Consider the following 57,671-nt stretch of genomic DNA (forward strand, 5'->3'; position numbering starts at 1 on the left):
AGATTATGAGGGGCAATTATACCTCAACGATCAACTGATTACAGGTAAATCCCATAAGGAACTGTCCCGCATACGAAACAAGAACATTGGATTTGTATTCCAGTTCCACTATTTATTGTCGGAATTCAGTGTTTTGGAAAATGTGATGTTGCCCGCCAAAAAGCTTGGGGAAAAGTCCCTTGCGGAAATTGAGCACAATGCGCAACAAAAACTGGAAATGCTGCACATTGGTCATTTGGCCCATCAACGGGCCTCCAGGATATCGGGAGGGGAAAAACAGCGTGTGGCCATCGCCAGGGCTTTGATCAACGACCCCACTATTTTGATGGGAGATGAGCCCACGGGGAATTTGGACAGTCATAACTCGGACAATGTGTTCAATATCTTCAAAAAACTAAAGGAGGAACAAGGATTGTCCCTTTTGGTGGTGACCCATGATGAGGATTTTGCGAAAAGGACCGATCGCATTGTTCAATTGGAGGATGGTAAAATTATGTCGCAGTGATAACTATTTACCTGCATTTGACCGCTTGCGAAATACCTCGGATGATTTAAGCATCTGCATAGGTGGAATACAATATCTTCAACTGTAGCCCTGAGGCCATCTGAGTTTGTATTGGTCCATGCTGAGGAAGGCATGAAAAGAAAACTGAGCTACTGGGCTGTGGATGATACCCTGACCCGTTCCATGGAAGAAGTCAACCTTCCATCTTCGTCCATACCCTCAATAAACAACAAAATATCTTCGTATCCGTAGTCGGGTATTTTTAGTGTACACGTCCCGTTTTTACTGATGGTGGGGTTTGGATACCATCCAATGCTTCCAAAATAACGGAACGACTCACTGGACAGGTTGTTGTACTTGGGCGTATAGTATTGCTTTGCGGGCATAAACCCATTGGATACCCTATGGGTAAAAAACCTTTCATCCGGCGTGAATTTGTCCGAGTGCCCGGCACCAACGTCGCCCTCCTTGCGGGTATAGACCCGAATGACGCCCCCTGCCCCTCCGGCTTCCATGGCCCCGGTACGATCGATATAATAGCTTTTTACCCTAGTAGTGGGGAAATCCAACAAAATATCAAAATCAGGATAGCGGACATCATCAATGTATAGAATCGGGGATGGTTGTACCAAAGAAAAGGACAAGACCCGTTTTGTGGTGATGCGTATCCTATCGTACCCCGCATTGGGAACCTCCCAAACATTGAAACCACTGGAACGTATAATATCCAGCAATCGAGGATAGAGTCCCTCCGTCTCCTCGGTCACAACTTTTAGGTTACCTTCGGACACAAAGGGTGTGGTGATTCTTTTGATAGCCCTGTTTTCGCTTACCACTACTTCCTCAAGGCTAATCGTATTTTGTTCCGGTAAAACAAAGTTTTGCAGTTCAACTTCTCCCAAACCATCCACCAGCACGTCATTTTCTATTCCCCTAAAAGGTTCCAGTTCATATATTCTATCCGTGGATTGTCCTGTATCCAACCTCAAAAAAAGATTGGGCATGGAGAGCTCGCCACGCTTGTTCAGCAAGGTAAGCCTCAGCTCTTCGCCCTGTTCCACAAAATAATTGTCCAAACTAAAGGCTTCTGATTGTTCCGATAATGGGATGACGGTAGGTTCACTTTGATTACCAGCATAAACCAAAAGGTCGGTACTCTTGGGGACCTTGGAGTTAATGGAGCCGAATACATCAATTCCGGCCCGATATTGTATTTGCTTTTGGGGAGGTTTGTTGAAGATGTTGTCCCAATCATACTTGGACCAGCCCTGTGTGAGCAACAACAGATCCAAATCTTCCATGGCACGTTTAGAAAAATCCATAAAATACTGGTCGGCCTCTTCGATATAGCCACGCACATAAGGTTTAAGCAAAAATGAGCTTAGGATATTGGAACTGAAATTGTAGGCTTTGGTGCCTACCGGAAGCACTGAAATACTCGCAAAAGAGGTTGTACGCTTTTCAAACCCGGTGAGGACCACTTCCATGGAATCCTTGTCCACCTTTTGCACATTGGCGTCCAACGATAGGGTTTTTATTTGCTTATCATTAAAAAACAGTCGTTCCGCAATGGGCACTCCACGGTTATCTATCAAGGTAAGAATATTCATGCCCGAATGGAGCTCGCTCTTATCCAAGATATGGGAGGCATAAAGCTGATTTTCTTTGAAAACCACATCCAAACTTTTGAGCAATCCATCCCTATGGATAAGAATACTATAGGGTTTTTGGCCAATTGCTCGTTTTGTCTCGGCATTGGTCCCCACCAAAACCAAAATCCTGTCATCCGCTATATTTCTGGTGGATAGCACTAGCCCCAACGAATCGATAGCTGGGAGTGGCACCCTCCACTCCTTACCATTAGGGTTTGACACGGTGGCCCAATACCGTTCGCTTGCAGAGGGGGTCATTACCACTTTTGCAAAACCAAGTCGATTGGTCCTGAAACGAACTATTTCTTCTCCGATTTGGTTCCTTATGATACCAACCATATTGGCCCCAGCATTCCCATTTTCATCAATCATCTTGATACCCAAAACACTTTGTACATTGGAGACCCAGTGTCCGCTTTCGGGGAAAAATTGAATATCGTAATCCTCTGAAGGGTTATTGTTTTCAAGCACCAATTCGCTATTCAACACCATAAATTGCTGAACAAAGGAATCATCCTCCTTAAGGTCCTTCATCCAACTAGTGGAAGCTTTGATATAATATTGCCCATCCACAAAAGAGGAGTCTATGGCTATTTGTCCCTGAAGCTGCCCCTCCTTACTCAACACCAAGTGTTTTTCCTTCTGATTGCCATCCTTGTCATAAATACCTACATATACATTTACAGCTTCCTTAAAGGGCTCTGCCTTCACACGATTATACATATATCCTTTAAACCAGATATGCTCTCCACGTACATAAGTACTTTTGTTCATGTGTAGAAAAATAGATATGCGGGGATTGCCAAAGTATTCCTGAAAAGCAGGCTTGATTTTACCTGTGACGGATAAGTTTTGTCCAAAAAGTGGCAGGGCGAGGAAGAACAACAATAAACCCAATATCGAATTCTTGGATAACATTGAAAGGATTTTACAGATTGAATGTTTTTAAAGATACCACTTTCGGGAGTGATGTGAGTTAGTGAAAAGTTAATATGAAAACTAAAGAGAAAACCCCGACATAGAAGACCTGAAAAGAAAAGAATCCCTAATTGTTTATCCGCAGCAACGCTTCAGTGCTGTAAAGGGAATCGTGCAGTTAAAATTTGGGCTTAACCAGTTAAGATAGACAAGCTACAAACAAAAAACACTGAAAATCATAAGATTAACAGTGTTTTGATTTTACTTAAATAAGGTAAGTCGGGATGACTGGATTCGAACCAGCGACCACACGCACCCCATGCGTGTACGCTACCAGACTGCGCCACATCCCGAAATCAGCTTAATGCTGATAAAATTTCAAAAAATAAAACCCAAATTTAAATTCCGCCCAACTGCAAAGCAGTCTGGGTACCAGACGGAGTTTATCCTGAGCGTAGCCGATGGGCCACATCCCGAAAAGGGACTGCAAAAATAAAAATTTTGGTGATATTTAGGCCTTGTGACTGAAAATCTTTTTCATCCTATTCCCGGTACAAGGTAAAGTGTCCCACAAATTGCTGGTTCTCACTATCGTTGGCATTTACCACGTACCAATAATCTCCCGTAGGCAATGGTTTACCATCGTAGTTCCCGTCCCATTTCTTCACCTGATCAAGTCGGGCCACTACCCTACCATACCGATCATAAATGATTACGTCGATAAAGGGGAAGTACTCCCTGTTCTCCGGATACCAGAAGTCGTTCAAGTTATCCCCATCGGGTGTGAAGAAATTTGGCATTTCGGGCATGCCTTCAAAATTGAACGGCATAACCAAGGTGGCCTCACATCCATTTCGGTCGCGAACCCGAATACTGATATTGGAGTCCTGGGTTACATTGAAAGTATTCACTTCTCCAAAAGATTCCCCTTGGAAGAAGTATTCGTAATCTCCAAACCCTCCTGTTGCTATAGCTGTAATCTCATCTGGACCCGTCTTGGTCGCTTCCAAGGTCAAGGGTTCGTAGGCCTCTATTTCAAATTCGACAAAGGTAACGCATCCGTTGGCGTGATAAATATAGACCGTATGCATTCCTGCTGGCAAGTCCCCAAAAGTTCTTTGGGTTGTTGCCTGTTGAATATCCTCTACATCCAACGCAAACAGGAGATCCGGTAATTGGGAACCATCTGCAATGTTTACCGTAACCGTACTATTTGGGAAAATCCCTTCACAACCGTACTCTACGACGGGTTCAGCGACTATATCCACACCAACCCCGATTTCTGCAACCACATTGGTTTGGCATCCATTGGCATCACGCACAAATACTACGTAGGTTTCACCTCCTTGGAGATTATCGAAGAATAGGCTGTCGTTCTGAACAAAATCAGCGTCATCGGCAGAATTAACACTCGTATAGTAGGGTGCTGTTCCACCGGTTACTTCCAAGGTCATGCTTCCATCCCCATCTCCCAAACAGGTTTCGGGTGTGGTGTCCACTACGCCCGCTACCAATTCCATCGGTTGGGTAATTTCCACTGTTCTGGTAATGGTACAGCCCAAATCATCCTGAATAATAATATCATATGTTCTTGGGGCCAAATCATTAAATGTTTTTCTGTTCGGATTGTTCGGGTCGTCGCCTTCAAAAAACTCGCTCAGGGTATCGGAAATCGAATATCTGATCTGCCCTGTTCCACCACTGGCTTCAATGATAATCTGTCCGTTCATATCACCGGCACATTGCACGGGAACCGCTTCCAAATAATCCAATACCAATGGGTCTTTGGGCTCTATCACAATAGGGTCCGATATAGCCTCACATCCTCCACTTTGTGCATATACGTAATAGGTACCGGGGTTCAACTCCCTAAAAATCCCTGAGCTTTGGGCCGGACGTACGATTGTTGCTGCTGTTGGCGGAACGGTATTCGAGTTGACAAGCGTATAGACATAGTTACCTATGCCTCCAAAGGCTTCTGAACGTATGATTCCCGTCGCCTCGCCCGCACAGTTAATGGTGGCGTTGGTCAAATCCAAAGCAATCACCAAAGGTGCAGCGGGATCTAGCGAAATCTGGTTGGATTTCTCAAACGGACAGCCATTGGAGTTTTGTACATCGTATTGGAAAGGTCCCGGATCTACGGTAATATCGGCTGCAATCTCTACACTGGTCATTCCTGTGCCAAATGGGATAAAAGGATCGGTAGTACCCGCTCTTCGGTAGAAATAATCCACACCTGGTTCCGGGTTGGTCACCGTAAGTTCCATACGGCCCAAATCCCCACAACCTGGAGGTTGCAGCTCCACAAGTTCTGCTATCACAATCTCTGGGTCTTGCACCTCTATTGGAATGGTAGTGAAGCTACAGTTCCAGCCATCAAAAATGGTGATGGTGTATTCTCCTGCAGATAAATTGGCAAACCTTGGGGTGGTCTGCAATCCACTGTTGGTGCCATCCGTAATTCTGTTCAACTGGTACAGGTAATTGCCAGGGCCTTGTCCGCCTGCTTCATTATAGGCTTCGATCACCGCATCATTATCATTGTTACATGCAAGTGGGCTTACCACTTGAATATCTGCGGAAATTGGTGTAGGCAAAGGCAAATCAATATCCATGGTAGCCTCGCAGCCTCTCAAATCCCGAACGTTTACCGTATAGGTATCGGTGGAAAGATTCTCAAATACGGAGTTGGTATTCGGATAATCTACCAGAATGGTGCCGTCCGAGGCTACCAACTGGTACTCGTAAGTGCCCCATCCTCCATCGCCAGACGCTGTAATCTCCCCAAACCCGGGAACGTTACAGGTCACGGGAGAAGTTTGCACGGCGTCCACGGTAAGAGGACGATCGGGCGAACGTACGGTAGTTACATTGCTCACTGCATCGCAAAACGGCGAATCCAAAGCTTCGATTCGGACCACCAAATTACCCGCAGGAACATTTTCAATACGCTCTGGGGAATTGATAGGTGCATTGGTATCGAAGGTTCCTGTTACACCGGTAGATGTTTCAACGCCAGCGTTATCCCTTGAAAAGACTTCATAATTGTAAACACCAGAGTAGTTGGAAATGTCCAAACTGATGACACCATCGTTACCGTTGAAGCAGGTGACAGGTTCCAACTCGGCAATCACGGCATCAATTGTGTTGTATTCCGGCATATTGATGGTCGTCGTTAAGTAGGTACAACCGCCACTGCCAATATCGGTCACCGCAAAAATGTAATCCCCTGGGGTTGCAATATCCCATGTTACCCTGTCGCTTCCGCCGGAGCTACGAGCAGGCTCTGAACCCAAGGGCAGAATCTCCACTTCGTAATTCCCTGGACCTTCATTGATGATGATGTCAATTGAACCTGGGGTCACTCCACTGCCGGATGCATCACATGTAATTTGATTGACATTGTAGCTAAATGTTATATCGGTAGGGGTATTGATGTTTACCGTTGCTGTTTGCTCACAACCATTTTGATCGCGGGCCGTTAAGATTATCGACTGATTGGTTCCATTGTCAATCACCTCGAAAGTATTGCTCGTCTGGAAGTTGGTTCCATCAAATTGTGGCGTTCCATCGTTCATGCTATAGGTATAGGAACCTGAACCAGTTGGTGTTCCCGTTCCGTCACCATTATCATCAGTATAAATGGTAATGGTGGCCGTACTGAATTGATTACTGGATGGATTACAACTAAACTCTGTGTTTACTGCATTGATCATCAGTTCGGTAGGCTCGTCGATGATGATATTTCCAGAGCGATCCGTACATCCCCTGTCGGAGACAGCTTCTACCTGATATGTACCAGGTTGCAAGTCATCAAATACAGGAGAACCTTGGGGTCCCGCAATCACAGTTGCGGTTGCCCCTTGATACAGCACATAGTTGATGGGTGTATCGGTATCGGTTCCGGGTTGGAGTTCCACCGTAATGGTTCCATCATCTGCTCCAAAACAGGTGACATCGCTACTTGGCGTAGCTGAAATCACCGGCGTATCCACCGTGGAAACAATTACTTCCGCTTCATCCGAACACAAAGGAGAGGTGTTGGAATCCAAATCGGTTACCAAAATATTATAATCTCCGGGCATCACATTGGTAAATACATTGGTGGATTGGGCCGGGCCAATATTGGCCAAGGTGCCTGCATCCCTCAACTGGTATTCAAAGTTACCGCTACCTCCAGTGGTGTTCACTGTAATTTCCCCATCCCCTGCATTACAGGTAGGATATGAAGTAGCATCCGCAGAGATTGCAAAGAAATCAAACACCTCGGCCGTAACTGTATTGGTACAACCGTTTCCGTCCCTAACGGTGATGACATAGCTTCCAGGATTGGGTACTATAAAAGTAGTTCCCGTCTGAAAACCACTTCCGATATCGTACTGGAAGGTTTCTTCTGGTAGACCTGAACCTGTAGACAATGGAGATACAATATCAATTTGATATCCACTGGTCGCAGTACACTGATTAACCACGTCGATTACAGGGTCTGGCACACCAGCTTCTTGGGTGACCGTTAAAGTGGTCAGCGCGGTACATCCGTTGGCATCCTGAACATAAAAGTCGTAATCCGCAGGGTATGGTCCGGGAATCTCAAAGGTGGTTTCCGAAGCAAATGTGGTAGGCGCTGGATCTCCAGTGGGCACATAGGCATAATTGTAGGGCCCAGTGGTTCCAAAACCTCTAACCGTTACCAATGCGCCGACATTACAGGTAGCCTCCACGAAATTGTCAATGGCGATGGATACCGAACTAATATCGATAAAGGCCAAAGTGCTGCCACTACATCCATTGGTGTCGTCGCGGACAATGATTTGATAATTGCCAGGAGCCAATCCGTTGATGGTTCCGTTGTAGGGAATGGTTGCTCCAGTAAACGAACTGCTGGATACATTGGCGCCCGTATCCGTATTTTGAACGGTAATGGTAAAATCACCGGGTGCCGAAATACCGGCCACCTCATAGTCAATGGAGCCACTGCCGGCCACATTACAGGAAGCCGACAAGGATGTTGCTGTTACCGCAACCGGATTACTTGGTCCAATCGGGTCAATTTCTTCGATATAGGTACATCCCAAAGCATCCCGTACCTCAACAAAATAGGTAACACCTGAGACTACCTGACCTGTAAAATCATAGGTGTCGCCCCCTGATGTCGCGGGATTGAATGAGGGTTCTCCCACCAATCTAAATTCGTAAGGCGCCGTTCCACCCGTAGCTCTAACCCGATAGGGAAACGAGGTATCTGAACAAATGGCAGGGTCAGCATCCAAAGGAATCAAGTCCAACTGATTTTGGTCAATGACAACAGGGTCACGGTCTTCACAACCTTGTGCATCGGTGGTGATAAGGGTGTAGTTGCCCAAAGGCAAATTCGGAAAGTTTACGGTGGTACTGGCAGTTCCTGTTGATGCCGCGACCGTACCGCCAAACTCATCCACCAATACATAGTCGAATGGCGCTACACCATTATTGATGGTGGCCAAAATGGAGCCGTTCACCGCTCCGGCGGAACAAACGGCATCTGTTGGGGTAGCGGTTGCGTCCAATGGGGCACTGGAACCTATGGTTACCGAATAGGCCGGACTCACACAGCCTCTACTATCACGGATAACAAAACCACCATGGGTCCCAGCTCCGTAGCCTGAGAATATATTTTGTGTGCTAAATGTCGCACCATTATCATTACTGAACTCGTAAGGTGGTATCCCTTGGGTGGTATCGGGAATCAACTCCACTACCCCACTGGCATTGTCCCCACATTGGGTATCGGTGGCCACAGCGGTACCTGCGATGGTTTCGGGTGGAGAAATGGTCACGGTGTTGGTTTCGGTCGTACAACCTCTCGCATCCGTAATCATAAACTGGAACGTTGTATCCGAAATGATGGAACCATCATTCGGAATACTGTACACAAAAGAGTTTCCAGAAATATTGTTGTTGTCCGAAGTGTATGGTGCTCCGTTAATACTTACTTCGTAAATATCATAATCGCCCGAAGAGGTATAACCATTACTTATGTTCACCTGGATCTGTCCGGGAGGGCCTGCACAATCCAATTCTTGAATGGTGGTCGCATTGGCCATTACCTGTGGCTCGATGGTTGCCGTGACCGTGTCCCTGCAATCATTGGCATCTACTACCTCAATGGTGTATGTACCTGGGGTAAGGCCGTTAAAACTGGCACTGGCACCCAACACCCCTCCATTAATTCGGTATTGATATGGGGCCAAACCTCCAGTGGCATTTACCGCAAGGGTGGCCGCGGTAAAATTGTCATAACAAAAATCGGAGGATGCAGCATCCAAGGTTAAGGTCGGGGCATCCAAACGGGTCAAGGTGAAACTATCGGTCACGGTACATCCGTTGGCATCGGTAACACTCACTTGATAGGTGCCATCTTGTGAAAGGTTGGAAAAAGTACTTCCATTTTTGGGACCACGGGTAGAACCGTCTGGCTGGGTCAACGTATATCGGTTACCGCCCCAACCACCAACAGTATTGATGCGAACGGCTCCCGTATTTCCATTTTGACAGCTCATTGCGGTCACATCAAGACTGGAAATAGCGAATGCGGTGGATGGTTCTTCAATCACCAAGGTAGCAGTATCCGTGCAATTGGTTTCCTCGTCAGTTACGGAGATCACATAACTTCCGGCAGCCAAGCCTGTCAACGGAATGATACTGCTATTTTGTCCAGCGGAAACGGGCCCACCATCGATGCTGTAGCTATAGGTGGTATTGAAACCGTCCACCAAAAAGCGCCCCTCTCCGTCGGAATCTCCAACGCAGGTCACTACGCGAGTCTGCTGCCCCTGAACACCAATGGAACTGATATCCGTAATGGCATAGTTTTCATCGTAGGAACATCCTTCGCTATCGGTGACCCTAAAGGTATAGGTTCCTAGACCCAAACCAGTAAAGGTACTGTTGCTTCCATTGTTTACGGCACTGGCTGCTGGAGCGATAATCTCATAGGTATATGTTCCAGAACCACCGGTAACGGTCAAATCCAAAGACGCCGTGGTCGTGATGCAATCCAAGCTTGAAATACTAAAATCCAAGTTAGTAGGCTTGTTAAGGGTATTGAACACGATATCGGGGAGTGCTTGCACACATCCATTGGCATCCCGAATCATGGGAGTGTAGGTTCCAACACCAAGGCTCGGGAACACAGGGTTGCTGCTAAAGCCGGCTCCTACGCTGTATTCATAAGGTGCGGTTCCTCCAGAGACCCCCGAGATGGTAATCTGACCACCATTTTCATCACCGCATGTTGGCACAGCGTCCGGTGTGGCGGTTGCGGTAATCGTCGACGGAGTGCCTATGGTCGCTGCTTGAGGTGTTGTGGTACACGTAAAAGAGTCCTGCTCATAGCGAAGTACCACATCATAATTGCCTGGGGCCAGGTTGGAAAAGGTATTGCTTATCTGAAAGGTTGCCCCATTATTGACACTATACTGAATTTCGTATCCATATCCATTGGTCACGTTTACCGTAATCCTACCATCGTTGGCGCCGCCACAATTGGCATCCTCCTCGGTAAAACTGAATACGGGAGGCGGGATATTCTCTACATCTACAGCTGCGGTGCGTTGACATCCATTGGCGTCCTCCACCAAAATATTGTAAGTGCCAGCCGAGCTTACAGAAAAAGAGGAAGTACTGGAATAGGTAGAACCGAATGGACCTCCATCCACACTGAATCGATAGGGTGCTGTTCCCCCACTTGTGGTCACGTTGACATTGACGGATGTTGCCCCGCAACCAAAACTATCGGATGCCGTTGCCGAAACCGCCAATGGGCTGATACCGCCGCCAATAACGATAGGGTCCCCATTAACGTCGGTAGTGATGGTTTCGGAACAGGAATTGGTCTCAACACGAATAGAATAAGTACCTGGACTTACATTGTCAAAAGAATACGAATCAGCACCATTGGGTCCGAATGTATCCACCGATACTCCATTTTTTATAAGCCGATAAGTGTAAAAACCAGGAACCCCGGATACCGCAACATCAATACTGCCCAATTCTCCACTACACAAAATATCGTTGGCGGTAACGTCCACATTGATATCCAAATCACCTACGGTGACCAAATTGGATGGGAATACACATGCGGTTTGGGACACATTTTTTAATCGTACAAAAACTCGATAATCGCCAGAGGCGGTGATATCAAAGAAAGGATCATCTTGATAAGGTCCTGCGGAACTGTTCAAACTGTATTCGTACCCTGCAGGAACATTGGTAACCTCTACCCTTCCAGGATTACCACAAATAATATCTTCTTTTATGAGTTGTGGGTTAAGTGGGTTAAGGGTGGATTTAAAGTAGTAGTACTGTCCAGAGTTGACCCGTACCCTATATTCGCCCGCTGCCGCCAAATTAAAAGTGGAACCCGTTCCCACGGTGTTCCAAGTACAGGCGTTGTTGATGGTGGGACAATCGTCCACTACGGTAGGGGCACAACTATTGGGGTCCAATCGCTGCCATTGGTAGGAACTTCCAGATTGACTTAGGGTAAGCGTCCGAACATCGCTGGTTCCGCAAAGGAAGAACTTGGCCAAGGTACTTCCATCGTTTGGACAAACCACTTCCTCGTTCGCACCGTTGATGATAGTGGAGAACATAGGAGCTGTTGCGAGCAGTTCATTGTCTTCGGTAAACGATTCCTCTGCAGCAACTTCGGGAATCTCGTTTTGGGTATCCGACACTGCGTTACTGGAAACAATTTTGGTAAGTATCCGAGTAACGTTTGTTTTTGCTAATACCGTGGAACCGAATATTGATATGAACACCAACAACACGACATATAGCAAATGCCTTGTTTTTTGTGGGAGCATAGGGTTAAGTCTTGTTTGGAAGAATACTTCAGATTTGGGACCTTAATATTCTAGATAGTAATTTTCTGTTCGTATAAATTTCTTTTTATCTTCAACACACCCAACCATAATAAATGGTCGTTTATCTATTAAATCTGTTATTTCAACGTAAAATTATGCAAAATAGTCTCTTATTTCCCATTTTTTTCGTTGTACTGCTTAGTACATCCTGCGCGCAAACTTCGGATAAAGAGATAAAAACTCCCGAAACCCTTGATTTTACTGCTGAACTCGTGATTGACGACATTGAAAACGCTTGGGGCATGGTTTTCTTGCCCAAAGGCGGCATTTTGTACTCGGAAAAGTCCGGAAAGCTAAAATTTTATAACTCTGGGAGGGTAAGCGAGGTTGAAAATCTACCGGAGGTGTACAACCGGGGACAGGGCGGTTTGATGGATATTGAACTACATCCCAATTACGAAAACAATGGTTGGATCTATCTCTCCTACGCCTCTACGGAAGGAAACGGAAAAGGGGGCAACACCGCCATTATGAGGGCCAAATTATCTAACAACAAATTGGTCCAGCAAGAAAAACTTTACAAGGCATCTCCCAACTCCACAAGAGGACAACATTTTGGTTCCCGAATCGAATTTGACAGGGATGGTTACTTGCTTTTTTCCATTGGGGAGCGTGGCAACCGGGATGTCAATCCACAGGACATCACCAGGGATGGTGGTAAAATTTATCGGTTGTATGATGATGGTCGCATTCCCGATGACAATCCATTTGTGGACCAAGCGGAAGCCAAAAAAGCGATTTGGAGCTATGGGCATCGAAATCCACAGGGATTGGCCCTGCATCCCGAAACCGGCCAACTTTGGGAACACGAGCACGGTCCAAGGGGCGGGGATGAAATCAACATCATACAAAAAGGAGTAAACTACGGATGGCCTATAATTACCTACGGCATCAATTATAGTGGCACGCCAATCACAGATGAAACCTCACGCCCGGGAATGGAGCAACCCCTCTACCAGTGGACTCCCTCCATTGCACCATCGGGAATGGCGTTCGTTACCTCGGACAAATATTCCAAATGGAAAGGAAGCTTATTGGTGGGGTCTTTGGCCTTTCAATATTTGGAACGCTTGGAATTGCACAATAACAAGGTGGTATATCGTGAAAAATTGATGGATGGTATGGGAAGGGTTCGCAATGTAAGGCAAGCACCTGATGGTTTTATCTATGTTAGTGTTGAAGGCAAAGGGATTTACCGACTGGTTCCCAAATAATCTATTTTTTTAAGGCATCCACGGCCAATTTTACGGAGCCATATTGTTTGAGCGCTTTTTCGGCCTCTTCGTAGTTGAGACCCAACTCTTCCATGATGTAACGCGTTCCTCGATCTACTAATTTGGTGTTGCTTAACTGCATGTTCACCATTTTGTTCCCTTTCACCCTACCAATGCGAATCATCAATCCTGTGGAAATCATGTTGAGTACCAATTTTTGACTGGTACCGCTTTTCATTCGGGTACTTCCTGTTAAAAACTCCGGTCCCACGTTTACTTCGATGGGAATGGTTGCCGCATTCGCCAATGGTGAACCCGGATTATTGGTCATGCCCACTGTTAAAATCCCATGGGCATTGGCATCGGCAATTCCTCCCAAAACATAGGGAGTGGTGCCTGAAGCTGCAATTCCGACCAGAACATCATTTTCGTTTATCCCATATTCCAAAAGGTCCTTCCAAGCTTGCTCGGTATCATCTTCGGCAAACTCAACTGCCTTTCGTATCGCTTGGTCGCCTCCCGCAATAAGTCCGATTACCCTTTCATGGGGCATTCCAAATGTTGGTGGTATTTCAGAAGCATCCAATATGCCCAGCCTTCCACTGGTTCCTGCGCCTATGTAAAATAACCTCCCCCCTTGCTCAAAACGCTTTGCCGTTTCATCGATTACCTTTGCGATTTGCGGAATTACCTTTTCCACGGCATCTGCTACTTTTTTATCCTCTTGGTTGATGTGGGTCACGATATCCAGCGCATCCATTTGTTCCAATCCATCATAATTGGAAGGTGCTTCGGTAATCCTTTTATGCTTGTCCATTACAATATTTAGAGTATTTGTGTGTTCAGGTTTTTAAAGGCATCAAGTTTGTTATCCCATGGCTCCAGTTCCGTAATCATGGTATTGATCACATTCAAACTGCACGTCTTGAATCGATGCTGCGAATTCAATTTTTCGGAGATGCACAATAGCACTGCTTTCTTGGAGGCATTGATGACCGCCTTCTTGGTCTGTACCACATCCCAGTCAAACTCGGTGAGCCCAAATTCGGTATCCACATAGCCCGTACCGATAAAACTATAATCCACCTTTATTTCGGAAAGGGCATGAATGGCACTGGGTCCCATGGCAATCTGCGAATCGCGCGACAAGGTACCACCAATAAAGATGGTCTCCACATTCGGTTTGCGAAGCAATTCCATGGCTACAGGAAGACTAAGCGTAAAGCAGGTCAGTTTCAGATTTACAGGCAATAATTTGGCCATTTCCAAACAGGTGGTTCCTCCATCAATCAAAATAACGCTATTGTTGCGTAGCAAGGCAATCGCTTTTTTGGCGATGGCAACCTTCTTGTCCAAGGCATATACATTGTTCCTTTGGGGACTATGGTTGGAAAAGCCTAGGGAAACCGCTCCCCCATGCACCTTAACCAATAGGTTTTCCTCATCCAGTTCCTTCACGTCCCTTCTAACAGTATCCACCGAAACGTTGAGTTTATCGGCCAAATCGGCCAGTAAAACTTTATTATGGAGCTCTACCTCGTTCAGTATGGCGTGTTGTCTTTCTTCTTTCAGCATGGGATTGATGTTTTCATCCAAAAATCAAAAGTAAAAACAATTGCAGAAAACAAGCTGTATGTAAACAGAATGTTATTTCTTGCCCAAAACTGCAATTAAATGCAAATATATTGCAAATTATTGCAAGTATTTGCTTTTTTAGTCTATATTTGTCCTGTAAAACTGGTAAAAAGCAAATTAAACATGCAAGAATTAGCCAACAATCCCATCAAACGAGAACCTTTGGATGCCGAAATCGTCAAGTTCGAAAAAATCAACACCCACATTTATCAAGATTCGCAAAGTGCATCCTGGTATGTGGCCAACGAAATTGCCAGCTTGATCGAGCAAAAACAAGAGCAAGGGCAAAAAGCGGTTCTTGGTCTCGCTACGGGATCTACACCAACAAAGGTGTACGACTATTTGGTGCAATTCCACAAAGAGGGCAGACTGAGCTTTAAAAATGTGGTCACCTTCAATTTGGATGAATATTTCCCCATGGAGCCCGACTCCATTCATAGCTATGTTCGTTTTATGAACGAGCATCTGTTCGACCATATCGATATTGAACCTCACAATGTGCATATTCCAGATGGTAGCTTGCCCAAGGAAGAGATTCGAAAATATTGTTTGGATTATGAGGAAAAAATCAAAAATGTGGGCGGCATTGATATTCAAGTTTTAGGTATCGGCCGAACCGGACACATCGGTTTCAACGAGCCTGGTTCTTCCCTCAATTCCAAAACGCGTTTGGTTCGTTTGGACCGTGTGACCCGTTTGGATGCGGCAAGTGATTTCTTTGGTGAGGAAAACGTACCGCGCCGTGCCATCACCATGGGTGTCGGCACTATTATGGATGCCAAAAGAATCATCATCATGGCATGGGGCGAAGGCAAGGCACCCATAGTTCAACAAGCTGTGGAAGGGGAAATAAAGGAATCTGTTCCTGCGACATTCTTGCAGCATCACACTAATTGTGACTTTGTACTGGATGATGCCGCTTCTTCTTACCTGACCAGGGTCAAGACCCCGTGGTTGGTGAGCGAATGTGATTGGGATGAAAAACTCATCAAGACCGCCTCCATCTGGCTGTCCGAAAAATTGAACAAGGCCCTTTTAAAATTGACCAACGAGGACTACAACGAACATGGTATGGGTAACCTTATTGCCGAAGTTGGGTCCGCTGAACAGATCAACCTTTCCGTTTTTAACCAATTACAACGAACCATTACTGGCTGGCCGGGCGGAAAACCGAATGCTGATGACAGTCAAAGGCCGGAGCGAGCGCAACCTCATCCCAAAACATCCTTGATCTTTAGTCCGCACCCCGATGACGATGTGATTTCCATGGGAGGCACCTTGTTGCGATTGGTGGACCAAGGACATCATGTGCACGTGGCCTACCAAACCTCGGGAAACATTGCCGTTTTTGATGATGAGGTCATCCGTTTTCTGGATTTTGCCACCGATGTGCAAAAAGACAACAAAGAACTGCAGAAAAAGTTCAAGGAAGTGCGAAAGTTCTTGGCCAATAAAAAGCCTGGGGAGCTAGATAGTCCTGAGGTACAGCAGTTCAAAGGGCTCATCCGAAAAGGGGAAGCCTTAGCTGCCTGCCGATACTGCGGGGTACCCGAGGAGAATGCCCACTTCCAGAACCTTCCTTTTTATGAAACCGGAGCGGTACGTAAAAAACCACTTTCCGAGGAAGATGTGCAAATCACCTACGACCTCTTACAGAAACTCAAGCCACACCAAATATTTGCGGCAGGCGACCTTTCCGACCCCCATGGCACTCACCGAGTTTGCTTGGACGTTATCTACAAAGCCATACAGCGACTGGTTGACGAAGGCTCCGATTGGATCAGAAACTGCTACGTTTGGCTCTACCGTGGAGCTTGGCAAGAATGGGATATTGCAGATATGGAAATGGCGGTACCCATCGGTCCTAAGGATATGACCCGAAAGATCAACGCCATTTTTAAGCACCAGTCCCAAAAGGATAGTGCCATGTTCCCCGGAAACGACAAAAGGGAATTCTGGCAAAGGGCGGAGCAAAGGAACAAGGAAACTGCAAACCGCTACAATCAACTGGGTATGGCCGAATATGAAGCCATGGAAGGTTTTGTGCGCTATCGTTTTTAAAATAACACTCTTTTAAGTTGTTAGTTGTTTAATTTAATCTAGCAAAAAGGCCTACATTTAATGCACAAGTAGGCCTTTTACTTTTTTCAATGCATCGATTTTTAACTATAATTCCCATACTCTTTCTCTTATCCTGTGCAACGACCAAACCACCCAAACAAGAATTTAGGGGCGTTTGGGTCGCCACCGTGGCCAACATCGATTGGCCCAAACATCCTGAAGATGAAGTCGCCAAAAAAAAGAAGGACTTTATCGATATTTTGGAATTCTATCAAAATTTGAATTTCAATGCTGCCATAGTTCAAGTACGAACTGCCGGGGATGCACTTTACCCTACTGCTTTGGCCCCTTGGTCCAGATACCTCTCAGGTACCGAGGGTGAAGCCCCGAAGGGATTTGACAAACCACTGGAATGGATGATTTCGGAAACCCACAAAAGGGGCATGGAATTTCACGCATGGCTCAATCCCTACCGTGCCACCGTAAGTCTTAATACTTCCACCTTATCGGAAACCCATGATTACTTTCAACACCCCGATTGGATTGTTACCTACGGTAACAAAAACTATTATAATCCGGGACTTCCCGAAGTCAGGGAAAAATTCAACGCCATTATAGAGGAACTCGTCACCAATTACGAAGTGGACGCCATCCATTTTGATGACTATTTCTATCCCTATAAAGTGGAAGGCGAAACTTTCGATGATGCCGAAGCCTACTCCACCTATGCGCCAACGGGTCAATCCTTAGAAGATTGGCGACGTAGCAATGTGGATTCACTGGTAAAAAGCGTCCATAACACCATCAAAAAACACAAACCTTGGGTACAGTTCGGAATAAGCCCGTTTGGGGTGTGGAAAAACCGGGATACGGACCCAAGGGGTTCCGACACCAAAGCTGGACAAACCACCTACGAAGACCTTTATGCCGACCCTATTTTATGGGTTCAACAAGGCTGGTTGGACTATTTGGCCCCACAAGTGTATTGGAGCATGGACTATCCTGTGGCCTCTCACAAGGTTATTGCCAAATGGTGGGCGGAGCATGCTCCCAACACCCATTTGTACATAGGCAATGGTGCTTACAAGATCAAAAATAATCCAGACAGAGCTTGGGACAGAAAACGGGAGATACCCCAACAGCTCAACTTTGCCCGAAATTTGGAAAACATTGACGGAAATATCTTTTTCAGTGCCAAATCCTTGATGGGCAATCACGAAAAGATAACTCGGAAATTGCAGAGGAAGTTATATCCGCTTCCATCCGAAACCCCCGGTCCATTGAATAAGGTGGTTCGACAGCTACAACTCCCTGCCATATCCTCCACAGAATTGAAGAATGGGACCTTGGAGATCTGCATCCGTCACGTGGATAATATTCCCCGATTTTTGAATCTGTACAAATCAGGTAAGGAAGGTCCTCAACTCATTGGAAAGCAATATCTTTCTGAGAGTGCTATCGAAGGTTGCTATGTGTTTGATTTGGAAAAAAAGCATCTTCGAAAAGAAATAATGATTGGAGTAAGCGATGCCTATGGCAATCAAAGTGGTTTACAAACCGTACCAATGAACCAAAACCAAATCAATACCAAAAACTAAGGTGACACCCAACGTACATAAAAATTTATATCGCAACCTAAAAAAACAAACAAAGTGAATGTAGCGCCAAAAGACAAAAACGCCTGGTTATGGATACCGTTCCTCTATTTCACCCAAGGCATACCCTACATTTTAGTGGTTACGGTCTCCGTGATCATGTACAAACGCTTAGGTATTGGTAATGCAGAAATCGGACTCTACACGAGTTGGCTATACCTCCCATGGGTGATTAAACCCTTGTGGAGCCCACTTGTGGATCTGAACGGTACCAAACGAAAATGGTTTTTGGGGATGCAGTTGCTCATTTCCTTTGCTTTTTTGGGCATTGGTCTCTTTTTGTCTTCCAACTCGTTCTTTATCATCACATTGGCCTTCTTCTGGATGGCTGCCTTCGCCTCGGCCACCAACGATATTGCCTCCGATGGCTATTACATGATCGGTCTCACGCAGAAAAAACAATCCTTCTTTATTGGACTGAGAAGCACATTTTACCGATTGGCCATGGTCACAGGGCAAGGATTGCTAGTGATTTTTGCCGGCTTCTTGGAAAATCAGTATGGTGACAATACCAAGGCGTGGTCCGTAACCATGATTACCGCTTCAGTACTCATGATAGGGTTGACCGTTGCCAATTTTTTATCCGCACCTAAGTTTGAAGCATCCACAACTACATCATCGGAAAAACCAGCAGGTTTCTTTCAAGTTTTTGCCAGTTTTTTCAAGAAACACCAAATCGGTGTCGCTTTGCTGTTCATTCTCACTTATCGATTGGGCGAGTCACAATTGGTAAAGATGGCATCCCCTTTTCTGTTGGATGAATTGGAGGTAGGCGGACTGGCCTACTCCACCGAAGCGGTAGGAACCATTTACGGCACGGTGGGCGTAATCATGCTATCCCTAGGCGGTATCCTAGGTGGAATTTTGATATCGAGAGACGGTTTAAAAAAGTGGATGCTCCCGATGCTGCTGTCCTTAAATCTGCCCAATGCGCTCTATGCACTTTTGGCCATCACCCAAACCACCAGCATATATGCAGTTGTGGGTACCGTGGTACTAGAACAGTTTGGCTATGGGTTTGGTTTTGCTGCCTTTTTGATGTATCTCATTTATGTGGCCGAAGGAGCCTCAAAAACATCGCACTACGCTATCGCCACCGGCTTCATGGCCTTGGGGATGATGCTTCCGGGAATGTTGAGCGGGTATATTCAGGAATGGCTGGGATACGACGGCTTCTTCATTTGGGTGGTGGTCGCAGCGCTCCCTGCATTCCTTGTGCTCCGTTATCTGAAATATCCCGCAGATTACGGTAAAAAAACAGTAGAATCCAATGAATAAAACGACTCAACCTTTTAGACTTCCGAAGGAACCTTTGACCTTGAAACAAAAGGTGGGACAGTTGTTCATGCCAGCCGCATTCATCAACGATACCGAAGCCGAAGTACAAAAAATGGAACAGCTTATCCGTGAACAGCACGTAGGTTCCATTTGTTTCTTTCATAGTCGGGCCAGTGCGGCCACCAATTTTGAAGGGAAAAAAGCCATTGTGCACAACGAGAAGAGCTACGACAGACTCTTGGACCTTATTGAACGGTATCAAAAAGCCGCGACCATTCCTTTGCTGATTGCAATCGATGCCGAATGGGGGCTGGCCATGCGCATTGAAAATACGCCGCAATACCCATACGCGATCACCCTTGGGGCACTTACCGATCGAGGCGAGCTTATCCATCAAGTTGGAAAAGCTATTGGGAATGACTGCAAAAAGGCAGGAATCCAATGGAATCTGGCTCCTGTTGTGGACATCAACATCAATCCAGAAAATCCGGTCATCGGTTATCGGTCTTTTGGGGACGACAGGGAAAGTGTAGTTGAGAAAGCCAGGGCTTTCTTAAAAGGTATGCAAGACAGTGGAACCTTAAACTCCGTTAAACATTTTCCAGGGCATGGCGATACCGCAACGGACTCCCATTTAGGACTTCCAGTAATCGATAAATCTTTGGACGAATTATTTGAGAACGAACTGTATCCTTTCAAAAAACTCATTGATATGGGGGTTGACTCGGTTATGGTAGGCCATTTGCTTTTGCCCCAATTGGATGCCGAGAACCCTTCCACCACCTCATCAAAAATAATTACGGAATTGCTCAGAGAGCAACTGGGCTTTAAGGGTGTTGTCATTTCAGATGCGTTGAACATGCATGCCGTTTCCAAAAAATTCCCCAAAAAAGGAACATTGGAGAAAGCGGCTTTTGATGCCGGGATGGATGTGCTATGTTTTAGCGAACATGTAAAGGAAGGTGTGGATGCCATCCTTTCCAGTGCTTCGGAGCAACGCATTCAAGAGAGTTTTGATAGGGTCTGGAAGCTAAAAGAAAAAATGTTTTCCCAAGAAAGAGAATCCAAAGAAATGGATACTATTTCGTGTTCTGAATTGAACCATACCATAGCAGAAAATACCATCACGGAACTGTATGGAGACAAAGTCATGGCTGACCACATTAAATCGTCCGGATTTTTGAGCGTTTCTGTGTCTTTTGACAAGAAAAACTGGTTTGCCGAAGAGATTTCGATACACTTTGGTTCAAAAACGGTTGATTTGGATACCGCTTTGCAGTCCAATCAGCAGAATGTCGTAGTAAGCTTATTTCCGCCTGCGGTAAAACCTAAAAATAAGTTTGGGATGGACGAAAAAACCGTGGATTCCCTTCAAAAACTTCTTCAGAAAAAGAATGTGTTGCTGTACCTGTTCGGCAATCCATATGTACTGGATATTTTAGAGTTGCCGCCCCACGCCAATGTGGTTTTGGCGTATCAAGATTTTGAAGCGTTCCAAAAGGTCGCTTTCGCCCATTTCTCCGGAAAAATCAAGCCAAAAGGACAGCTTCCCATTCAACTAAAAACTTTTCGACCATGAGCCCACAATTTGTTATTTTTAATAGTCTCAAAAAGTATCGGGTATGAGCACTTATAAAGTTTTGGGGCTGATGTCCGGCACCTCGCTGGATGGCTTGGACATGGCCTATTGCCATATTTGGGAAGCCAACGGAACTTGGAATTTTCGCATTAAAAACACGGCCGAAATCGAATACTCGGAAGATATGCGGGAATACCTCAAAAATGCCATCCACCTTTCCGAGGAAGAACATGCCCAATTGCACAAAGATTATGGCATCTGGTTAGGGCAACAGTGCCGTTTGTTTTTGGACGAACTTGGCGAAGAGGTCGACTTTATTGCCAGTCATGGCCACACATCACATCACCGCCCCGAAGATGGTGTCACCTTTCAATTGGGCGATGGACAGCTTTTGGCGAATGTCTCCGGAAAGCAAGTGGTCTGCGATTTCAGGACTAAGGATGTTTCCTTAAAGGGACAAGGCGCTCCGTTGGTGCCCATTGGCGACAGGTTATTGTTCCACGAATACGATTTTTGTCTGAATCTCGGGGGCATCAGCAATATCTCCTTTGAAAAAAATGGGAAACGTATCGCCTACGATATTGGATTGGCCAATATGCCGCTGAACTATATCACCCACAAAATGGGAATGGCCTATGATAAAAATGGGCAACTGGCACGGTCGGGGAAATTGGACACAACACTTTTGAATGAGCTCAATACTTTGGAATATTATAAGCTCCCCTACCCCAAGTCTACTGGCTACGAATGGTTTACCTCGCAAATTGTCCCGTTGATTGAAAACTCATCGGCCTCTAATCCAGATTTGCTGCATACGTTTATCCATCATAATTGCGAGCAGATTGCCTTGGCCGTCCATCAACACAAAGCCGACAAGCCAGATAAACATAAATTATTGGCCACTGGCGGAGGCGCTCTCAACCAGTTTTTTATGGATAGCCTGCAAACTGCATTGGGCGACGACGTTGAGGTGGTAGTACCCGATAAAACCCTGATTGCCTACAAAGAAGCCCTAGTTTTCGCACTAATGGGGGTGCTGAGACTCCAAGGAAGGACCAATGTTTTAAAATCTGTGACCGGAGCCACTTCAGATTCCTGTAGCGGAGAGGTATATTACCCCCAAGAAGATTAAGTGGTGACCACCCTTTTTCGTTTGGGCTTGTTCACCAGAAGGAAAATGGCAAGGGCACAAAGACCGCAAATGGCCAAGCCAGCAAAAAGCGGCCATACCGTATCTTTTACAAATTCCCCAATAAAGGTTGCTATGGGAATGGACAGCAAAGTAGATACAAATCCATTGATAGCAGCACCAATACCCGCTATATGACCGATAGGCTCCATAGCAATGGAACGGAAGTTACCCCACATAAACCCAAGGCAGAAAAACTGAATGGACAAGAACCCTACCAGCACGTAAATACTGGGATTGGGCGTATTAAGGAATACAATGGAATACGTTAAGGCGACAACACAAAAAACAATGGTTGCCATTAAAGATAGTTTTCGCATCCCGAAGCGCATCACCAAGGTCCCGTTTAAAAAAGTGGAAAGTCCGATGGAGATGGCCAATCCTGCGAAAATATAAGGGAACATTTCCTTGAGGGCATATTGGTCTTCAAAAATATGCTGGGCCGAGCTCAAATACACTAAAAATGCGCCTGTCACCAATCCAGATGTCAAGGTAAAGGCCACGGTTTCACGATATTTCACAAATTCCTTTACTCCATCGATAAACACATGCCGTGTAAAGGGAATTTTATACTCGGGATGCAGGGTTTCCTCTTGACGTTTCCAAAACCAGATAGCAACAACCAAAACAAAGAACATCTGCACATAAAAAATAGCCTCCCATCCCGCAGCATCCAGAATCAACTTACCAATGGCAGGCGCTACCACTGGAACCAAAATAAAGAAGGCCACCACAAAGGACATGATTTTGGCCATATAATCGCCCACGTAGGTATCCCGTATGATGGAAATAGAAATCGTTCTAGGCGCCGAAAGCCCAATGCCCTGAAAGATGCGGCCCACCACCATCACTTCCAAAGAAGGTGCATACAAGCAGACGACACTTGCAATCAAAAAGATGATAAATCCAATATAAACCACTGGCTTTCTTCCAAAACTGTCGGATATGGGTCCAAAGAAGAGCTGCCCTACCCCAAGCCCCAAGAAAATCATGGTCACCAATAACTGGTTATCCGTTGGGTCGGTACTGTTGATGGCCGTTCCTATATTGGAAATGGCAGGTAGAATGGCATCAATGGCCAGGGCTACGATGGACATCAAAGCGGCCATTAGGGCCACAAACTCGAAGTTGGGTTTTTGATGTTGTTTTTGCATCAGGCAAAATTAGGCATACCCATTGGACTGGTAAAGCATTTAAGAAAGGTTTAATGTAAAGGAAACATATACATCGTTGTAGTTGAACATTTTACAAGTCTTTCTAAAAACTATAAAACCTTATCTCTTCCAAATCATGGCGAAAAATGAAGATAACCCTATCTTTAAGGCTAAATCTTTGGAAACAATGGGCAAATTAAAGGTACTGGTGGTCGGATGTGGCAACATGGGAACCTCCCATGCACGCGCATACCATCAATTGGAAGGTTTTGAGATTGTAGGATTGGTCAGCAGAGGGGCCAAAAGTCGCGAACGGCTTTCCAAAGAACTGGACGGTGCTCCTACATTTTCGGACTATAATGAGGCACTCCGAGCCACTCAACCGGATGTGGTATCCATCAACACTTATCCCGACACTCATTTTAATTATGTGAAAATGGCCTTGGAAGCCAATGCCCATGTTTTTGTGGAAAAACCCCTTGCCCTAACCGTAGCGGAAGCGGAAACTTTGGTGGCGCTGGCCCAACAGCAAAACCGAAAAATGGTCGTAGGCTACATTTTGAGGGTGCACCCTACTTGGGCTAAGTTTACCGAAATGGCTCAGACCTTGGGCAAACCTTTGGTAATGCGCATGAATCTGAACCAGCAAAGCTCCGGTGAGCAATGGTATACCCATAAGCAACTGATGAAATCCATGTCGCCCATAGTGGACTGCGGCGTGCATTATGTAGATGTGATGTGTTCCATGACCCGCTCCAAACCCATTAGTGTTTCTGCCATTGGTGCCCATTTATCGGACGAAGTGGATACTGAGATGTACAACTATGGACAGTTACAGGTTCGTTTTGAGGATGGTTCCGTAGGCTGGTACGAGGCAGGTTGGGGTCCCATGATGAGCGAAACCGCCTTTTTTATCAAAGATGTGATAGGTCCCAAAGGCTGTGTTTCCATTAGTGATTTGGACAAAGGCGCTTCTGAGGATATCGAGGGGCATACCAAAACAGGAAGTTTGAAACTGCACCACAGCGAACTCAATGCAGAAGGCAATTTTACCAAAAAGGATGAAATCATCAGCACTGCGGACGAACCGGACCATGATGGACTATGCCTGTTGGAACAAGAATATTTGCTCGATGCCATTATAAACGACCGTGACCTCACCGACCATTTGAACGATGCGGTGAACAGCCTTAAAATCGTACTCGCCGCCGATGAATCGGTCAAAACTGGGAAGACGGTGATGTTGTAGTTAAACTGTCAGCCCTCGGAAAATCTAAAAACTAAGGTTTTCGAGAAAATCCGTGTCATTCGTGTCAACCTTAAAGTTTGATCACTTGCCGAGTTTACAACGGAATATTCCCATGCTTTTTCCATGGGGTTTGCACCTCTTTCTTTTCCAGCATGGCAAACGTCTTCAACAATTTGCTTCGGGTATCTTTGGGCAGAATCACCTCATCGATAAAACCACGCTTCGCGGCCCTATAGGGGTTTGCAAACTTATTGGCATACTCCGCTTCCTTTTCCTTGAGTTTGGCTTCTGGGTCGTCGGCTGCGGCAATTTCACGTCTAAAAATAATCTCACTCGCGCCTTTTGCTCCCATTACTGCAATTTCAGCGCTCGGCCAAGCATAGTTGAAATCGGCACCGATATGTTTGGAATTCATCACATCATAGGCGCCACCATAGGCTTTTCGGGTAATTACGGTAACTCTGGGCACCGTTGCCTCACTCAAAGCATAGAGCAATTTGGCACCATGTACGATAATCCCGCTCCATTCCTGGTCCGTTCCGGGCAAAAATCCTGGGACGTCCACCAAGACCAATAAGGGAATATTGAACGAATCACAAAAACGGGTAAATCGGGCTGCTTTTCGCGAACTTTTCACTCCCAGCACCCCAGCCAGGAACATAGGCTGGTTGGCAATGATCCCGATGCTTCGTCCACCCAATCGGGCAAAGCCAGTAATGATATTTTCCGCATAATCTTTATGGATTTCATAAAAGGAATCCCCATCGATAATTCCATTGATCACATCGTGCATGTCATAAGGCTTGTTGGGGTTGTCGGGAACAATGCTGGACAGTTCCTCACGGGTTTCATCACCAAGCTCGTATGGCAATAGCGGAGTGGTTTCCTTATTGTTCTGCGGTAAATAGTCCAAAAGTTTTCTGATATCATCCAAACATGTGGCATCATTGGCCGAAGTCCTGTGCGCCACCCCGGATTTAACAGCGTGGGTACTGGCACCGCCCAATTCTTCAGAAGTCACGGTCTCGTTGGTTACCGTTTTGACCACGTTGGGCCCTGTCACGAACATATAACTGGTTTCTTCCACCATGATGATGAAATCGGTCATGGCGGGCGAATATACCGCCCCACCGGCACAAGGTCCCATAATGGCCGAAATCTGTGGAATCACCCCTGATGCCTGTACATTTCGATAAAAAATATCGGCATAACCGCCTAGCGATCGTACTCCCTCCTGTATCCGGGCTCCCCCCGAATCATTGAGTCCGATAACGGGTGCACCTACCTTCATGGCCAAATCCATCACCTTACAGATTTTTTCTGCGTGGGTTTCTGAAAGCGCTCCCCCAAAAACGGTAAAATCTTGCGCATACACATACACCAACCGTCCATTTACGGTTCCGTAGCCGGTCACCACACCATCGCCATAGTACATTTCCTTATCCATGCCAAAATCGGTGGTACGATGGGTCACCAAAATGCCCATTTCCTCGAAAGAGCCTTCATCCAAAAAGTAGAGCACGCGTTCCCGGGCCGTTAATTTTTTCTTCTGATGTTGCTTTTCGATGCGTTTTTCACCACCGCCCAAATGGGCCTGTGCAATTCTGTCCTGTAGTTCTTTTATTTTGTGATCCATGGATTCAGTTTGAAGGTAATCGTACTATTTTCTTGTCTTCCAAAAATTGATGAAGGGCAATCATGGCGGCAATTTCCGCTTCGTTGCTTGTTTGTTCCTTTATCATTTCGGGAGCGTAATAATTCTTTACAAAGTGGGTGTCAAAATTCCCAGAACGGAAGGCTTCGTGGGCAAACACAAAGCTGCCAAAAGGCAAGGTTGTCTGTACTCCTTTCACCTTATAATTTTGAATGGCGTCCAGCATCAGTTCAATCGCTTCCTCTCTTGTTTTACCATAGGTAATCAGCTTGGAAAGCATGGGATCGTAGTAAATGGGGATATCCATTCCTTCCCGAAAACCGTTGTCCACCCGAATTCCCTCTCCCACGGGAAGTTGATAGGTCTCCAGATTCCCAACACTGGGCAAAAAGTCGTTCAAAGGATCTTCGGCATATACCCGAAGTTCCACGGCGTGTCCATTTATGGTAAGGTCTTCCTGCTTCATGGGCAATTCTTCGCCACGGGCCACTTTTATCTGCAACTCTACCAAGTCTACCCCAGTGATCAATTCAGTCACTGGATGCTCCACTTGCAGACGGGTGTTCATTTCCAAGAAATAAAAATTATGGTCGGCGTCCATCAAAAATTCGACGGTACCGGCACCAATATAGTCACAGGATTTGGCCACTTTACAGGCCGCTTCGCCCATTTCTTTGCGCAATTCGGGCGTTAAAATGGCAGAAGGCGCTTCCTCCACCACCTTTTGGTGACGCCGCTGCACGCTGCATTCCCTTTCAAAAAAGTGCAACACATTCCCATGGGTATCGGCCATTACCTGTACCTCGATATGCCTGGGCGAAGTCACATATTTTTCCACAAAAACGGAGCCGTCGCCAAAGGCGGAAGTGGCCTCACTAATGGCCCGCTTCATTCCGGATTCCAAATCTTCCGCTTTTTCCACAATACGCATTCCCTTTCCTCCACCTCCGGCAGAGGCCTTGATCAATACGGGATAACCAACTTCGTTGGCAATTTCATGGGCTTTGGCCACATCCGAAATGGCTTCGTCAATACCGGGAACCATGGGAATATCATAGGCTTTTACAGCTTCCTTGGCCGCTAGTTTGCTTCCCATAATTCGGATGGCCTTGGATTTTGGACCAATAAAGGTAATTCCGCTGTTTTCGACGGCTTCGGCAAAATCAGCATTTTCACTTAAAAAACCATAACCGGGATGGATGCCATCCACTTGGAGTTTTTTGGCCACTTCAATGATCTTGTCCCCTTTGAGATAGGATTTGTTCGAGGGTGCTTCGCCGATACAGACGGCTTCGTCGGCGAACAATACATGGGGAGCGTTTCTGTCGACCTCCGAATAAACCGCAACGGTTTTTATTCCCATTTTTTTGACGGTCTTCATCACCCTAACAGCGATTTCGCCACGGTTGGCAATCAATATTTTTTTCATGTTGCTTTATTCAAATTCGATCAACAATTGTTTCTTCTCTACGGCGTCGCCTTTGGATACGCTAACGCTTTTGATTACCCCCTGTCGAGGCGAGGTGATGATGTTTTCCATTTTCATCGCCTCCAAGATTAATAATTGGTCCTCTTCGTTCACCTCCTGTCCTTCTTCCACCAAAATATCCAGAATCAATCCCGGCATGGGCGCTGAAATGGAGTCGATGTTTTTTCCCGCATTCACGGCAAAACCCATTTTTTTGATCAGTTCATCCAAAGGGGTCTGTATAGCGGTTTCGTATTCGCTACCGTTAATGCTGATGGTATAGGTTCCTTTATTGAAGTGGGAATCCAGGATCTTTACGTGGTACGATGTGCCATCCTTCAATAAATGATAGGCCCCATCATCAGTCCTGATCAAATCCAACGAAGAAATCGTATCCTTGGAAAGTGTAAAGTCAAAGTCATCCCCAACCTTGACCGAATAAGAATCATTCATATCAAAAATTTCCATTGGTTAGCTTGATAAATATAAGGGTATTGCATTAGAATTCATACAAAGCTATGGCCAATCGAAACCAATAATTATGACAATGATCATTAATTGCTATCTTAATCTTCCTTAACTATGTTGTGTCGTAATTGGGCAGGAGATGTAATCATTTGTTTATTTTTGATGCCAAAATTTGAACTATGCTGATCTTAGGGATTGCAGGCGGCACGGGCTGCGGTAAAACTACGGTAGTGAACCAGATTGTGGAGCAGTTGCCCACAAACGAAGTTGGGGTTATTTCCCAAGATTCCTATTATAACGATCTTTCCCATATGACCAAGGAAGAAAGGGCCATGGTAAACTTTGATCACCCCAATTCGATAGACTTTGACCTTTTGATTGAGCATATCCAATTGTTGAAAGAAGGAAAAACCATCGATACCCCCATCTATTCCTTTGTGGAAGAGACCCGGATGAAAGAGACCATTCCCACTCCACCCAGAAAAGTGATGATCGTGGAGGGCATTTTGGTGCTGAGTAACCCTAAGCTTAGGGATATGTTCGATATTAAGATTTTTGTACATGCCGATTCGGACGAACGTTTGATACGAAGGCTGCAAAGGGATACGCAAGAACGGGGGCATGACTTGAAGAAAGTGCTTACGCGGTATCAAACTGCCGTAAAACCCATGCACCTTCAATTTATAGAGCCGTCGAAGGAGTTTGCCGACATCATTATCCCGAACAACCACTACAATACGGTGGCCGTGGACATTGTAAGGACCATTATCAACAATAAACTCGCGTAGCATGGGCTTAAAGGAATGGAGAAAAAAGAAATGGTTTAAGATCATGACCAATACGTACATTTTGGTACTGACCATTTTTGTGATTTGGATGGCCTTTTTTGATACCAATTCCCTTTTGATCCATTTGGAACTGGAGAATGAAATCGATAAGTTAGAGAAGGAAAAAGAGTTTCTGAAAAACGAGATTGCCAAGGACAAGGAAATCTTGAAAAAGATGTCCGATGAAAGGGAGTTGGAAAAACTCGCCCGCGAAAAATATTACATGAAAAAGGACAACGAAGAAATATTCTTGATCGAGTACGAAGACAGCCTAAAGCATAAAAACGATGACTAAATCCGGCCTATTTAGTGAATTCCCCGAGGTTAGCGCCAAGCAGTGGAAACAAAAAATCCAGATGGACCTTAAAGGTGCCGATTACAACGAAGCCTTGGTCTGGGAATCTTTGGAAGGCATCAACGTAAAACCGTTCTACCATCAGGAGGATTTGGAGAACATTCCCACCTATCCTCTACCCAAGAACCATGATTGGTCTGTTGGTCAATCCATTTATGCGGGAGATGCGCAAAAAGCCAATGCCAAAGCTCAGGAAATCCTAAAGAAAGGGGTGGAAAGTTTGATTTTTACGGTTCCCAATGAGGAAATCGATTTTGACGCTTTGTTGTCGGGAATAATTCTGAAAGACATCCAACTCTATTTCAACTTTGAGTTTTTGGCCCTGGAACCCATCCAAAAATTAGTGTCTCTCCTCAAAAGCAAAAATGCAAAAGCCCATTTGAACGTCGACATTATCGGACATTTGGCCAAAGAGGGCAACTGGTACCATACATTAGAGAAAGACCACGACATTTTTGATTATTTAGTGAAGCTCGGTACTTCGGATATTTCATTGGCAGGAATCGATATCTCACACTATCAAAATGCGGGTGCCAACATGGTACAGCAGCTGGCCTATGGCATGGCCCATGCCAATGAGTATCTTAACCATGTCTCCTCGAGCGGACTCGAGAAGTCTTTCCCAGTTACCTTTACCGTAGCTGTGGGCGGCAACTATTTCTTTGAAATAGCCAAATTGAGGGCATTGCGGTGGCTTTGGACCAGTTTGGCATCGGAATATGGCATCAAAAGCGATTGTCATATCCTGGCAATTCCATCCAAGCGCAACAAAACAATTTACGATTACAATGTGAACATGCTCCGAACCACGTCGGAATGCATGTCGGCAGTATTGGGCGGGGCGGATACGGTTTGTAATCTACCCTATGATGCCCTCTACCACAAAGACAACGAATTTGGGGAACGCATTGCACGAAATCAATTGTTGCTGTTGAAAGAAGAAAGTTATCTGGCCGGAGCATCCCAAATTGCAACAGGTTCCTATTACATCGAATCACTTACGCACCAATTGGCAGAAAAAGCCCTTTCCCTTTTCAAGCAATTGGAAAAAGGAGGTGGATTTTTGGATGGGTTGAAGAAGGGAACCATCCAACAAAAAATAAAGGAGAGCGCCGAAAAGGAACAACAGCTTTTTGATGAGGGAAAAATTGTTTCGTTGGGTACCAATACCTACCAAAATCCTGAAGATCGGATGAAGGACAGTCTCGAGCTTTACCCCTTTGTAAAGACCAAAGCGAGAAAAACCATCATTGAACCCATTATTGCGAGAAGATTAGCTGAAACTTCCGAACAAAAAAGATTGAACATAGAAAACACTTAAACCATATGAAATGAATCCAAATCCGAATTACCCAAACTACACCTACTTAAAAACAACGATAATTATATTAATGCTTATGGTATCGACAGTATCCTTGGCTCAAGAAAATGCCTTGAAATTATCTAAAATGGAAAACGGAGAAATCAAGCGGACTAAATTTTACAACGAAGGAAGAAGAGTGAAAATAATAACTCACAATGGAGAAAAATATAAAGGTAAGTTTACCATCTTGGACAACGAAACTTTAAATATTGGAAACATCGACATTTCATTGAAAAAAATCAAAAGAATACGTCTTTCAGGAGATGGTAAAGTAATCGCTGGGGCTATTGCATTAGTTGTAGGCGCAAGTCTATCAATATATTCCATGATGTTGTTATCAACTGAAGTAGTCACTTTTGGATTGGTAAAATCGGCTAATGCTGGGAATCTGTTTTTAATTGGTAGTGCATTGAACATTGGTGGGATTTATTTTTTAATAGAAAACTCACCTAAAAGGGAAAATTGGAAAATAGAAATTGTTCAAAATGAGTAGAAAAAACCTTCAACAACTGGAATTGGCTGTCAGTTCGAGCGCTGTCGAGACCCAAAATTACGAGCACGAAAATTTCGCAGCAGGCATCTCTCCCTTTTTGCGCGGCCCCTACTCCACCATGTATGTTCGCCGGCCTTGGACCATTCGCCAATACGCAGGTTTTTCAACCGCCGAGGAAAGCAATGCGTTTTACAGAAGAAACCTGGAAGCTGGACAAAAAGGGCTTTCCGTAGCTTTCGATCTACCCACCCACCGTGGGTATGATTCCGACAACGACCGAGTTGTCGGTGATGTGGGTAAAGCTGGTGTTGCCATAGATTCCATTGAGGACATGAAGATTTTGTTCAACGGTATCCCCTTGGATAAAATGTCTGTTTCCATGACCATGAACGGTGCGGTAATCCCCATAATGGCCTTTTATATCGTTGCGGGTTTGGAACAAGGCGTTTCCATAGAACAGCTATCCGGGACCATACAAAACGATATTTTAAAGGAGTTCATGGTGCGTAACACCTACATTTATCCGCCAACGCCATCCATGCAAATCGTAGCGGACATTTTTGAGTTTACCAGCAAGAACATGCCCCGTTTCAATAGCATCAGTATTTCGGGCTACCACATGCATGAGGCCGGAGCCCCGGCATCCATGGAGTTGGCCTACACTTTGGCCGATGGGGTGGAATACATTCGAACCGGGATACAGGCAGGTCTCAAAATCGATGAATTTGCACCAAGGCTTTCCTTTTTCTGGGGAATTGGGATGAACCACTTTGTGGAAATCGCCAAAATGCGAGCAGGAAGAATGCTCTGGGCCAAGTTGTTGCAACAGTTCAACCCCAAAAACGAGAAATCCTCCATGCTCCGCACCCATAGTCAAACCAGCGGATGGAGTTTGACCGAGCAGGACCCTTTCAACAATGTAGCCAGAACCACCATTGAAGCTATGGCTGCTGCCTTTGGTGGCACACAAAGCCTGCACACCAATGCTTTGGACGAGGCCATTGCCTTACCCACAGATTTCTCGGCGCGTATTGCACGCAACACGCAAATCTATCTGCAACAAGAGACCCATATTACCCGAACCGTAGATCCTTGGGCCGGTAGTCAAAAAGTAGAAGAATTGACTCATGAGATTGCTGAACATGCCTGGGAACTGATTCAAGAGGTAGAAAAATTAGGGGGAATGACCAAAGCCATCGAAAAAGGTATCCCCAAAATGCGGATTGAGGAAGCCGCAGCCAAAAAACAGGCACGTATCGATAGTGGCCAAGATGTCATTGTTGGCGTCAATAAATACCGACTGGAAAACGAAGAAGAGCTGCAAATCTTGGAAGTGGATAATGCCAAAGTACGCAAGCAGCAAATGGCACGTTTGGAACAAATCCGCAGCACAAGAGATTCTGAAAAAGTAGAACAGGCCCTAGAAGCCATTCGAATAGCAGCCAAAAAAGCCTCCGAGAACAACACCGACCGTGGAAATTTGTTAGCTTTAGCCATTGAAGCTGCCAAAGAACGTGCTACGCTAGGCGAAATCAGCAATGCCATGGAAAGTGCCTTTGGACGCTATAGAGCAAAAATCCAATCCTTTACCGGAGTGTATTCCAAAGAAATCAAAAACGACGAAAGTTTTGAAAATGCCCGTAAGTTGGCCGATGCCTTTGCCGAACAGGAAGGGCGTAGACCACGGATAATGGTGGCCAAAATGGGTCAAGACGGTCATGACCGTGGCGCCAAAGTGGTAGCCACTGGCTACGCCGACCTTGGTTTTGATGTGGATATTGGTCCTCTATTTCAGACTCCCGCCGAGGTGGCCAAACAGGCCGTGGAAAACGATGTACACGTGCTCGGGATTTCCTCCTTGGCAGGTGGACATAAAACCTTGGTTCCCGAAGTAATTCAAGAACTCAAAAAATACGGTCGGGAAGATATCATGGTGATTGTTGGAGGGGTAATTCCGAAGCAGGATTACAAACATTTGCTGGACAATGGTGCGGTGGCAGTATTCGGACCAGGTACGAAGATTGCCGATGCGGCCACGGAAATCCTGAACATCCTTCTGGATTAGGATTCGTAACCATCTTGTGCCTAAAAGTTTAACTTTATTTAACGCAGCATAGCAGGTTTATTCACCCCCTGTTAACAAATTACATTTTATCGCATCTTAAATAATCGTATTTTTAACGCCTAACTTACTATGAAATGGGCAAGATTATTGCAATAGCAAACCAAAAGGGTGGTGTTGGAAAAACGACCACTACGGTTAACCTTGCAGCCTCTTTGGGCGTATTGGAAAAAAAAGTACTGCTGATTGATGCAGACCCCCAAGCCAATGCTACCTCTGGATTGGGCATTGATGTGGATTCCATGGAAAACGGAACCTACCAGCTTCTGGAACATACCATGAGCGTTGAAGAAGTAACGGTTACCACAGATTCCCCGAATGTTGACCTAGTCCCTGCTCACATTGACCTTGTGGCCATCGAAATCGAATTGGTGGACAAGGACAACAGGGAATATATGATGAAAGAAGCCCTGAAGAATCTGGGTGACAAGTACGATTTTGTATTGATCGACTGTGCGCCGTCTTTGGGATTGCTCACGTTGAACGCGCTTACCGCAGCCGATTCGGTAATGATCCCGATTCAATGCGAGTACTTTGCCTTGGAAGGCCTTGGAAAGTTATTGAACACTGTAAAAAGTGTACAGAAAATACATAACAACGATTTGGACATCGAAGGAATGTTGTTGACCATGTACGATTCTAGGTTACGACTTTCCAACCAAGTGGTTGAAGAAGTGAAAAAGCACTTCGCGGATATGGTTTTTGATACCATCATCCAGAGAAACGTTAGGCTGAGCGAGGCCCCAAGTTATGGCGAAAGCATCATAAAATATGATGCCAGTAGCAAAGGTGCCTCCAATTACCTTAACTTGGCCAACGAAATTTTGAAGAAAAACAAGGAGAAAGTTTAGATGGCGAAAGCAACAAAAAAACAGGCGTTGGGAAGAGGCCTGTCCGCTCTTTTGAATGATCCGGACAACGATATTAAATCAGTTTCGGATAAAAATGCGGACAAGGTTATTGGAAATGTAGTAGAACTGGACATCAATTCCATTGAAGTCAATCCTTTTCAGCCACGTTCCAATTTTAACGACGAAACCCTTGAAGAACTGGCCAGTTCCATTCGCGAGCTTGGCATTATACAGCCCATTACGGTACGAAAACTGGATTTCAACAAATTCCAGCTGGTCTCTGGGGAACGTAGGTTCCGTGCCTCCAAGTTGGTGGGATTGGAAACCATTCCTGCCTATATCCGCATTGCCAACGATCAAGAATCCTTGGAAATGGCTTTGGTGGAGAATATCCAAAGGCAAGATTTGGATCCCATCGAAATCGCTTTGTCCTATCAGCGACTTATTGATGAGATTGAAATCACGCAGGAAAAATTGAGCGATCGTGTGGGCAAAAAGCGTTCAACCATTACCAATTACCTGCGTCTGCTGAAGTTGGACCCTATTATCCAAACGGGAATGCGTGATGGGTTCATCAGCATGGGCCATGGTAGGGCGCTTATCAATATTGATAAGAAAAAAGACCAGATCGCCATTTACGAGAAAGTGGTTTCCGAAGGTTTGTCCGTAAGGGCCACGGAGCAACTGGTGAAAGCAAGAAAAGAACCTGAAAGTGCAGGTTCAGTCAAGAAAAAATCCACCCAGGACGTACCCGAATTCGTTTCCAAAAGTCTTGATTCCATTAAAGAACGGCTTGCGACCAAAGTAGATATTACCACATCCAAAAACGGAAAAGGAAAAATTGTGATACCCTTCCACTCGGAAGAAGACTTTAAGCGTATCAAAAAATTATTGACAGGTGAATAAAAACCTCCTTTTACTGCTCTTTTCCTTTTTGTGGTTGCAGTTAGGTTTTTCTCAAGAAGAAGAGAAAAAGGAAAACGAAAAGCAACCTCAGCAGACCCAAGAGGCAGACTCCCTTACACAAAACATGAAAGGGAAAGGGGTCACTTTTGAAGAGGTTACAAAGCAAGAAAACATCAATCCGCTAGCGCCCAGCAAAGCTGCCTTCTATTCTGCTATTCTGCCCGGTCTTGGTCAAATTTACAATAAGCGATATTGGAAAGCACCTATCGTTTGGGGAGCCATGGGAACCGGTATTTATGTGTACTCCTTCAACAACACCGAATATAGAAGAGCCCGAAATGCGTTTAAACGGCGGCTGGCCGGCTTTGAGGACGACGAGTTCTTTGACCTGAACGGGGATGGCGTTGGTCCGGATGTGTCTTCCGAAGCCTTGCAATCGGCACAAGAAAATACGCAACGGGACAGGGACCTGGCCTTGGTGATTACCATAGCACTCTACGCCTTGAACATCATCGATGCCAACGTGGATTCCCATTTAAAGCAATATAATGTAAGTGATGATTTGGCGGTGGATTTTAACCCCGTAATAGACATCAATCCATTTACCAACGACCTTAACTATGGCATGGCCATGGTGATAAAATTTTAGCGTATGAAGATTGCTCTTTTCGGATATGGCAAAATGGGAAAAATGATCGAGCAAATCGCTCAAGAACGGGGCCATACCATTGTAGCAAAAATTGATGACCCCAAACAAGATGTGGATTACAGCTCCATGGACGTTGCCATTGATTTCAGTACCCCCGAAGCTGCTTTTGACAACATTACCAACTGCTTTACAAACCAGGTACCGGTAATCAGCGGCACCACCGGGTGGTTGGACCGGTTTTCACAAGCGGTGCGTATCTGTGAAGAAAACAAGAGTGCTTTTATCTATGCCTCCAACTTCAGTTTGGGCGTTAATCTCTTTTTTGAACTCAATAAAAAGTTGGCCCAAATGATGTCGACCGTGGAGCAATATCATGTTTCCATGGAAGAAATACATCACACCCAAAAACTGGATGCACCGAGCGGAACGGCCATAACTTTAGCCGAAGGCATTATCGAGAACAGTTCCTACGAAAACTGGAAACTAGATGAATCCGACGACAAAACCATCCCAATAAAATCCATCAGGGAGGGCATGGTACCGGGAACGCACACCATTTTTTATAAAAGCCCTGTGGACACCATCGAGATAAAGCACGAAGCGCACAACAGGGAAGGTTTTGCATTGGGTGCGGTTATCGCAGCCGAATGGATTCAGGGAAAAACAGGTGTGTTCACCATGAAGGACGTGTTAAACCTAAGCTAAAAAACGTAACAACAATTTAGGCCGAGAGTCTAACAAAGAAATATGTATTATGGACGGAATTCAGTGGATTATTTTTATTCTGATAATTCAGGTCATCCATTTCTTGGGAACTTGGAAACTCTACGTTAAAGCCGGAAGAAAGGCATGGGAAGCCGCCATACCCGTGTATAATGGGATTATTTTGATGAAAATCATCAACAGGCCTTCGTGGTGGGTCATTTTATTGTTCATTCCCATCATCAATTTATTGATGTTCCCCGTGGTATGGGTGGAAACCATCCGAAGCTTTGGCAAAAACTCGTTGGTAGACACCTGGTTGGTGATATTGACACTTGGCTTTTACATTTTTTATATCAACTACGCAGAAGATGTACAATACATTGAAGACCGCAGCCTAAAACCAAAAACAGGTTTGGGAGAATGGGTCAGTTCCATCGTATTTGCGATAGTGGCAGCAACCTTTGTCCATACCTACTTTATACAACCCTACGTGATACCCACAGGGTCTTTGGAACGTACACTTCGTGTGGGCGACTTCTTGTTTGTGAGCAAGTTCCACTATGGGGCTCGCGTACCTATGACCACCTTGGCTGCCCCCATGGTGCACGATACACTTCCTGTGCTCAAAACCCGCTCATATTTAGCCGACGTTAACCCAGATACCTACAAAACTTCTTGGATCAACAAACTACAATTGCCATACATGCGATTGCCCGGGTTTGAAAAGGTGGAGAAAAACGATATTGTCGTCTTTAGTTTGCCAGCGGATACCTTGTATCAGTTTTTCAAGGCACAAAAAGCGGTCATCAAGCCCATCGACAAAAAATCGAACTACGTAAAACGATGTGTGGGAACCCCTGGGGATTCTTTGGAAGTCATCAACGGATATGTCTACATCAACGGGGAACAGCTTCAACTGTCTGACAGGGCAAAACCGATGTACGTTTACAAAATTTACGCTAAAAATGGCGTCTCCAGTAGATATTTGGAAGAAGTGGACGCATCAGATTATGTCCGCAAATATATCGCTACTAACATCAATGAAGCGCAATACAATGCTTTGGCTCCCTTTATTTCAGGTGGAAGGCCAGCTGGAGATGGCAAAATTGAATTGTTCACACAGGAGCAGGGAATCCCTACCGAGGTTATCCGTCAATTAAGGCTTTCCCTTAGCGAAGAAAAACCGCGTTCCCGAATGGCGAACCTCACCCACGATATGGTGACGGCGCTCAGAAATAATCCCGCTATTGATTCCGTGGTTCAAACTGTAGAGCCCAAAGGCATGTACGGAGGAAACACCTTTCCACAAAAACCCAATCTATATCCTTGGAACAACGACAACTTTGGTCCTATTTACATTCCAAAAGCTGGAACTACCGTAGCCATCAATTCGAGGACTATTCCCTTGTACAAGAAAATCATTCGCGATTACGAGCACAACGAGGTAAAGGTTACCGGAACCAAAGTGTTTATTAATGGCGAAGAAGCCAATTCGTACACATTTAAGCAAGACTACTATTGGATGATGGGAGACAACCGCGACCACTCCGAGGACAGCAGGACGTGGGGGTATGTTCCGGCAGACCACATTGTGGGCAAGCCCGTATTCCTTTGGATGAGTTTTGACAATTTTAGGCAAGGTATCGCCAATTGGAGAGTGCGATGGGACCGTGTGTTCACCACCGTTGGCGGAAGTGGCCAACCTGTTTCCTATTTCTGGTACTTCATCGGACTTTTGGCCGCTTGGTTCATTTTTGATTTCGTCCGAAAACGAAAGAAGAAAAACGCATAAGATTATAAAACCGAAGTTCCTTGAAAATTCTTGTCCACCCTTCCTATTTTCCAAGTATTGCCACCTTTGCGGCTATTGTCCAGCATGAGGTGATTTGGGAGGCGAAGGACAATTTTCAAAAACAGACCTACCGCAACCGTTGCTACATTGCTACGGACAAGGGCAAGCATATGCTCAATATTCCCATTCAGCATGTTGGAGGGAAAGAAGGGCGTCAAAAATATGCAGATGTCACCACCGAGAATAGCTACAATTGGAAAAAGGAACACTGGAGGACCTTGGAAACGGCTTACAGAACCTCTCCTTTTTTTGAATTTTATGAAGATGACATCAAACCGCTTTATGAAGGAGATGAGGATGCACTCTATGATTTCAATCTAAAGACCATTGAAGCCGTTGCAGAATGCATAGGGATTGCCGTACCGCATGAAAAAACCACGATTTACGAAGTGCGACCAGAAGTTTACTTCGATGCCCGTTTTTTGGTAGAGGCCAAAAAAGAAAAAGACTGGTCTATGGAGCCCTACCCGCAGGTATTTGAAGAACGACATGGCTTTATTCCCAACTTGAGCATTCTGGACCTGTTGTTCAATGAAGGTACCAATGCCCTCGACTACCTGAAAGATTTCCCTTTAGATTTGCAACATGCTTAGGCACTTTATCCATTATGGCATTCATTTTTTGGTGCCCATACTCATTGCGTTCTGGTTTTTTAAGGGTAACCGTATCAAGGTTACATTGATTCTTCTAGCTGGAATCCTGATTGATGTTGATCATTTATGGGCCGACCCCCTTTTTGACCCGCAGCGCTGCAGCGTAGGGTTTCACTTCCTGCACAGTTATTGGGCCATTGCCCTCTATGCCATCTTACCGTTTTTTAAACCTACCCGGATAATCGGATTGGCTTTGATCATCCATATTATCGCAGATTCCATGGATTGCCTATTGATGTGATGTCAATCGTAAGGTGGCCATAACCGGATAGTGATCGGATAAGTGTTGGTCAAAGTTTTGATGGGAAAGTACCTCGAAGTTTTCATCGGCCAGGATATAGTCAATACGGAGAGGTAATTTTACAAAGTTGTACGTTCGCCCCCATGCCTTTCCTTTTTCCATAAAACTATCCTGCAAATCCCCTTTCACGATTTTATAGATATTGGAAAATTGGGTATTGTTAAAATCTCCACAAACCATATTGATGTAGGGGCTTTTATTAAAATGTTCTCTAAAAATCTCCGCCTGTTCCAGTTGCTTGGAGAAGGTAGCAACCAGTCTTTTATAAGTTCTCTCCGATTCTTCTCCATCGGTAAAGTTATCTGCGCTGGGCTTGAGTTTAAAAGACTGCAGATGCAAATTATAAACGCGTATGGTATCTTCTTGAAACAAAATATCGGCATAGATAATATTGTTTTGGGTAGTGGGCAATTCCAAGGAACCACTGCCGATTATGGGGTATTTGGAAAAAATAGCTTGAGTGGCACGCCTTTCAGAGCGTGGTGTCTCACTACGGTAGGGGTATTGTTGTAGCTGCTTATTCCGTAGTCTGCTATGCTCTTGAATACAAAGAATATCAGGATTTGCTTTTTTTACAAGCTCAATAATGCTATCTCCCATACCCGTCTCTGGCATCCATCCATTCTTGTTAAAGCCCCAAACATTGTAGGACATGATTTTTAAGTCAGAAGCTGTTTTTTGGTAGGATTCCGATTTATCAAAACCGTAAAACGGTCCAAACATCCAGTAGCCGAGCACCATCGCCAGTAGGGATAGCACAAACTTTCGTTTAAGCTGTACCGCCCAATACAAAAAGAACAAGGCATTCAGAGCAAAAAGAAAAGGCACGACCAAGCTCAATACCGAAATGGCCGCAAAAAATTGTAGCGGAACATAGGAAATAAGACCCGTAACGATTAAAAGCAGCGCAAACAATACATTGATTGCATAGACCACCCTATCAAATATGGAGGTAGATTTTTTCACACTTTAGTCTTCCTTACCGGCCTTGAACAAAAAGTCCTTTTCTTCCTTTGACAAGCTTTCGTAACCAGATTTACTGATTTTGTCCAAGATGGAATCTATTTTCTTCTGCTTGGCCTGCTTGTCATAATCGGCCTTACTGGTAGTCGATGTCCTGTTTTTGTACACCGTTTTCATAGGGGCCTTCTTCTCTCTGGGTTTGAATAGGTTGGCAATACCGTTCCTCATCGTCGTAAACCCAGCCCCAATATCGTTCCCTTTGAAAAGTTGACGGGCATACACATAACCCAAGAAAGCTCCGCCCAAATGGGCCATACCCCCACCAATGTTATCACCCATGCCAATAAGTACCAAATCCTTGACTACCAAGGCCACTCCAATGTACCACAGTTTGATATTAAAGAAAATCACCCGCACCTCTTGATTGGGAATGTAGGCGCAAACAAATATCAAAACGGCGTTTACTCCTGCCGAAGCCCCTACCAATGCCGTATTGGAATTGACCAAGGTGGGAAACACATTATAACTAAGCAAAAATAGAAGTCCGCCCAACATCAACCCCAAAAAGTAGACATTGATAAAGCGTTGTTCATCGAACAGGTTCAAGAAAAGCCTACTGGCAAAATAGAGGATAATCATATTCCAAAAAATATGCCCCAGACCCGCGTGGAAAAAAGAATAGGTCACCAACGACCACGGCTGTACCAAAAACTCGAAAAAATCCTTTGGCAAGTGGAACCATTTCGAGAAAGAATAGCCCAACAACGCACCTGAGAGACCGTCAAGTAAAAATATAAGTACGTTAACGGCTATCAGTTTTTCCGCAATGCTCAGCCTAGCAAACTGGTATCGAAGTCCTCCGTTCATCATAAATTAATCCCATCGATTATTGTTGAACTGGTTCTTTTTCCAGTACCACATCATAATAAATCCTATCAATGCTCCGCCAATATGGGCAAAATGTGCCACTCCAGTATTTACATTTCCTATACCGAAAATCAAATCTACGGCAATCAAAATAGGTACAAAATACTTTGCTTTGATCGGGACAGGTAAAAATATCAGCATCAATTTGGCTTCGGAATACATAAAGGCGAAGGCTACCAATATACCATAAATGGCACCGGAAGCGCCTACCGCTGGGGTATTGAAGGCCATTAACATACTATCCACTGTGCTCTTGCCCACAATATCGTACCATCCTGGACTGTATTGTCCGTTGGCAATGATATCCAATACCTGGGTCCGTGCAATTCCAGCCGCTTCCAAAGCGCTCATTCCCTCGTTGAACAAAAAGTAGTTCACCCCTGTATGCAATGCAGCAGAGCCCAATCCTGCGGAAAAATAGAAAAACAAAAATTTGTTCTTGCCCCACATTCGCTCCAATGGTGTCCCAAAGGCCCACAGTGCGTACATATTAAAGAGAATATGCATCAGGTTGCCATGCATAAACATGTGGGTAACGACCTGCCACCACTCAAAATTTGGATTTTTTGGAAACCATAACGATAGCCATTGGTACATTTGGTCCCCATATAATTGTGTGGCAAAAAACAGGATCACGTTAATGATCAACAAATGTTTTACTGCCTCGGTCATTCTACCCATCTAGTTGAATTTTTTATCAATATCTCCTTCGGAGATAATGGTATATGTTATTTTTTGAAAAGGGCTCAGCGTAGGTTCCTTGCAAGCAAAAAGATTGTTCACCAAAGTCAATTGGGACTCTTGATCCAACACATCTCCCGTGCGAACGGCCAAATTTCTGCTCAGGGCCTTGGCCAACATTTCAGCCTGCGAAATGGAGCCATCGGCAAAGCCTTCCCTATAATCCGAAATCAAACGATCCAATACCGTGCCAATTCCGCTCTCTGGAACCATCATGGGAACGCCTGTCACTTTTACAGTCTCCTCTTCCAAACTTTCAAAAGCAAAGCCAATATTTGTCAGGCTCTCTTCAATTTCCTTCAAAATGGTCAATTCCTGCTTGCTAAAGGTCAGTTCCAACGGAAACAATAGTTGCTGGCTCACACCTTCCTTTACGGTAATCTCGCCCAGAAACTTTTCAAACAAAATGCGCTCGTGGGCCCTATTTTGGTGTATCACCAACATTCCGGACTTCACGGTGCTTACCACATATTTTCTTCGTAGCTGAAAGGTACTGGCCAAATGTTCCTCAACACTTTCTTCGGAATACAACGTACCCTGTGTGTCATTTTCCGATTCGATCACCACACTGCTGAAACCGTCAGCATCACTTTGTTGGCCGAGGCCCTCGTAGAGATTTTCCCAGCCCTTGCTACTCTGTTTTTGAAAACCACCTCCAGAAGGTCTCCTTTTGGCTGTAGTGTCCTCAAACGGATTGAAACTGGCATCCACCGTCACTTTTGGAAGCACGGCTCCCTTTTCTTTATAGGAATAGGGCGTATCCAAATTGGGGTCGTGGTCAAAATCTAAAACTGGGGCCACATTAAATTGCCCCAAGCTATGCTTAATGGTAGACCTTAAAATGGCGTATAGTGTGTTTTCATCATCAAACTTTACCTCCGTTTTAGTGGGATGGATGTTGATGTCAATGGATGATGGGTCAACCTCAAGAAACAAAAAGTATCCAGGATACACGTCGGATTTGATCAAACCCTCGAAAGCCGCTACCACGGCGTGATGCAGATAAGGGCTTTTGATAAACCGGTTATTGGCAAAAAAGAATTGTTCTCCCCTACTCTTTTTGGCAAACTCCGGTTTGCAGATAAAGCCAGAAATGGTGACCACTTCGGTCTCCTCGTTTACGGGAACCAACCGGCCATCCATTTTACTGCCAAAAATATGGGCAATACGTTGCCGGTGCTTGGAAATGGGCAGATTGAATATTTCTGAACCGTTGTTATAAAAGTGAAATTCGATATTCGGATGTACTAGGGCTACGCGATGGAACTCATCGGTAATATGGCGAAGTTCTACTTGGTCCGACTTTAAAAAATTACGCCGGGCAGGAATATTAAAAAATAAATTTTTGACCGATATGGAGGTGCCTTGAGGAGTGGCCACTACATCTTGGGACACAATTTTGCTGCCCTCAATTTTGATGTGGGTGCCCACTTCGGTGTCTGCCGTACGAGTCTGCATATCCACATGCGCAATGGCGGCAATGGATGCCAATGCCTCTCCTCGAAACCCCTTGGTTTGCAAATTGAACAAATCTTGGGCGGATGATATTTTGGAGGTGGCGTGACGTTCAAAGGAAAGTCGAGCATCCGTTTCACTCATGCCCACGCCATTGTCCACTACTTGAATAAGCGTTTTACCTCCGTCCTTAATAATCAATTTAATCGCGGTGGACCCGGCATCAATGGCGTTTTCCAACAGTTCCTTTACCACGGAAGCAGGTCGTTGGACCACCTCCCCTGCGGCTATCTGGTTAGCGACATGGTCCGGTAAAAGTTTAATTATATCCGCCATTATGGATTTAGGAATATTGAAAGGTCAAAATCGATGATAAACAGGAATAGCAATACCAACACGGCCACAATAATCCAAAAACGCAGCTTTAGGTTTTTGTCCCCTTCGGTCTGCAAATCGTCCATTGCAGAGGTGACCTTGTTTTTAAGACCTTTGTTGGCATGTGCCGTAGTCCTGAATTTATCAAGCTTGTGTTCTATTTTATAAGGATTCCCCTCTCCCTTGTAATATCTTGGGGAGTAATCGAAGCTCTTGTTTTTTCTAAGTTTTAAAGGGTTTCGCATGGTTTCCTTATCGCTACAACCTCAAAGGTACTCAAAATAGAAAAAAAGGGTCGGACCATCCTCCCAAAAAATGTTAACAGAGAATAAGTTCATGCGCAAGAGACAAGAATCAATAGGTAAGAATAGATACAAGACAGATCAGCTCTTGCTTTTGGGGTAATTTGAATATGGAGCTGTTGTATTTTTTAGCCTTAGCTTTTCCCTTGAAGGATTACCTGCCCAAAACTGCCATTTGAATGGCGGCTATGGCAGCTTCGGTACCCTTATTGCCGTGTTTGCCGCCACTTCTCGCTCTTGACTGCTCAATGTTGTCGTCGGTCAACACGCAAAAAATTACGGGAACATCGTAAGTCACATTCAAATCCTTGATGCCTTGTGCGGTGGCACGGCAAACAAAATCAAAGTGACTGGTTTCGCCACGGATTACACTACCTATGGCAACTACGGCGTCCAGCTTTTCCGTTTGAATCATTTTCTTGCACCCAAAGGTTAATTCAAAACTACCGGGTACATTCCATCTCAGAATATGTTCAGGCAGCGCCCCGCAGTCCAAAAGTGCCTCCGTGGCTCCTTGGGCCAGCGCCTCGGTTATCTCACCGTTCCATTCAGAAACAACAATCCCAAACCGAAGGTCCTTCGCGTTTGGGATTTTGCTTTTATCGTAAACGGATAAGTTTTTGTTCTCTGTGGCCATCTTTTAGTTTTGCGCCAATCCAATAAGGGCGTCAACACCATTGGCTTCCTGTGAATCAGGATATTCTTCCTTAATCCGTTCAAAGAATTCCAATGCCTTTGCTTTTTCGTTCAAGTCCAAAGCAACTACTCCTGCCTTGTACAAGAATCGTGGGGCGGTAAATTCGTTGTCGCTATGCGCAATGGCCTTCTCGTAGTAATCCAAGGCATCCTCGGGCTGGTTCAATTGGGAAAATGCATCACCAATGCCTCCCTTTGCCATGGCTCCCATGATATCGTCATCGGAAGAAAAACTTTCCAAATGCTCAATGGCCAAATCGTACTGTTTTAAATTCAGGTAGGTCATCCCAGCAGAGTACTTGGCCAAGTTGGCCGCTTTGGTACCGCTGTATTCCTCCATAATGTCCAAGAAACCATATTTTCCCTGTGCACCGTTCAATGCCAAGGTGAACAACGAATCCCTCTGGGTCTCACTGGCCAATGCCTGATCAAAATATTGTTGAGGATAAAAAAGTTCGTTTGCAGCGGAAGCCTCTTTAGGATTTTGGATGAATTGATAGTAACCCAAATAGGCCAAAACACCGATAGCTACCACTCCAATAACGCCCAAAATGTAGTTTTGGTTCTTTTGAACCCATGCTTCGGTCTTGGAAGCACTTTCGTCCAACGTATTGAATACTTCGGCCGTAGTACTATCGTGTTCCTCTAGCTGAGCTTCCTCTTCCTTATTTTTTGGCTTAAAGCCTCTCTTCTTGTATGTTGCCATCCGTCATTTAATTGGTCGCGCAAAAATAAAGTTTTTATCCAAAACCAAAAGCTAATTTATTCGTTATTTTTGGATTCCCGTTTTGGATGGGCCACCTTTTAACCCCAAATTTGTTTCTCACGGTTTTTATGTTTTTAAGACATTTATCCTTAGTCAATTACAAGAATTTCGATTCCAAGACCTTGGAATTCGACCCGGTAATCAACTGTTTGGTGGGCGATAACGGGGTGGGCAAGACCAATGTTTTGGACTCCATTTACCACTTGTGCTTTGGCAAGAGCTACTTTAATCCCGTCTCTACGCAAAACATAAAACATGATACCGACTTTTTTGTGGTTGAAGGGGAATTTGAGAAACAAGGACGGACCGAAAAGATACTGTGCTCCTTTAAAAAAGGCACCAAAAAAGTAATCAAACGCAATGGAAAACCCTATGAAAAGTTTTCCGAACACATTGGTTTTTTGCCTTTGGTCATCATTTCCCCTTCGGACCGTGACTTGATTTTGGAGGGCAGCGAGACCCGCAGAAAGTTTATGGATGGGGTCATTTCCCAGTCGGATAAGGTGTATCTACAAAACCTCATCAAATACAACAAGGTAGTTTCGCAGCGGAATTCCCTGCTCAAATATTTTGCCGCCAATCGAACGTTTGATAAGGACACCTTGAGCATTTACAATGAGCAAATGCAAACCTTGGGAACGGCCATCCACCAAAAGAGGGTAGCTTTTATTGAAGCTTTCTTGCCCATTTTCAAGGAACAATACCACAACATTTCGGAGAAGGACGAGCAAATCGACCTCACCTATGATAGCCAATTGACGGATGATTCCCTTTTGGACCTATTGGAAAAAAATATTGAGAAAGACCGTGCCCTTCAATACACATCGGTGGGGGTTCACAAGGACGACCTTAGCTTTACGATTGCAGGCCATCCCATCAAAAAATTTGGCAGCCAAGGCCAGCAAAAATCGTTTTTGATTGCCTTAAAACTGGCACAGTTTCATTTCATCAAGCAACTGGCGGATACTACTCCCATCTTACTGTTGGATGATATTTTTGACAAACTGGATGAAAATCGGGTGTCCCATATCGTGGGATTGGTAAAGGATGAAAATTTTGGTCAGATATTTATTAGCGATACCCATGCCGACCGTACCGAAAATGTGGTCAAGAACATCCATCAGAGTTATAAAATTTTTACCTTGTAGCATCATGCGAAGAATCCTTTTCATTTTGGTTATTTTGATGTTGTGGCGTTGTGGTAATCCGTCCGTGAACCCAGATGATTTGCATTATTTGAATGGTTATTGGGAAATTTCGGAAGTAGAATTCCCAAACGGAGCCATCAAGGAATATGGCATCAATCCTACTATCGATTTCATCCAAATAGAAGATGGAAAGGGATTCCGAAAAAAACTAAAGCCCCAATTTGATGGCACTTATGACACGTCAAAAGATGTGGAAAGCTTGTCTACCGCCACCACCAATGGCAGCATCCTGCTACGTTATTCAACCCCTTTGAGCGAATGGGAAGAAAAATTGGTACAGCTGGACTCCCTATCTTTTTCTGTGGTCAACGACGAAGGGGTGACCTACCGGTATAACCGTTTTGAACCCATAAAAATTCCGCAATAATGGCGAAAAGACACAGTTCACATATCCCATTGAGCGAAGCTTTGAGCGAGTTTATACAGGAAAACAAGCTGCAAAAGGGCATGGACAGGGTAAATGCACGTGATGCCTGGTCGAGCCTCATGGGAAACGGGGTAAACAACTATACCACCAGTGTGGAGTTGAAGAATGAAACCTTATATGTGTCGTTATCGTCTTCTGTGCTACGAGAGGAATTAAGTTTGGGCAAATCCAAGATCATTAAAATGATCAATGATGAGTTGGGCAAGGAATTGGTGAAAAAACTGGTGTTACGGTAAAATGCGTCATGCTGAACTCGATTCAGCATCTCATCCTTAACATAGATTCAGCATTGTGCTTCGACTACGCTCAGCTTCCGTACAGAATGACAATTGAGATTTCTCACCTAAGTTCGAGATGACAAAATAAACGTCATGCTGAACTCGATTCAGCATCTCATCTTCAATATAAATTCAGTGTTGTGCTTCGACTACGCTCTGCTACCATACCGAATGACAATGGAGATTTCTCACCTACGTTCGAAATGACAATAAGAATCCTGAGTCATTTCGAGCGAGCGAAGCGACGAGAAATCCAACGTTGTTCATCAAACTGAATCCGCTTGCCAGTAATGGTTTTTTTCTAGGTTTAACTCATTTGGATTCCTAAATAACTACCAAAAAAAAGCCACCCGAATAGGTGGCTCTCTTAAAAAATATGTTGAGTATCGATTAGTAGATTTCCCTTCCGGAGAAGTGGAAAGCACCTTCGATAGCTGCGTTTTCATCGCTATCGGAACCGTGTACTGCATTTTCACCAATGCTGGCAGCATACAATTTTCTGATGGTACCCTCGGCAGCCTCAGCTGGATTGGTGGCACCGATCAGTGCACGGAAATCATCCACGGCATTGTCTTTTTCCAAGATGGCCGCTACAATGGGACCTCTGGTCATAAACTCCACCAATTCACCAAAAAACGGACGCTCTTTGTGGATGGCATAAAATATTTCGGCATCCCTCTTGCTCAATTGTGTGTACTTCATGGCCACAATCTTAAATCCAGCAGCCGTAATTTTATCCAAAATTGCGCCAATATACCCGTTTTCAACGGCATCAGGCTTAATCATGGTAAATGTTCTATTTCCAGTCATTTTTTAAATTTTGCGCAAACTTACGCTTTTTCGACCAAGGTACAAGGCTCAATAGCGTTGTTTTAACTCTTGCAGCACCTCTCCGTTATCACCCATCATCTTAAATTCCGCCGCTTTATCCTGTATGTAGAGGTTAATGATACCATAGCTTTTGTCTGACACCACCTCACCTACCCGATGTTGGTTCGGCTCCCCGCTGAAGCTGGAATAGGAATGGGTAAGTCCACTGCTGGTAAAGTCGATCAATGGATACGAAAGACCAGCGATATCGGTTTTGGAGAATTCCGAAATGTGTCGGTCACCCGATAAAAGCACTACACCCTTAGCCCCTGATTGGGCAATCAGACTTTCCAGTTTTTTAACCTCCAAAGGAAAGTTGCCCCAGGTCTCAAACCCATGTTCTCCGGACAGCACTTGAATACTGGACATAATCAAATTGAAATCGGCTTCAGATTGGTTCAGTTCATTCTCCAACCATTGCCATTGTTTTGCTCCCAAAATGGTGGCTGTGGAGTCCATGGTGGGTTCATAACGCCTTTGGGCATCCTCACTTTTGATGAGATCACTTCTAAAATATCGGGTATCCAGTACTATAATTTTCACTTTTCCAGAAGGCAGCTCGTACTCATGGGAAGCATATACCCCTTTTTGATTCCTCCGTTCACTGTCCGCAGGAACATCCATAAAGTCCAAAAACACTTGCTGACTCTCGGCCTTGATGGCGAAATCGGCCCCTCCATCGTTCACTCCAAAATCATGGTCGTCCCAAGTTCCAATAACAGGCACTTCCTTTTTCAATTCCGCGTAGCCTGCAACCGTATCCTGCATGGCATAAATGGCCTTTAGGCGTTCCACGTCATCGGTATCGGCATAAACGATATCTCCGCCCCAAATCCAAACATCGGGTTGTTGTGCCACAATATCGTCCCAAAACAGGTTGGGTTCTTGCGACATGTTACAAGAGCCAAAAGCTACAACAAAATCGGGGGCTGGCTTCACTTGGGTCGCTTCTTGTTTTTCGGTTTTTTGTTTGCAGGCGGATAGCAGAAGTACTGCTGCCAGCAAGGTGTAAAATTGTTTCATGATGTATTTTTTCCGAACCAAAAATACGGATAAACCAAGTTACCTCAATATTATATTATTGTATATTTGGCCGCATGAATTCAGCGGATATCACTACAGTAAAGTCCATTCTTTCCAAGCCCCAAAAGATTGCCATCATCCCTCACAGAAACCCCGATGGGGATGCCATGGGCTCTTGTTTGGCACTCCACGGCTTTTTGAGCAAAAAGGGACATACCGTGGCGGTAATTGCTCCCAACGATTACCCTAAATTCCTCAAGTGGATGCCCGGCAACGATTCCGTTATCAATTTTGAGCGGGAAAATCCAAAGGCAAAGGAAGTGATTGATACGGCGACTGTAATTTTTACCTTGGATTTTAACGATTTGTCCCGCGTAGGACAGATGGAAAGCATACTGCAAGAAGCCAAGGCCGATTTTATTATGATCGACCATCACCAGCAGCCCAGCGACTATGCAAAGGTGACCTATTCCGATGTAACCATGAGCTCTACCTGCGAGATGGTGTACAACTTTATCGATTTTTTGGGGGAAACGGACCAAATTGATGCCGATATCGCCACCAATTTATATACGGGCATCATGACGGACACAGGGTCTTTTAAATATCGCTCCACCTCCAGTAAAACACACCGAGTAGTCGCCGAACTGATTGACAAGGGAGCGGACAATATGGAAATCCACCGGGAGGTTTTTGATACCAACTCTCCATCCCGATTGCATTTGTTGGGCGTTGCACTGAGCAATATGGTTATTTTGCCCGAATACCGGACGGCTTACATTACCCTGACACAGGATGAGCTGGACCAATATGACTTTAAAAAAGGGGATACCGAAGGGTTCGTAAATTATGGACTAACTTTGGAGGGCATTATTTTCGCGTTGATTTTTATTGAACATCGTGAAGAAGGCATTATCAAGATTTCGTTGCGCTCCGTCGGTGACTTTTCCGTTAACGAATTTGCCCGTGCGCACTTTAACGGGGGCGGACACAACAATGCCGCTGGCGGACGAAGTGAGCTCGGCATGGAACAGACCATAGCCCGTTTCAATGAAATCTTGAAATCCTATAAAAACAAACTGAATCCATGAGGTATTGTATCGCGTTGCTGTTGATGGTATTAGTGATAGGCTGTGGAGGACCGGAGCCAAGAAGACCCGTAGAAGTCAAATCGGGCAGTTTTTTCAAGGAATCCATAGAACGCACAAAAAAGTTGTTGGCCGAAGAAGAAAAGGCCATCCGCGACATTATGGAGCAGGATACCGTACACGAATACCTTTCCAGTTCCAATGGCTTTTGGTATTTTTATGAAACAAAAAACGATACGGCCACTTATCAATTAAAAACAGGCGACCAAATCTTGTTTTCCTACAATTTGATGACCTTGGGCAACGATACCATCTACACGGCTGAGGAAATCGGACCGAAATCCCATGTAATCGACAAGCAGCAATTGTTCCCTGGGCTTCAAAATGCGGTGAAACTGCTTAAAATCAATGAAAAAGCTACTTTTTTGTTCCCTTCTCCCCTCGCCTACGGCTATCAAGGGGACAACAAGGCCATTGGCCCCAAAACACCTTTAAAATCATCCGTAGAATTACACACCATAATCATAGATAACGACAGTTTAAACTAAAACCATAACAAATGAAAAAACTATTTTACATCATACCCTTATTTCTCCTTGTGATCATAGGATGCAAATCGAGCAAATATGCCGATTTGGGCGACGGTATTTTTGCCGATATCCAGACGACCAAAGGGGACATCATCATCCAATTGGAATACAAAAAAACCCCAGTGACCGTTGCCAATTTTGTATCCTTGGCCGAGGGCAAGAATCCTTTTGTAAGCGATGAATACAAGGATAAGAAATTCTATGACGGTATTATTTTCCACCGTGTCATCAAAGATTTTATGATTCAAGGTGGTGACCCAACAGGTTCAGGTAGTGGTAATATTGGCTATACGTTTAAGGATGAATTCAACGATTCCTTGCGCCACTCCAAAAAAGGAATCCTATCCATGGCCAACAGAGGTCCTAAAACCAACAGCAGCCAATTCTTTATCACCCATAAAGCTACCCCGTGGTTGGATGGCAAGCACACCGTTTTCGGGGAAGTGGTAGCAGGAATGGATGTGGTCGATTCCATTGCCAATGTAAAAACCGGACAACGCGACAAGCCCGCCACCGATGTGGTAATGAACCATGTGGAAATTGTTCGCAACGGCAAAGAGGCAAGACAATTTGATGCCGTTAAAATCATGAGCGACTACTTTGAGGAGGCCAAGGCCGAAGAGGAAGCCTTCAAAAAAATGAAGGAAGATTTGGTAGCTCAGTTCAACGAACAAATCAACGAGGCAGAAGAAACTTCAAGCGGACTTCGCATTCTAAGTTTGAAGGAAGGTGAAGGCGAAGAGCCCAAAGTGGGACAAATGGTAATGGTAAACTACGCCGGTTGGTTGTTCAATGGTGAGCTGTTCGATAGTAACATTCAAGAGGTTGCGGAAAAATTCAATCAATTGAATCCGGGCAGAAGAGATCAGGGCGGTTACCGACCGTTCCCTATGTCCTACAGCCCAGATGCACAGTTAGCCGCTGGTTTCCGCGAAGGGTTGTTGACCATGAAGGTCGGAGACAAGGTACGTTTGTTCATTCCACCACATTTGGGATATGGAGAAAACGACTACGGCCCCATTCCAGGAGGTTCTACCTTGGTTTTTGACGTAGAAATTGTTGGAATCCAAGAATAACGACACTACAACATCACACAAAAAGCCGTACTTTTCGTGCGGCTTTTTTATTGCCCTAACAAATTTGCCTTTCTTGTTCCATGCGACAAAAAACCAAGACCATCATTGCCATCGCACTCCCCATTCAAGTCGTATTGGTCCAATGGATAGGGAGTAATCCCCAATTTGTGGAAGATTATTATAGTAATGGGCTTTACCTTTACATTTCAAGCTTTTTGAGGATTGTATTTGGTTGGATTCCGTTTTCGATGGGGGATATCATCTATACCGCGCTTAGCATATTGGCCATCTGGTTTGTTTATAAAAACTGGAAAAACATCACAAAGAAGCCGCTACTTTTCTTAAAGGATATTGTCGTAGTGCTTTCCCTTGTGTTTTTTGCATTCCACCTACTTTGGGGCATGAACTATCATAGACAACCCATTACTTGGAAACTTGGGATAGAGCGGGAATATACGGTTGACGAGCTGGTAGAATTCACTCGGTATATCGTAACCCAAACCAATCAATATCAACATAAACTCACTGGAGATACCATTTCACCTGTGCATATCCCCTATTCCAAATCGGAAATATTTGCCAAAACGGAAGAGGCCTACGATAACTTTGCAAAGCAATACCCAGATTTCGGGTTTGAGTATCACAGCTTAAAATCATCCATTTATAGCGTCCCCCTAACTTTTATGGGCTATGGGGGATACCTCAACCCCTTTACGAACGAAGCTCAAGTGAACGGGATTACGCCCAAGTTCAGATTACCCACGGTGAGTTGTCACGAAGTGGGACACCAATTGGGTTATTCTGCAGAAGGAGCCACCAATTTTATCGGGTTTTTGGTGGCTTCGGAAAGTGATGATTCATATTTTAAATATTCCGCCTACAACCATGCCTTGGGGTATTGCTTAACGGACCTATTTTACAAAGATGAGGAGCGGTACAATGAAATAGTGGCCACCATCAACATGGGGGTCAAAGAAAATTTTAATGAATTACGCGATTTTTGGGAAAAATATGAGAATCCGATGGAACCTGTCTTTAAATCCGTGTTCAACACATTTTTAAAGGTGAACAACCAAAAAGAAGGCATCAAAAGTTACAATGGCGTCGTAGGACTCATGATCAACCACCGAAAACAGCAGATGGGTCACCTTTCAAACTTGTAGAGTCCTCTAAGTTAGGTTATATTTAGAGCGACTAATTCAATTTAAACCCTATGAAACTTAAACTTTTAGCGCTGCTTTTCTTCTTGGGCAGTGTTTCTTTGTTGGCACAGGATTACTTTCCAATAAACGACGGTGTCAAAGCAAAGAAAAACAACAATTACATGGCATTCACCAATGCCAAGATCTATGTAACCCCTACCCAGGTCATCGACAAGGGTACGCTGCTCATTCAAAATGGCAAAGTGGTACAAGTGGGGAAATCCGTGAACATTCCGAAGAATGCGGTCGTGGAGGACCTTAGCGGAAAATCCATCTACCCATCATTTATCGATATCTACTCCGGCTTTGGGGTAAAACTTCCCGAAGAGGCCAGAGGAGGCGGCAGGTCAGCACAATATGAGCCATCGAGAGAGGGCTTTTACTGGAACGACCATATTATGCCAGAGAATGATGCCATTAACAACTTTTCGTATGATGCCAAAGCGGCCAAAGAGCTCAGAAATGCAGGATTTGGCGCTATCAATGCCCATATCGAGGATGGTATCGCCAGAGGAACCGGACTATTGGTTGCTTTGAACGATGAAGCTTCCGAAGCACAACGCATACTTTCCGATAGGTCGGCACAATATTTCTCTTTTGAAAAAAGTAGGGCCTCACGTCAGTCCTACCCAAGTTCCCTAATGGGTGCCATGGCTCTGATGCGCCAGGTGTATTACGACATGGACTGGTACAGCAAAGGCAATGTGGATACCAAGGACCGTTCCTTGGAAGCATTGATCGCCAACCAAGGTCTCACCCAAATTTATGCTGCTGGTGACAATGGCAATGTGTTGCGAGCCGATAAAATCGGCGACCTTTTCGGGATTCAATATACCATTTTGGCCGGAGGCGATGAATATGAGCGCATCGATGACATTAAGGCAACCAATGCCAAACTGATCTTGCCGCTCAATTTCCCGGATGCCTTTGATGTATCCAACCCTTACGAAGCAAAATACATTGCTTTGAAAGACATGAGACATTGGAACCTGGCGCCATCAAACCCAAAAGTGTTGGCAGACAATGGTGTGGAGTTCTCCATAACCCTTCATGGCCTGAAATCACCAAAGGATTTGAAAGAAAAAATCATGAAGGCCATTACTTACGGACTTCCCAAAACCAAAGCTTTGGAAGCCTTGACGACTGTTCCCGCACAAATTTTAGGGAAATCGAACGAAATAGGCACCCTTCAAGCAGGAAGCCAAGCCAACTTCTTGATTACTTCCGGTGACCTGTTTGACAAAGGGACCACCCTCTACGAAAACTGGGTACAAGGCACCAAGAATATTATCGAAAGCATGGACGTTATCGACATTCGCGGTGATTATGACCTCGCTGTCAACGGTACCACCTATAAAGTTTCCTTGACCGGAGAGGCCAGTAAGCCAAAGGTTGAAATCAAAAAAGGAGAAACCACTGTTGATTCCAAAATCGATTATTCAGCAGATTGGTTGAACATCTCCTTTAGCGAGGACAATGTGGGCTCCTACCGAATGGTGGCCCAAGTAATGCCAAACACTAAGACCATTAAGGGAAATGTAGTGCTCCCCAATGGCGATGAAACATCGGCAACTTTGACGCAGACCGCTGGGTTCGAGGAGAAAGCCAAAGATGAAAAGCAGGCCGAAAAGCCAGAGCTTATCGCACTGACCTATCCGAATGTGGGCTATGGATACAAGACCAAGCCAAAGCAGGAGGATATGCTCTTCAAGAACGCTACGGTTTGGACCGGTGAAAGCATTTTGGAAAATACGGATGTCCTCATCAAAAAAGGAAAGATTGCCAAAGTAGGCAAGGACCTTCGTGCTGGTGGCGCTACTGTTGTGGATGCAACAGGCAAGCACCTTACCGCAGGAATCATTGACGAACACACCCATATTGCGGCCCTTTCCATCAACGAGGGCGGTCAAAACTCATCCGCCGAAGTACATATGGAAGATGTGGTGGACCCAAAGGACATGGACATTTACCGCAACTTGGCCGGTGGTGTGACCACGGCGCAGTTGTTGCATGGCTCCGCCAACCCGATTGGTGGACAATCAGCCATTCTACGATTTAAGTGGGGCGAAAATGCCGAAGGATTGATTTTTGAAAACTCACCCAAGTTCATCAAGTTTGCTTTGGGCGAGAACGTAAAACAATCCAACTGGGGCAGTTATTCACGTTTCCCACAGACCAGAATGGGTGTGGAGCAAGTCTACACGGATTACTTCCAACGCGCCAAAGAATACGATGAGTTGAAAAAGAGTGGACAACCCTACCGCTACGATGAGGAAATGGAAACCTTGGCGGAAATTTTGAATGGGGAACGCTTCATTTCTTGCCACTCCTACGTACAAAGTGAAATCAACATGATGATGAAGGTGGCTGAAAAATTTGGCTTCCGCGTCAACACGTTCACCCACATCTTGGAAGGCTACAAAGTCGCCGATAAAATGGCCGAACACGGTGTTGGAGGGGGAACCTTTAGCGACTGGTGGGCTTACAAATACGAAGTAAACGACGCCATTCCTTACAACGCAGCGATTATGACTAGTCAAGGGGTGACTGTGGCCATCAACAGTGATGACGCCGAGATGTCGAGAAGGTTGAACCAAGAAGCCGCCAAAACGGTAAAATATGGTGGTATGTCAGAAATTGAAGCTTGGAAAACAGTCACTTTGAACCCAGCCAAGTTGTTGCATTTGGATGACCGCGTAGGCAGCATCGAAGAAGGCAAGGATGCCGATGTGGTACTTTGGACGGACCATCCGTTATCGATTTACGCCAAAGCCGAAAAAACTTTGGTGGAAGGAACGGTTTATTTTGACTTGGAAAAAGATAAAATGATGAGGGAGTCGGTCAAAAAAGAGCGTAACAAGCTGATTGGCATGATGCTGAACGAGAACAAAAAGGGAGGTGACTCCCGAACCCCTGTTCAGAGCAAGAAAGAACGATTTGAATGTGACACCCTTTAAAAAATAAGACATGAAAAAAATAATCTTAATCATAACATTAGTTTTTGGGGTCACATTGAACGCACAGCAGACCCCTGCCCCTCCTCAATCCGAGCAAGTTGCCATTATTGGTGCAACGGCCCATATTGGTAACGGAGAGGTCATAGAGAATTGTACCATTATTTTTAATGATGGAAAGATTACCGCCATCGGTGCCGGTTTAACGGCGCCCACAGAAGGCACCACGATCAATGCCGAAGGCAAACACGTGTATCCAGGATTTATCGCACCCTCCAAATCATTGGGATTGGTAGAGGTTGACGCGGTGAGAGCTAGTGACGATCAGGACGAAATCGGGGAAATGATTCCCCATGTTCGTAGTTTGATTGCCTACAATGCGGAATCCAAAGTAGTGGAAAGTATGCGTCCCAATGGTGTTCTCATAGGACAAATCACTCCTCAGGGCGGTACCATTTCGGGAACCTCCAGCATTGTACAGTTTGATGCATGGAACTGGGAGGATGCAGCTTTAAAAACAGATGATGGCATTCACATGAACTGGCCCAATTTCTTTAGAAGGGGTCGTTGGTGGGCCGGCGAGGAAAGAGGCTTTATTCCTAATAAGGAATATGCCAAGGAAATGGATGATATCAAAATGTTTTTCCAGAATTCCATCGCCTACGGAAAAACCGGAGCGGGTGATAAAAATTTGCCCTTTGCGGCCATGCAAGGACTTTTTGATGGGTCCCAACGTCTCTTTATCCATGCCGATGGCGAAAAGGAAATGACCGATGCCGTTACGCTAGCCAAGAACATGGGCGTGAAAAATGTGGTCATAGTGGGCGGTTACCGCGCCAATAAAATCGCTGGATTCCTAAAGGAACACAACATTCCAGTTTTGGTTAACGTAACCCACTCTTTGCCCGAGTTTGATGATGATGATTACGATTTGACCTATAAATTGCCTAAGTTATTGGTGGATGCCGGATTATTGGTGGCCATTCAGAATGAGGACATGGCCAATTTCCAAACCCGAAACATGGCATTTTACGCAGGCCAGACCGTAGCACAGGGATTGGACAA

General features: G+C 45.0%; 47 protein-coding genes and 1 tRNA gene (2 of these 48 cut by a window edge). 30 read left to right on the plus strand and 18 right to left on the minus strand.

The window, feature by feature from the left end; translation table 11 throughout:
• Window positions 1-505: the 3' portion of an ABC transporter ATP-binding protein gene (locus GGE08_RS06585; RefSeq protein ID WP_179384104.1), read on the plus strand. Its footprint begins 173 nt before the window's first position; the window shows 505 of its 678 coding nt (coding positions 174-678); the start codon falls outside the window, past its left edge; its stop codon occupies window positions 503-505.
• Window positions 506-654: 149 nt separating this feature from the next.
• Here the strand turns inward: GGE08_RS06585 and GGE08_RS06590 are convergent, their stop codons facing one another.
• Complete coding sequence (locus tag GGE08_RS06590) at window positions 655-2,931, minus strand: hypothetical protein (protein ID WP_179384105.1); 2,277 nt, start codon at window positions 2,929-2,931, stop codon at window positions 655-657.
• Between the two features lie 423 nt (window positions 2,932-3,354).
• Window positions 3,355-3,428, minus strand: a tRNA-Pro gene (locus tag GGE08_RS06595).
• Here GGE08_RS06595 and GGE08_RS06600 point away from each other — a divergent pair.
• On the plus strand, window positions 3,395-3,571 hold the full coding sequence (locus GGE08_RS06600) for a hypothetical protein (RefSeq protein ID WP_179384106.1): 177 nt from the start codon (window positions 3,395-3,397) through the stop codon (window positions 3,569-3,571). The two genes, GGE08_RS06595 and GGE08_RS06600, sit on opposite strands and share 34 nt — an antisense overlap.
• A 46-nt stretch (window positions 3,572-3,617) precedes the next feature.
• Here the strand turns inward: GGE08_RS06600 and GGE08_RS06605 are convergent, their stop codons facing one another.
• Complete coding sequence (locus GGE08_RS06605; protein ID WP_179384107.1) at window positions 3,618-11,924, minus strand: T9SS type B sorting domain-containing protein; 8,307 nt, start codon at window positions 11,922-11,924, stop codon at window positions 3,618-3,620.
• A gap of 155 nt (window positions 11,925-12,079) precedes the next feature.
• Between GGE08_RS06605 and GGE08_RS06610 the strand changes: the two genes are divergently transcribed.
• A complete protein-coding gene (locus tag GGE08_RS06610; protein ID WP_179384108.1) occupies window positions 12,080-13,198 on the plus strand; it encodes a PQQ-dependent sugar dehydrogenase in 1,119 nt (372 codons plus the stop codon).
• 1 nt (window position 13,199) lies between these two features.
• Here GGE08_RS06610 and murQ read toward each other — a convergent pair whose 3' ends face one another.
• Together murQ and GGE08_RS06620 are read right to left on the minus strand one after the other, a co-directional pair.
• Entirely contained in the window at window positions 13,200-14,015 is an 816-nt protein-coding gene (gene murQ, locus GGE08_RS06615; RefSeq protein WP_179384109.1) for an N-acetylmuramic acid 6-phosphate etherase, read from the minus strand.
• A gap of 8 nt (window positions 14,016-14,023) precedes the next feature.
• Window positions 14,024-14,773: a DeoR/GlpR family DNA-binding transcription regulator gene (locus GGE08_RS06620; RefSeq protein WP_179384110.1), complete on the minus strand. Its 750-nt coding sequence runs from the start codon at window positions 14,771-14,773 to the stop codon at window positions 14,024-14,026.
• 183 nt (window positions 14,774-14,956) lie between these two features.
• Between GGE08_RS06620 and nagB the strand changes: the two genes are divergently transcribed.
• The 5 genes from nagB to GGE08_RS06645 all read left to right on the plus strand — a co-directional run bounded on the left by nagB (window position 14,957) and on the right by GGE08_RS06645 (window position 22,538).
• Complete coding sequence (gene nagB / locus GGE08_RS06625) at window positions 14,957-16,894, plus strand: glucosamine-6-phosphate deaminase (protein ID WP_179384111.1); 1,938 nt, start codon at window positions 14,957-14,959, stop codon at window positions 16,892-16,894.
• A gap of 89 nt (window positions 16,895-16,983) precedes the next feature.
• Window positions 16,984-18,492 carry a glycoside hydrolase family 10 protein gene (locus GGE08_RS06630; protein ID WP_179384112.1) on the plus strand — a complete coding sequence of 503 codons (1,509 nt, stop codon included), beginning with the start codon at window positions 16,984-16,986 and terminating at the stop codon, window positions 18,490-18,492.
• 54 nt (window positions 18,493-18,546) lie between these two features.
• Window positions 18,547-19,827, plus strand: coding sequence for an MFS transporter (locus GGE08_RS06635; protein WP_179384113.1), 1,281 nt, complete (start codon window positions 18,547-18,549; stop codon window positions 19,825-19,827).
• A complete protein-coding gene (locus tag GGE08_RS06640; RefSeq protein WP_179384114.1) occupies window positions 19,820-21,406 on the plus strand; it encodes a glycoside hydrolase family 3 protein in 1,587 nt (528 codons plus the stop codon). Before GGE08_RS06635 ends, GGE08_RS06640 begins: the two co-directional genes overlap by 8 nt.
• A gap of 43 nt (window positions 21,407-21,449) precedes the next feature.
• Window positions 21,450-22,538, plus strand: a complete 1,089-nt coding sequence (locus GGE08_RS06645; RefSeq protein WP_179384115.1) for an anhydro-N-acetylmuramic acid kinase — start codon at window positions 21,450-21,452, stop codon at window positions 22,536-22,538.
• Here GGE08_RS06645 and GGE08_RS06650 read toward each other — a convergent pair.
• A complete protein-coding gene (locus GGE08_RS06650) occupies window positions 22,535-23,749 on the minus strand; it encodes a multidrug effflux MFS transporter (protein ID WP_179384116.1) in 1,215 nt (404 codons plus the stop codon). The two genes, GGE08_RS06645 and GGE08_RS06650, sit on opposite strands and share 4 nt — an antisense overlap.
• 136 nt (window positions 23,750-23,885) lie before the next feature.
• Here GGE08_RS06650 and GGE08_RS06655 point away from each other — a divergent pair, with 136 nt between their 5' ends.
• A complete protein-coding gene (locus tag GGE08_RS06655; RefSeq protein ID WP_306456983.1) occupies window positions 23,886-24,998 on the plus strand; it encodes a Gfo/Idh/MocA family protein in 1,113 nt (370 codons plus the stop codon).
• 94 nt (window positions 24,999-25,092) lie between these two features.
• Here GGE08_RS06655 and GGE08_RS06660 read toward each other — a convergent pair whose 3' ends face one another.
• Genes GGE08_RS06660 through GGE08_RS06670 form a run of 3 tightly spaced genes read right to left on the minus strand, consistent with a single transcriptional unit; the run spans window position 25,093 to window position 28,573 of the window.
• Entirely contained in the window at window positions 25,093-26,634 is a 1,542-nt protein-coding gene (locus GGE08_RS06660; RefSeq protein WP_179384117.1) for an acyl-CoA carboxylase subunit beta, read from the minus strand.
• 4 nt (window positions 26,635-26,638) lie between these two features.
• Window positions 26,639-28,081 (minus strand): acetyl-CoA carboxylase biotin carboxylase subunit, encoded by a 1,443-nt coding sequence (accC, locus tag GGE08_RS06665; RefSeq protein WP_179384118.1) that lies wholly within the window; start codon window positions 28,079-28,081, stop codon window positions 26,639-26,641.
• 6 nt (window positions 28,082-28,087) lie between these two features.
• Window positions 28,088-28,573, minus strand: coding sequence for an acetyl-CoA carboxylase biotin carboxyl carrier protein subunit (locus GGE08_RS06670; protein ID WP_179384119.1), 486 nt, complete (start codon window positions 28,571-28,573; stop codon window positions 28,088-28,090).
• A 194-nt stretch (window positions 28,574-28,767) separates the two neighbouring features.
• Here GGE08_RS06670 and udk point away from each other — a divergent pair, with 194 nt between their 5' ends.
• The 12 genes from udk (at window position 28,768) to GGE08_RS06730 (ending at window position 39,605) form a co-directional block, all read left to right on the plus strand.
• The gene (gene udk / locus GGE08_RS06675; RefSeq protein WP_179384120.1) at window positions 28,768-29,376 is read left to right on the plus strand and encodes a uridine kinase; all 609 of its coding nucleotides are present in this window, start codon (window positions 28,768-28,770) and stop codon (window positions 29,374-29,376) included.
• Between the two features lies 1 nt (window position 29,377).
• On the plus strand, window positions 29,378-29,710 hold the full coding sequence (locus tag GGE08_RS06680; protein WP_179384121.1) for an FtsB family cell division protein: 333 nt from the start codon (window positions 29,378-29,380) through the stop codon (window positions 29,708-29,710).
• Window positions 29,703-31,091 carry a methylmalonyl-CoA mutase subunit beta gene (locus GGE08_RS06685; RefSeq protein WP_179384122.1) on the plus strand — a complete coding sequence of 463 codons (1,389 nt, stop codon included), beginning with the start codon at window positions 29,703-29,705 and terminating at the stop codon, window positions 31,089-31,091. Before GGE08_RS06680 ends, GGE08_RS06685 begins: the two co-directional genes overlap by 8 nt.
• Window positions 31,092-31,101: 10 nt before the next feature.
• Entirely contained in the window at window positions 31,102-31,626 is a 525-nt protein-coding gene (locus GGE08_RS06690; protein ID WP_179384123.1) for a hypothetical protein, read from the plus strand.
• Window positions 31,619-33,691, plus strand: coding sequence for a methylmalonyl-CoA mutase (gene scpA, locus GGE08_RS06695; protein ID WP_179384124.1), 2,073 nt, complete (start codon window positions 31,619-31,621; stop codon window positions 33,689-33,691). The genes GGE08_RS06690 and scpA overlap by 8 nt, the downstream gene beginning before the upstream one ends.
• Window positions 33,692-33,825: 134 nt before the next feature.
• Window positions 33,826-34,599 carry a ParA family protein gene (locus GGE08_RS06700; protein ID WP_179384125.1) on the plus strand — a complete coding sequence of 258 codons (774 nt, stop codon included), beginning with the start codon at window positions 33,826-33,828 and terminating at the stop codon, window positions 34,597-34,599.
• Window positions 34,600-35,505, plus strand: a complete 906-nt coding sequence (locus GGE08_RS06705) for a ParB/RepB/Spo0J family partition protein (RefSeq protein WP_179384126.1) — start codon at window positions 34,600-34,602, stop codon at window positions 35,503-35,505.
• Window positions 35,498-36,154, plus strand: a complete 657-nt coding sequence (locus GGE08_RS06710) for a DUF5683 domain-containing protein (protein WP_313790887.1) — start codon at window positions 35,498-35,500, stop codon at window positions 36,152-36,154. The genes GGE08_RS06705 and GGE08_RS06710 overlap by 8 nt, the downstream gene beginning before the upstream one ends.
• Window positions 36,155-36,157: 3 nt before the next feature.
• Window positions 36,158-36,859: a 4-hydroxy-tetrahydrodipicolinate reductase gene (gene dapB, locus GGE08_RS06715; protein ID WP_179384127.1), complete on the plus strand. Its 702-nt coding sequence runs from the start codon at window positions 36,158-36,160 to the stop codon at window positions 36,857-36,859.
• A gap of 49 nt (window positions 36,860-36,908) precedes the next feature.
• A complete protein-coding gene (lepB, locus tag GGE08_RS06720) occupies window positions 36,909-38,651 on the plus strand; it encodes a signal peptidase I (RefSeq protein ID WP_179384128.1) in 1,743 nt (580 codons plus the stop codon).
• 20 nt (window positions 38,652-38,671) lie between these two features.
• On the plus strand, window positions 38,672-39,304 hold the full coding sequence (locus tag GGE08_RS06725; protein WP_179384129.1) for a WbqC family protein: 633 nt from the start codon (window positions 38,672-38,674) through the stop codon (window positions 39,302-39,304).
• Window positions 39,297-39,605 (plus strand): DUF6122 family protein, encoded by a 309-nt coding sequence (locus GGE08_RS06730; RefSeq protein ID WP_179384130.1) that lies wholly within the window; start codon window positions 39,297-39,299, stop codon window positions 39,603-39,605. The genes GGE08_RS06725 and GGE08_RS06730 overlap by 8 nt, the downstream gene beginning before the upstream one ends.
• Here the strand turns inward: GGE08_RS06730 and GGE08_RS06735 are convergent.
• The 7 genes from GGE08_RS06735 to GGE08_RS06765 form a co-directional block, all read right to left on the minus strand.
• Window positions 39,594-40,631: an endonuclease/exonuclease/phosphatase family protein gene (locus GGE08_RS06735; protein WP_179384131.1), complete on the minus strand. Its 1,038-nt coding sequence runs from the start codon at window positions 40,629-40,631 to the stop codon at window positions 39,594-39,596. The genes GGE08_RS06730 and GGE08_RS06735 overlap by 12 nt on opposite strands.
• 3 nt (window positions 40,632-40,634) lie before the next feature.
• A complete protein-coding gene (locus GGE08_RS06740) occupies window positions 40,635-41,498 on the minus strand; it encodes a rhomboid family intramembrane serine protease (protein WP_179384132.1) in 864 nt (287 codons plus the stop codon).
• Window positions 41,499-41,501: 3 nt separating this feature from the next.
• Window positions 41,502-42,236 carry a rhomboid family intramembrane serine protease gene (locus GGE08_RS06745; protein ID WP_179384133.1) on the minus strand — a complete coding sequence of 245 codons (735 nt, stop codon included), beginning with the start codon at window positions 42,234-42,236 and terminating at the stop codon, window positions 41,502-41,504.
• Window positions 42,237-44,087, minus strand: coding sequence for a DNA mismatch repair endonuclease MutL (gene mutL, locus GGE08_RS06750; RefSeq protein ID WP_179384134.1), 1,851 nt, complete (start codon window positions 44,085-44,087; stop codon window positions 42,237-42,239). It abuts the gene before it with no gap.
• Window positions 44,087-44,371 (minus strand): riboflavin synthase subunit beta, encoded by a 285-nt coding sequence (locus GGE08_RS06755; RefSeq protein WP_179384135.1) that lies wholly within the window; start codon window positions 44,369-44,371, stop codon window positions 44,087-44,089. Before GGE08_RS06755 ends, mutL begins: the two co-directional genes overlap by 1 nt.
• Window positions 44,372-44,582: 211 nt before the next feature.
• Window positions 44,583-45,065: a 6,7-dimethyl-8-ribityllumazine synthase gene (gene ribH / locus GGE08_RS06760; protein ID WP_179384136.1), complete on the minus strand. Its 483-nt coding sequence runs from the start codon at window positions 45,063-45,065 to the stop codon at window positions 44,583-44,585.
• Window positions 45,066-45,068: 3 nt separating this feature from the next.
• On the minus strand, window positions 45,069-45,830 hold the full coding sequence (locus GGE08_RS06765; protein ID WP_179384137.1) for a tol-pal system YbgF family protein: 762 nt from the start codon (window positions 45,828-45,830) through the stop codon (window positions 45,069-45,071).
• A gap of 128 nt (window positions 45,831-45,958) precedes the next feature.
• Here GGE08_RS06765 and recF point away from each other — a divergent pair, with 128 nt between their 5' ends.
• The 3 genes from recF to GGE08_RS06780 are packed head-to-tail and all read left to right on the plus strand — an operon-like array spanning window position 45,959 to window position 47,761.
• A complete protein-coding gene (gene recF, locus GGE08_RS06770; protein ID WP_179384138.1) occupies window positions 45,959-47,038 on the plus strand; it encodes a DNA replication/repair protein RecF in 1,080 nt (359 codons plus the stop codon).
• Window positions 47,039-47,042: 4 nt separating this feature from the next.
• Window positions 47,043-47,465, plus strand: coding sequence for a hypothetical protein (locus GGE08_RS06775; protein WP_179384139.1), 423 nt, complete (start codon window positions 47,043-47,045; stop codon window positions 47,463-47,465).
• The gene (locus GGE08_RS06780) at window positions 47,465-47,761 is read left to right on the plus strand and encodes a DUF721 domain-containing protein (RefSeq protein ID WP_179384140.1); all 297 of its coding nucleotides are present in this window, start codon (window positions 47,465-47,467) and stop codon (window positions 47,759-47,761) included. The genes GGE08_RS06775 and GGE08_RS06780 overlap by 1 nt, the downstream gene beginning before the upstream one ends.
• A 432-nt stretch (window positions 47,762-48,193) precedes the next feature.
• On the opposite strand, the gene GGE08_RS06785 is transcribed toward GGE08_RS06780, so the two are convergent.
• Both GGE08_RS06785 and GGE08_RS06790 read right to left on the minus strand, forming a co-directional pair.
• Window positions 48,194-48,613, minus strand: a complete 420-nt coding sequence (locus GGE08_RS06785) for a nucleoside-diphosphate kinase (protein ID WP_179384141.1) — start codon at window positions 48,611-48,613, stop codon at window positions 48,194-48,196.
• 48 nt (window positions 48,614-48,661) lie between these two features.
• On the minus strand, window positions 48,662-49,696 hold the full coding sequence (locus tag GGE08_RS06790) for an alkaline phosphatase D family protein (protein ID WP_179384142.1): 1,035 nt from the start codon (window positions 49,694-49,696) through the stop codon (window positions 48,662-48,664).
• A gap of 74 nt (window positions 49,697-49,770) precedes the next feature.
• Here GGE08_RS06790 and GGE08_RS06795 point away from each other — a divergent pair, with 74 nt between their 5' ends.
• From GGE08_RS06795 to GGE08_RS06820, 6 genes are all read left to right on the plus strand, one after another.
• On the plus strand, window positions 49,771-50,787 hold the full coding sequence (locus tag GGE08_RS06795) for a DHH family phosphoesterase (protein ID WP_179384143.1): 1,017 nt from the start codon (window positions 49,771-49,773) through the stop codon (window positions 50,785-50,787).
• On the plus strand, window positions 50,784-51,332 hold the full coding sequence (gene gldI / locus GGE08_RS06800; RefSeq protein ID WP_179384144.1) for a gliding motility-associated peptidyl-prolyl isomerase GldI: 549 nt from the start codon (window positions 50,784-50,786) through the stop codon (window positions 51,330-51,332). The genes GGE08_RS06795 and gldI overlap by 4 nt, the downstream gene beginning before the upstream one ends.
• 11 nt (window positions 51,333-51,343) lie before the next feature.
• Window positions 51,344-52,450, plus strand: a complete 1,107-nt coding sequence (locus GGE08_RS06805) for a peptidylprolyl isomerase (RefSeq protein ID WP_179384145.1) — start codon at window positions 51,344-51,346, stop codon at window positions 52,448-52,450.
• 80 nt (window positions 52,451-52,530) lie between these two features.
• Window positions 52,531-53,613, plus strand: a complete 1,083-nt coding sequence (locus GGE08_RS06810) for a DUF3810 domain-containing protein (protein WP_179384146.1) — start codon at window positions 52,531-52,533, stop codon at window positions 53,611-53,613.
• Window positions 53,614-53,663: 50 nt separating this feature from the next.
• Window positions 53,664-56,609, plus strand: a complete 2,946-nt coding sequence (locus GGE08_RS06815) for an amidohydrolase family protein (protein ID WP_179384147.1) — start codon at window positions 53,664-53,666, stop codon at window positions 56,607-56,609.
• A gap of 10 nt (window positions 56,610-56,619) precedes the next feature.
• Window positions 56,620-57,671, plus strand: the 5' portion of a protein-coding gene (locus tag GGE08_RS06820) for an amidohydrolase family protein (protein WP_179384148.1). 247 nt of this gene lie beyond the right edge of the window; the window shows 1,052 of its 1,299 coding nt (coding positions 1-1,052); the start codon lies at window positions 56,620-56,622; its stop codon lies beyond the right edge, outside the window.

The organism is Allomuricauda sp. ARW1Y1 (assembly GCF_013407935.1).
Classification (GTDB): domain Bacteria; phylum Bacteroidota; class Bacteroidia; order Flavobacteriales; family Flavobacteriaceae; genus Flagellimonas.

What these genes read in the sequence shown, in the direction of transcription:
- GGE08_RS06605 (WP_179384107.1), bottom strand. Translation starts at nt 11,924, where the DNA reads ATGCTCCCACAAAAAACAAGGCATTTGCTATATGTCGTGTTGTTGGTG.
- GGE08_RS06700 (WP_179384125.1), top strand. Translation starts at nt 33,826, where the DNA reads ATGGGCAAGATTATTGCAATAGCAAACCAAAAGGGTGGTGTTGGAAAA.
- GGE08_RS06690 (WP_179384123.1), top strand. Translation starts at nt 31,102, where the DNA reads ATGAATCCAAATCCGAATTACCCAAACTACACCTACTTAAAAACAACG.
- GGE08_RS06740 (WP_179384132.1), bottom strand. Translation starts at nt 41,498, where the DNA reads ATGATGAACGGAGGACTTCGATACCAGTTTGCTAGGCTGAGCATTGCG.
- scpA (WP_179384124.1), top strand. Translation starts at nt 31,619, where the DNA reads ATGAGTAGAAAAAACCTTCAACAACTGGAATTGGCTGTCAGTTCGAGC.
- GGE08_RS06705 (WP_179384126.1), top strand. Translation starts at nt 34,600, where the DNA reads ATGGCGAAAGCAACAAAAAAACAGGCGTTGGGAAGAGGCCTGTCCGCT.
- GGE08_RS06785 (WP_179384141.1), bottom strand. Translation starts at nt 48,613, where the DNA reads ATGACTGGAAATAGAACATTTACCATGATTAAGCCTGATGCCGTTGAA.
- GGE08_RS06775 (WP_179384139.1), top strand. Translation starts at nt 47,043, where the DNA reads ATGCGAAGAATCCTTTTCATTTTGGTTATTTTGATGTTGTGGCGTTGT.
- gldI (WP_179384144.1), top strand. Translation starts at nt 50,784, where the DNA reads ATGAGGTATTGTATCGCGTTGCTGTTGATGGTATTAGTGATAGGCTGT.
- GGE08_RS06680 (WP_179384121.1), top strand. Translation starts at nt 29,378, where the DNA reads ATGGGCTTAAAGGAATGGAGAAAAAAGAAATGGTTTAAGATCATGACC.
- GGE08_RS06795 (WP_179384143.1), top strand. Translation starts at nt 49,771, where the DNA reads ATGAATTCAGCGGATATCACTACAGTAAAGTCCATTCTTTCCAAGCCC.
- udk (WP_179384120.1), top strand. Translation starts at nt 28,768, where the DNA reads ATGCTGATCTTAGGGATTGCAGGCGGCACGGGCTGCGGTAAAACTACG.
- GGE08_RS06640 (WP_179384114.1), top strand. Translation starts at nt 19,820, where the DNA reads ATGAATAAAACGACTCAACCTTTTAGACTTCCGAAGGAACCTTTGACC.
- GGE08_RS06685 (WP_179384122.1), top strand. Translation starts at nt 29,703, where the DNA reads ATGACTAAATCCGGCCTATTTAGTGAATTCCCCGAGGTTAGCGCCAAG.
- ribH (WP_179384136.1), bottom strand. Translation starts at nt 45,065, where the DNA reads ATGGCCACAGAGAACAAAAACTTATCCGTTTACGATAAAAGCAAAATC.
- GGE08_RS06610 (WP_179384108.1), top strand. Translation starts at nt 12,080, where the DNA reads ATGCAAAATAGTCTCTTATTTCCCATTTTTTTCGTTGTACTGCTTAGT.
- GGE08_RS06650 (WP_179384116.1), bottom strand. Translation starts at nt 23,749, where the DNA reads ATGCAAAAACAACATCAAAAACCCAACTTCGAGTTTGTGGCCCTAATG.
- GGE08_RS06745 (WP_179384133.1), bottom strand. Translation starts at nt 42,236, where the DNA reads ATGGGTAGAATGACCGAGGCAGTAAAACATTTGTTGATCATTAACGTG.
- GGE08_RS06660 (WP_179384117.1), bottom strand. Translation starts at nt 26,634, where the DNA reads ATGGATCACAAAATAAAAGAACTACAGGACAGAATTGCACAGGCCCAT.
- GGE08_RS06590 (WP_179384105.1), bottom strand. Translation starts at nt 2,931, where the DNA reads ATGAACAAAAGTACTTATGTACGTGGAGAGCATATCTGGTTTAAAGGA.
- dapB (WP_179384127.1), top strand. Translation starts at nt 36,158, where the DNA reads ATGAAGATTGCTCTTTTCGGATATGGCAAAATGGGAAAAATGATCGAG.
- recF (WP_179384138.1), top strand. Translation starts at nt 45,959, where the DNA reads ATGTTTTTAAGACATTTATCCTTAGTCAATTACAAGAATTTCGATTCC.
- GGE08_RS06655 (WP_306456983.1), top strand. Translation starts at nt 23,886, where the DNA reads ATGGCGAAAAATGAAGATAACCCTATCTTTAAGGCTAAATCTTTGGAA.
- GGE08_RS06670 (WP_179384119.1), bottom strand. Translation starts at nt 28,573, where the DNA reads ATGAATGATTCTTATTCGGTCAAGGTTGGGGATGACTTTGACTTTACA.
- GGE08_RS06730 (WP_179384130.1), top strand. Translation starts at nt 39,297, where the DNA reads ATGCTTAGGCACTTTATCCATTATGGCATTCATTTTTTGGTGCCCATA.
- lepB (WP_179384128.1), top strand. Translation starts at nt 36,909, where the DNA reads ATGGACGGAATTCAGTGGATTATTTTTATTCTGATAATTCAGGTCATC.
- GGE08_RS06645 (WP_179384115.1), top strand. Translation starts at nt 21,450, where the DNA reads ATGAGCACTTATAAAGTTTTGGGGCTGATGTCCGGCACCTCGCTGGAT.
- GGE08_RS06815 (WP_179384147.1), top strand. Translation starts at nt 53,664, where the DNA reads ATGAAACTTAAACTTTTAGCGCTGCTTTTCTTCTTGGGCAGTGTTTCT.
- GGE08_RS06630 (WP_179384112.1), top strand. Translation starts at nt 16,984, where the DNA reads ATGCATCGATTTTTAACTATAATTCCCATACTCTTTCTCTTATCCTGT.
- accC (WP_179384118.1), bottom strand. Translation starts at nt 28,081, where the DNA reads ATGAAAAAAATATTGATTGCCAACCGTGGCGAAATCGCTGTTAGGGTG.
- GGE08_RS06755 (WP_179384135.1), bottom strand. Translation starts at nt 44,371, where the DNA reads ATGCGAAACCCTTTAAAACTTAGAAAAAACAAGAGCTTCGATTACTCC.
- nagB (WP_179384111.1), top strand. Translation starts at nt 14,957, where the DNA reads ATGCAAGAATTAGCCAACAATCCCATCAAACGAGAACCTTTGGATGCC.
- GGE08_RS06810 (WP_179384146.1), top strand. Translation starts at nt 52,531, where the DNA reads ATGCGACAAAAAACCAAGACCATCATTGCCATCGCACTCCCCATTCAA.
- GGE08_RS06765 (WP_179384137.1), bottom strand. Translation starts at nt 45,830, where the DNA reads ATGGCAACATACAAGAAGAGAGGCTTTAAGCCAAAAAATAAGGAAGAG.
- murQ (WP_179384109.1), bottom strand. Translation starts at nt 14,015, where the DNA reads ATGGACAAGCATAAAAGGATTACCGAAGCACCTTCCAATTATGATGGA.
- GGE08_RS06805 (WP_179384145.1), top strand. Translation starts at nt 51,344, where the DNA reads ATGAAAAAACTATTTTACATCATACCCTTATTTCTCCTTGTGATCATA.
- GGE08_RS06620 (WP_179384110.1), bottom strand. Translation starts at nt 14,773, where the DNA reads ATGCTGAAAGAAGAAAGACAACACGCCATACTGAACGAGGTAGAGCTC.
- mutL (WP_179384134.1), bottom strand. Translation starts at nt 44,087, where the DNA reads ATGGCGGATATAATTAAACTTTTACCGGACCATGTCGCTAACCAGATA.
- GGE08_RS06790 (WP_179384142.1), bottom strand. Translation starts at nt 49,696, where the DNA reads ATGAAACAATTTTACACCTTGCTGGCAGCAGTACTTCTGCTATCCGCC.
- GGE08_RS06600 (WP_179384106.1), top strand. Translation starts at nt 3,395, where the DNA reads ATGCGTGTACGCTACCAGACTGCGCCACATCCCGAAATCAGCTTAATG.
- GGE08_RS06780 (WP_179384140.1), top strand. Translation starts at nt 47,465, where the DNA reads ATGGCGAAAAGACACAGTTCACATATCCCATTGAGCGAAGCTTTGAGC.